This window comes from Bradyrhizobium sp. USDA 4474 (genome assembly GCF_054057515.1).
Map to the genome: position 1 here is coordinate 5,221,822 of NZ_JBSRZJ010000002.1, position 57,671 is coordinate 5,279,492.

At 57.4% G+C, this 57,671-nt stretch carries 45 protein-coding genes and 6 pseudogenes (2 of these 51 only partly in view); 20 read left to right on the forward strand and 31 right to left on the reverse strand.

Features of this window, described 5'->3' with window-relative positions:
- Window positions 1-592, reverse strand: partial view of a metallophosphoesterase family protein gene (locus ACVW16_RS26205; RefSeq protein ID WP_456802627.1) — the 5' portion only. The gene continues 146 nt to the left of window position 1, outside the view; only the first 592 of its 738 coding nucleotides appear in the window; the start codon lies at window positions 590-592; its stop codon lies beyond the left edge, outside the window.
- Window positions 593-781: 189 nt separating this feature from the next.
- On the opposite strand from ACVW16_RS26205, the gene ACVW16_RS26210 reads away from it, so the two are divergent.
- Window positions 782-1,390, forward strand: coding sequence for a transglutaminase-like cysteine peptidase (locus ACVW16_RS26210; protein ID WP_456802457.1), 609 nt, complete (start codon window positions 782-784; stop codon window positions 1,388-1,390).
- A 1-nt stretch (window position 1,391) separates the two neighbouring features.
- Here ACVW16_RS26210 and ACVW16_RS26215 read toward each other — a convergent pair whose 3' ends face one another.
- The 3 genes from ACVW16_RS26215 to ACVW16_RS26225 form a co-directional block, all read right to left on the reverse strand.
- Window positions 1,392-2,699 (reverse strand): hypothetical protein, encoded by a 1,308-nt coding sequence (locus ACVW16_RS26215; RefSeq protein ID WP_456802458.1) that lies wholly within the window; start codon window positions 2,697-2,699, stop codon window positions 1,392-1,394.
- 144 nt (window positions 2,700-2,843) lie between these two features.
- Window positions 2,844-3,149, reverse strand: a complete 306-nt coding sequence (locus ACVW16_RS26220) for a hypothetical protein (RefSeq protein ID WP_456802459.1) — start codon at window positions 3,147-3,149, stop codon at window positions 2,844-2,846.
- 74 nt (window positions 3,150-3,223) lie between these two features.
- The gene (locus tag ACVW16_RS26225; protein ID WP_456802460.1) at window positions 3,224-3,823 is read right to left on the reverse strand and encodes a hypothetical protein; all 600 of its coding nucleotides are present in this window, start codon (window positions 3,821-3,823) and stop codon (window positions 3,224-3,226) included.
- A 251-nt stretch (window positions 3,824-4,074) separates the two neighbouring features.
- Here ACVW16_RS26225 and ACVW16_RS26230 point away from each other — a divergent pair, with 251 nt between their 5' ends.
- Both ACVW16_RS26230 and ACVW16_RS26235 read left to right on the forward strand, forming a co-directional pair.
- On the forward strand, window positions 4,075-5,538 hold the full coding sequence (locus ACVW16_RS26230) for an undecaprenyl-phosphate glucose phosphotransferase (protein ID WP_456802461.1): 1,464 nt from the start codon (window positions 4,075-4,077) through the stop codon (window positions 5,536-5,538).
- Window positions 5,539-5,688: 150 nt separating this feature from the next.
- Window positions 5,689-6,867, forward strand: coding sequence for a polysaccharide biosynthesis/export family protein (locus ACVW16_RS26235; RefSeq protein WP_456802462.1), 1,179 nt, complete (start codon window positions 5,689-5,691; stop codon window positions 6,865-6,867).
- Between the two features lie 1,160 nt (window positions 6,868-8,027).
- On the opposite strand, the gene ACVW16_RS26240 is transcribed toward ACVW16_RS26235, so the two are convergent.
- The 5 genes and pseudogenes from ACVW16_RS26240 to ACVW16_RS26260 form a co-directional block, all read right to left on the reverse strand.
- Window positions 8,028-8,261, reverse strand: coding sequence for a hypothetical protein (locus tag ACVW16_RS26240; protein WP_456802463.1), 234 nt, complete (start codon window positions 8,259-8,261; stop codon window positions 8,028-8,030).
- Window positions 8,262-8,924: 663 nt separating this feature from the next.
- A pseudogene (gene tnpC / locus ACVW16_RS26245) lies at window positions 8,925-10,507 on the reverse strand (IS66 family transposase).
- Between the two features lie 38 nt (window positions 10,508-10,545).
- Window positions 10,546-10,926, reverse strand: a complete 381-nt coding sequence (gene tnpB / locus ACVW16_RS26250) for an IS66 family insertion sequence element accessory protein TnpB (RefSeq protein WP_456802464.1) — start codon at window positions 10,924-10,926, stop codon at window positions 10,546-10,548.
- A 22-nt stretch (window positions 10,927-10,948) separates the two neighbouring features.
- The gene (locus ACVW16_RS26255; RefSeq protein ID WP_456802465.1) at window positions 10,949-11,338 is read right to left on the reverse strand and encodes a transposase; all 390 of its coding nucleotides are present in this window, start codon (window positions 11,336-11,338) and stop codon (window positions 10,949-10,951) included.
- Window positions 11,339-12,171: 833 nt separating this feature from the next.
- Entirely contained in the window at window positions 12,172-14,010 is a 1,839-nt protein-coding gene (locus ACVW16_RS26260) for a hypothetical protein (protein ID WP_456802466.1), read from the reverse strand.
- Window positions 14,011-15,638: 1,628 nt separating this feature from the next.
- On the opposite strand from ACVW16_RS26260, the gene ACVW16_RS26265 reads away from it, so the two are divergent.
- The 8 genes and pseudogenes from ACVW16_RS26265 to ACVW16_RS26300 all read left to right on the forward strand — a co-directional run bounded on the left by ACVW16_RS26265 (window position 15,639) and on the right by ACVW16_RS26300 (window position 21,807).
- Window positions 15,639-16,076, forward strand: coding sequence for a hypothetical protein (locus ACVW16_RS26265; RefSeq protein ID WP_456802467.1), 438 nt, complete (start codon window positions 15,639-15,641; stop codon window positions 16,074-16,076).
- Between the two features lie 144 nt (window positions 16,077-16,220).
- The gene (locus ACVW16_RS26270; RefSeq protein ID WP_456802628.1) at window positions 16,221-16,892 is read left to right on the forward strand and encodes a reverse transcriptase domain-containing protein; all 672 of its coding nucleotides are present in this window, start codon (window positions 16,221-16,223) and stop codon (window positions 16,890-16,892) included.
- Between the two features lie 178 nt (window positions 16,893-17,070).
- Window positions 17,071-17,577: an NUDIX domain-containing protein gene (locus ACVW16_RS26275; RefSeq protein ID WP_456802468.1), complete on the forward strand. Its 507-nt coding sequence runs from the start codon at window positions 17,071-17,073 to the stop codon at window positions 17,575-17,577.
- Window positions 17,578-18,018: 441 nt separating this feature from the next.
- A pseudogene (locus ACVW16_RS26280) lies at window positions 18,019-18,159 on the forward strand (IS5/IS1182 family transposase); the annotation flags it as partial.
- A 148-nt stretch (window positions 18,160-18,307) separates the two neighbouring features.
- Window positions 18,308-19,573, forward strand: a complete 1,266-nt coding sequence (gene istA, locus ACVW16_RS26285; RefSeq protein ID WP_456802469.1) for an IS21 family transposase — start codon at window positions 18,308-18,310, stop codon at window positions 19,571-19,573.
- A complete protein-coding gene (gene istB / locus ACVW16_RS26290) occupies window positions 19,570-20,439 on the forward strand; it encodes an IS21-like element helper ATPase IstB (RefSeq protein ID WP_456802470.1) in 870 nt (289 codons plus the stop codon). Before istA ends, istB begins: the two co-directional genes overlap by 4 nt.
- 64 nt (window positions 20,440-20,503) lie before the next feature.
- A pseudogene (locus ACVW16_RS26295) lies at window positions 20,504-21,463 on the forward strand (IS5 family transposase); the annotation flags it as partial.
- Window positions 21,463-21,807 (forward strand): hypothetical protein, encoded by a 345-nt coding sequence (locus ACVW16_RS26300; protein ID WP_456802471.1) that lies wholly within the window; start codon window positions 21,463-21,465, stop codon window positions 21,805-21,807. The pseudogene ACVW16_RS26295 and the gene ACVW16_RS26300, both read left to right, overlap by 1 nt.
- A 198-nt stretch (window positions 21,808-22,005) precedes the next feature.
- Here ACVW16_RS26300 and ACVW16_RS26305 read toward each other — a convergent pair whose 3' ends face one another.
- Window positions 22,006-22,350, reverse strand: coding sequence for a VanZ family protein (locus ACVW16_RS26305; RefSeq protein ID WP_456802472.1), 345 nt, complete (start codon window positions 22,348-22,350; stop codon window positions 22,006-22,008).
- 1,970 nt (window positions 22,351-24,320) lie between these two features.
- Between ACVW16_RS26305 and ACVW16_RS26310 the strand changes: the two genes are divergently transcribed.
- Both ACVW16_RS26310 and ACVW16_RS26315 read left to right on the forward strand, forming a co-directional pair.
- Window positions 24,321-25,856, forward strand: coding sequence for a DDE-type integrase/transposase/recombinase (locus ACVW16_RS26310; RefSeq protein WP_456802473.1), 1,536 nt, complete (start codon window positions 24,321-24,323; stop codon window positions 25,854-25,856).
- A 1,362-nt stretch (window positions 25,857-27,218) separates the two neighbouring features.
- A complete protein-coding gene (locus tag ACVW16_RS26315) occupies window positions 27,219-27,422 on the forward strand; it encodes a cold-shock protein (RefSeq protein WP_456802474.1) in 204 nt (67 codons plus the stop codon).
- Window positions 27,423-27,830: 408 nt separating this feature from the next.
- Here ACVW16_RS26315 and ACVW16_RS26320 read toward each other — a convergent pair.
- Window positions 27,831-27,959, reverse strand: a pseudogene (locus tag ACVW16_RS26320) (IS110 family transposase); the annotation flags it as partial.
- A 66-nt stretch (window positions 27,960-28,025) separates the two neighbouring features.
- On the opposite strand from ACVW16_RS26320, the pseudogene ACVW16_RS26325 reads away from it, so the two are divergent.
- Window positions 28,026-28,379: pseudogene (locus tag ACVW16_RS26325) on the forward strand (transposase); the annotation flags it as partial.
- On the opposite strand, the pseudogene ACVW16_RS26330 reads toward ACVW16_RS26325, so the two are convergent.
- The 7 genes and pseudogenes from ACVW16_RS26330 to ACVW16_RS26360 all read right to left on the reverse strand — a co-directional run.
- A pseudogene (locus ACVW16_RS26330) lies at window positions 28,375-28,613 on the reverse strand (IS110 family transposase); the annotation flags it as partial. The pseudogenes ACVW16_RS26325 and ACVW16_RS26330 overlap by 5 nt on opposite strands.
- A gap of 579 nt (window positions 28,614-29,192) precedes the next feature.
- The gene (locus tag ACVW16_RS26335) at window positions 29,193-29,936 is read right to left on the reverse strand and encodes a hypothetical protein (RefSeq protein ID WP_456802475.1); all 744 of its coding nucleotides are present in this window, start codon (window positions 29,934-29,936) and stop codon (window positions 29,193-29,195) included.
- 10 nt (window positions 29,937-29,946) lie between these two features.
- On the reverse strand, window positions 29,947-32,361 hold the full coding sequence (locus ACVW16_RS26340; protein WP_456802476.1) for a polysaccharide biosynthesis tyrosine autokinase: 2,415 nt from the start codon (window positions 32,359-32,361) through the stop codon (window positions 29,947-29,949).
- Window positions 32,362-32,468: 107 nt separating this feature from the next.
- Complete coding sequence (locus tag ACVW16_RS26345) at window positions 32,469-33,164, reverse strand: hypothetical protein (protein WP_456802477.1); 696 nt, start codon at window positions 33,162-33,164, stop codon at window positions 32,469-32,471.
- A 60-nt stretch (window positions 33,165-33,224) separates the two neighbouring features.
- A complete protein-coding gene (locus ACVW16_RS26350) occupies window positions 33,225-34,679 on the reverse strand; it encodes an O-antigen ligase family protein (RefSeq protein ID WP_456802478.1) in 1,455 nt (484 codons plus the stop codon).
- The gene (locus tag ACVW16_RS26355; protein ID WP_456802479.1) at window positions 34,679-35,662 is read right to left on the reverse strand and encodes an NAD-dependent epimerase/dehydratase family protein; all 984 of its coding nucleotides are present in this window, start codon (window positions 35,660-35,662) and stop codon (window positions 34,679-34,681) included. The genes ACVW16_RS26350 and ACVW16_RS26355 overlap by 1 nt, the downstream gene beginning before the upstream one ends.
- A gap of 4 nt (window positions 35,663-35,666) precedes the next feature.
- Window positions 35,667-36,752 (reverse strand): ABC transporter substrate-binding protein, encoded by a 1,086-nt coding sequence (locus tag ACVW16_RS26360; protein WP_456802480.1) that lies wholly within the window; start codon window positions 36,750-36,752, stop codon window positions 35,667-35,669.
- Between the two features lie 207 nt (window positions 36,753-36,959).
- Here ACVW16_RS26360 and ACVW16_RS26365 point away from each other — a divergent pair, with 207 nt between their 5' ends.
- Complete coding sequence (locus ACVW16_RS26365) at window positions 36,960-37,226, forward strand: hypothetical protein (RefSeq protein ID WP_456802481.1); 267 nt, start codon at window positions 36,960-36,962, stop codon at window positions 37,224-37,226.
- A 56-nt stretch (window positions 37,227-37,282) separates the two neighbouring features.
- Here ACVW16_RS26365 and ACVW16_RS26370 read toward each other — a convergent pair whose 3' ends face one another.
- From ACVW16_RS26370 to ACVW16_RS26390, 5 genes are read right to left on the reverse strand one after another with little or no spacing between them, the layout of a single operon-like run.
- A complete protein-coding gene (locus ACVW16_RS26370) occupies window positions 37,283-37,759 on the reverse strand; it encodes a VOC family protein (protein ID WP_456802482.1) in 477 nt (158 codons plus the stop codon).
- A gap of 9 nt (window positions 37,760-37,768) precedes the next feature.
- Window positions 37,769-38,008, reverse strand: a complete 240-nt coding sequence (locus tag ACVW16_RS26375; RefSeq protein ID WP_456802483.1) for an acyl carrier protein — start codon at window positions 38,006-38,008, stop codon at window positions 37,769-37,771.
- A 48-nt stretch (window positions 38,009-38,056) separates the two neighbouring features.
- Window positions 38,057-39,190, reverse strand: coding sequence for a hypothetical protein (locus ACVW16_RS26380; protein WP_456802484.1), 1,134 nt, complete (start codon window positions 39,188-39,190; stop codon window positions 38,057-38,059).
- Window position 39,191: 1 nt separating this feature from the next.
- A complete protein-coding gene (locus ACVW16_RS26385; protein WP_456802485.1) occupies window positions 39,192-40,631 on the reverse strand; it encodes an MBOAT family O-acyltransferase in 1,440 nt (479 codons plus the stop codon).
- Window positions 40,632-40,676: 45 nt separating this feature from the next.
- Complete coding sequence (locus ACVW16_RS26390) at window positions 40,677-42,587, reverse strand: HAD-IIIC family phosphatase (RefSeq protein WP_456802486.1); 1,911 nt, start codon at window positions 42,585-42,587, stop codon at window positions 40,677-40,679.
- Between the two features lie 176 nt (window positions 42,588-42,763).
- Between ACVW16_RS26390 and ACVW16_RS26395 the strand changes: the two genes are divergently transcribed.
- Window positions 42,764-43,873, forward strand: coding sequence for a glycosyltransferase family 2 protein (locus ACVW16_RS26395; protein WP_456802487.1), 1,110 nt, complete (start codon window positions 42,764-42,766; stop codon window positions 43,871-43,873).
- A gap of 106 nt (window positions 43,874-43,979) precedes the next feature.
- Here the strand turns inward: ACVW16_RS26395 and ACVW16_RS26400 are convergent, their stop codons facing one another.
- From ACVW16_RS26400 to ACVW16_RS26415, 4 genes are all read right to left on the reverse strand, one after another.
- A complete protein-coding gene (locus ACVW16_RS26400; RefSeq protein WP_456802488.1) occupies window positions 43,980-45,035 on the reverse strand; it encodes a glycosyltransferase family A protein in 1,056 nt (351 codons plus the stop codon).
- A 5-nt stretch (window positions 45,036-45,040) separates the two neighbouring features.
- Complete coding sequence (locus tag ACVW16_RS26405) at window positions 45,041-46,327, reverse strand: hypothetical protein (protein WP_456802489.1); 1,287 nt, start codon at window positions 46,325-46,327, stop codon at window positions 45,041-45,043.
- Window positions 46,328-47,587, reverse strand: coding sequence for a glycosyltransferase (locus ACVW16_RS26410; RefSeq protein WP_456802490.1), 1,260 nt, complete (start codon window positions 47,585-47,587; stop codon window positions 46,328-46,330). It abuts the gene before it with no gap.
- Between the two features lie 71 nt (window positions 47,588-47,658).
- On the reverse strand, window positions 47,659-48,459 hold the full coding sequence (locus ACVW16_RS26415) for a glycosyltransferase family 25 protein (RefSeq protein WP_456802491.1): 801 nt from the start codon (window positions 48,457-48,459) through the stop codon (window positions 47,659-47,661).
- Window positions 48,460-48,666: 207 nt separating this feature from the next.
- Here ACVW16_RS26415 and ACVW16_RS26420 point away from each other — a divergent pair, with 207 nt between their 5' ends.
- From ACVW16_RS26420 to ACVW16_RS26435, 4 genes are all read left to right on the forward strand, one after another.
- The gene (locus ACVW16_RS26420; protein WP_456802492.1) at window positions 48,667-50,013 is read left to right on the forward strand and encodes a glycoside hydrolase family 16 protein; all 1,347 of its coding nucleotides are present in this window, start codon (window positions 48,667-48,669) and stop codon (window positions 50,011-50,013) included.
- A gap of 142 nt (window positions 50,014-50,155) precedes the next feature.
- Complete coding sequence (locus ACVW16_RS26425; protein ID WP_456802493.1) at window positions 50,156-51,697, forward strand: lipopolysaccharide biosynthesis protein; 1,542 nt, start codon at window positions 50,156-50,158, stop codon at window positions 51,695-51,697.
- Window positions 51,698-51,784: 87 nt separating this feature from the next.
- Window positions 51,785-52,807 (forward strand): polysaccharide pyruvyl transferase family protein, encoded by a 1,023-nt coding sequence (locus ACVW16_RS26430; protein ID WP_456802494.1) that lies wholly within the window; start codon window positions 51,785-51,787, stop codon window positions 52,805-52,807.
- Window positions 52,808-52,903: 96 nt separating this feature from the next.
- Window positions 52,904-53,602, forward strand: coding sequence for a class I SAM-dependent methyltransferase (locus ACVW16_RS26435; protein ID WP_456802495.1), 699 nt, complete (start codon window positions 52,904-52,906; stop codon window positions 53,600-53,602).
- An 82-nt stretch (window positions 53,603-53,684) separates the two neighbouring features.
- Here the strand turns inward: ACVW16_RS26435 and ACVW16_RS26440 are convergent, their stop codons facing one another.
- From ACVW16_RS26440 to ACVW16_RS26455, 4 genes are all read right to left on the reverse strand, one after another.
- Window positions 53,685-54,980: a glycoside hydrolase family 16 protein gene (locus tag ACVW16_RS26440; RefSeq protein ID WP_456802496.1), complete on the reverse strand. Its 1,296-nt coding sequence runs from the start codon at window positions 54,978-54,980 to the stop codon at window positions 53,685-53,687.
- A gap of 46 nt (window positions 54,981-55,026) precedes the next feature.
- A complete protein-coding gene (locus tag ACVW16_RS26445) occupies window positions 55,027-56,007 on the reverse strand; it encodes a glycosyltransferase family 2 protein (protein ID WP_456802497.1) in 981 nt (326 codons plus the stop codon).
- Between the two features lie 102 nt (window positions 56,008-56,109).
- The gene (locus tag ACVW16_RS26450) at window positions 56,110-56,898 is read right to left on the reverse strand and encodes an FkbM family methyltransferase (protein WP_456802498.1); all 789 of its coding nucleotides are present in this window, start codon (window positions 56,896-56,898) and stop codon (window positions 56,110-56,112) included.
- A gap of 24 nt (window positions 56,899-56,922) precedes the next feature.
- Window positions 56,923-57,671, reverse strand: partial view of an NAD-dependent epimerase/dehydratase family protein gene (locus tag ACVW16_RS26455; RefSeq protein WP_456802499.1) — the 3' portion only. 235 nt of this gene lie beyond the right edge of the window; 749 of the gene's 984 nt are visible here — the last part of the coding sequence; its start codon lies beyond the right edge, outside the window; its stop codon occupies window positions 56,923-56,925.

The window sequence follows — 57,671 nt, forward strand, 5'->3', positions numbered from 1 at the left end:
TCATATTGCTTTCGAGAAATTCTTCACGGATCCAGAGCATGTCCTGCTCTTGTTGTTTTGCCAAGGCGATGCCAGGCTTGACGCCCGCATGCACGAAAAAGAAATCGCCGCATACGAAGCGCGCGCGCAGGCTGCTCAAAAAATACAGCTGACGGGACGGAATTGCCCGCGATAATTGCTGAATCAGTTCGTGTTGTTCAGCCTGATCAGGATTGAGAGAGGGTCTAAGTCCATACGACCTCAAGGTTTGGAGGCCGCCATATTGTTTCCAGTTCTGGAGCTGCGAGGGCGCGTTCAGTGCATCCAAAAGGAAGGCCTCGTGATTGCCCTTCAAGAAGACCGATTCATGCTTCATGCCCCGTTCCATTAGCAGTTCTATGGTTCGATTCGAGTCAGGCCCTCGATCGATGTAATCTCCAAGGAAAACGTGGATTGCGCGCCTCGAACCTATCGTGGTGAGATCGCGGTCGATTACCGTGAACATCTGTTGAAGAAGATCGGCGCATCCATGAATGTCGCTTATTGCATAGATGCGCATGCCCTCCGGCAGAATCGGCTTTCGCGTCTTGTTCCTCGATCTCGACAATCTCATCATCTGCCGAACTTGGCGGCCTTTTCGGTCTTCCGGCGTCAATCGCCTAAATAGGTGAGTTCAGCGCTCATGGTAAATGGGATCGCAAATTTCTGCATCGCTTTTGGGTCAATTTAGCAGGCAAAATGCCGCAGAATTTCAAACTCTTGAGGGTAGCTTCCTAGCCAATAAGCACGCCGGGAGCAACCAATGCGTAAAATCACAACTTTGGCCCTGGGAGTCATCGCCGCCGGTCTCATTTGGTTCGAGCCGGTCCATGCGGGACTCCTGGGAATGCCGATGGGGCTTCAATCCGCAATCCAGCGCATTAAGCTCGAGAGCCCCACCCTTCCGCCAATGGCATATACGCAATTTTGCCTGCGGTATCGGGGCGAGTGCCGCACACGGCCCATGTTTCGGGGCGGCCCGGTTCGGCTGACCGAGGATCGATGGGGGGATCTGAAGCAAGTCAATCAGATGGTTAACAGGCAGATCGCCCCGGAGACAAATGAGCTCGGCTTGGCCGGCGAGCAATGGGTGATCAATCCTGCGCACGGCGATTGCAATGACTATGCGGTCAGCAAGCGGCATGAATTGCTGGCGCGCGGCTGGCCGGCGCGAGTCCTACTATTGAGCGAGGTTGTCGTCAATTCCGGCGAGCATCACCTTATTCTCGTTGTCCGCACCACGAGTGGAGATTTGGTGCTCGATAATATGACTTCGCAGATCAAGCCGTGGTCACGCGTCCCGTATCGTTGGGTACGCATGCAGATGCCCAACTCAAAGCTTTGGACGACGATCGTAAGCAGCAGGGCCTAGCTTAGATTGAGCTGGTTCGTCCTGTGCTTTGCGCAAGGCCCAGGCCGATCACCGCGGCAAGCATGATCTGGGCCGTTGGGTTCAACAGGCTTCCGTCGACAAAGCTATCGCAAAGGGCGACAACCACGACAGCGGCCGTTGCGGACGCGAAAAACGAGTCTCGTCCGCGTCCGACTGAGCCACGCAAGGTGAACAAGAAAAGCTGAAGCGTAAACGCTGCAAGAACCGGGATGGTCACGCGTCCCCATTCGATAAAGACCAAAGCTGCCGTCGAAGGGGCGCCAAGCGCGCTACCAACACCATAGTCTTGATAAATCCGCCCGAGCCGCGCGAACGTGCCGACGCCGCTTCCAGTCCAGGAGCTGTCGGACATGGCGCGCCGCGCCGTGTCGATAGATGTTTGGTCGTCGGATGTAACAAAGCCCAGGAGATCAACGAGAGGAGTGGATCGTGCAAGGGATAGAGTTGCCACGGCCGCCATTGCGATCAGGACTGCTGCCAAGATTGCCGATGGCCAGGGCCGGAATCCGAGGCCGCGGGCGATTGCAACGAAAAGCATGATCGCAAACCCAAGTCCGGTCAGCCCAAGTAGCACTCCTTGTCCCAGCGTGGCAAAGGAAGCAAGGGCAAGAGCAATTCCCGTGATGCTGAGGACTATGCGCAACAGCAGCGGAGTGCTCAAAGCGAGGACGGAGCCGGAGCGGCGCGAATGTCGCTCCATTGCCATGGCAATCGTCGCACCGTTTCCAAGTGCCGCAATGACGGCAACCAGAGCAAAGGAATGGTTAGTTGACCTGCCGATGTCCGGCAGGACGGTCGCGAGGAACCCGATTTGACCAGCCAAGCTCTCTAGCACAATGAAAGTCGCCGCCCCAGTCAGTGTAAGTAAAAGAACTTCAGCCCTGTTTCGATCTCTGGCGAGCAGGATCGTCGAGATGATCAATGATAAGACAGCCAAGTACCACGTCATGCTGCGCAAGGTACTTCCCGGATCAATGCTGATTCGGTTGCCCAAAGAAGGCTCATTTAGCGCGACCGCTGCGGTGGGCCAGATTGGGCTCGTAAGCGGTTCAATTGGAATCGGAACAATCTGAATGATCATCCAGACGACGGGGAAGAGCGCTGCCCAACCGAATCTACGAAATGTCATGGCGGCAATGATGTCCGCCGGGTTCGCCGCAGTGGCGACGGATGCCAGCATGATCGCGGCTAGCAAATACAGGGCATATTGGGCGAAGACATAACCAATGAATGGTGCGACTGGAGTCGTGACTAACAGCGCGATCAGAAGGGAAAAGGCGATCGACAATTGAAGACTTCAAGATGATGAGGGAAGCGAGTCGGCGACGATCCGCAGATTGATTCACTATCGCATGCGTCGTCAGCGCCGCCAAATGCCTTTTTACCCAAGTCGCTTGCATCTACAGACGCAAAATCTCCAGGTCGTTTACCCTCAGGAGTGGTCCGATGTTCGCCTATAGAGCGCGGCTACGGATGCCTTGCGTGAAAAAGTTTGCTTCCCCGAATAATGGGCCAGCAATGTGGTCTGTGCTAACAGACCGAAGGCATAGCCGGTTTGCGGCGCGAATCCCATCAGAAACCCTTTGCCGCACGCGACAGCCAGTCCTGCACCAGCCGATAGCTGGGTCAGGCACGTGACAACGCCCGCAATCAGGCTGAAAGGCACCAGAATCCACACGCGAAAACGCCAAGCCAGCACCGCGCCAGCGAGAAATAGAAATATGGCAACCGGGGTCATTGTGTGTCTCCGGCGCCACCTTTCCACCTACTTTCCTAAGGAACCGTCAACTCGTTCCAGAGCAAGTCAGCCCCTCACCATGCAGGACAGTTCGCGGTTAGCAATCGGTAAGCGGTAGCAAGTCCTCCGATCGGGACCGTTCCACGGATGGAGTTGGGCTTGCTATCAATTTGGACAGAGAGTTCATCAGTCTGTTGCCAATCACCGGTCGCAAGCTCTGCCGCATTGCCGGGGAATAACAGAGCTTCGCCTGCCTGCACGACGGTTGCATCAAACTCGGCAACTCGGCCGCTTCCGAAAGTCAGGGTGACCCTCGGCCGATCGCCGCGTGGGATACGCTCCAAGGTTATCAGAAGGACTTCAATGCCTCGTCGGCCACATTGGAGGCTGAGGCCGGCAAGGCTCATGTCTGATCTCTTTGTATCAGCAACGTGCATAACGGAGACCGCGTCCGGTCCACCTGAGGGGTTCTTGGTCTTGACCAACTGCCATCCACCACTGAGTGGCATGATGTTGCTGGCGCTGCCCACCTGTTTAGAGACTTCGCTGTCGCATTCTTTCTGACGAGCGGCTCCCACCCCGCTGACGCATCCTCCGGAGTTGGTCTGCTCTGATCGGGCGTTGGGCATCGAAACCAGCGCGATGAGGGCGAGGAGGCAATGAAGGCTCTTCATCGAAACTCGGACCGAAGTTGCAAACCGTGACTTGACTCCCTGCCTACCTTCTTGGCACTAGCAGATCCATTGTTCAAATATGAATTAAAGTACCCTATTATTTTATTGCAATGCAATATCACTGATGATCTGCTGGTGAACGCCAGGTTCAACTAAGCGTTGGCGTTGTCAAGGAGGCGATTTTGTTCCCTCAGAGCTCAATCTCGACCGGCTCCACGGACGGTCACCGGACGCCGGACGAGCCGGGGTCATTGGAGGAGCCAATCGACAATGCTCGGTTGGTCGAAGATCTGCAGGACCGCCGCTTTGGCCTTAAAATCCCTTACTCCGCTCTTACGCATCTCGTTGCGTCGTCTGACGCTGCCGTGATCCTGTTTGCGAGCGTGGTTGGGACCGGACTCTACCAAACTCTTGCCAATGGCGGCCTTGATCACCTTGAGCCAGTGCTCGGAGTTGGACCCGTCGCCGCATTGCTCTACGTGCTGATTGGCTACGCGACCGGGTTGTATGATCTTCGTGCTGCGCTTGCGAAAAAGCGAAGAGATTCGGGCCGAATCTTCGCGCAATGGACCCTTGTCATCCTTTTGTTTACATCGTTGGCCTTCCTGATGAAAAGCGGTGCAGTGTATTCTCGCGGCTCCGTCATCTGCTTCAGTTTGCTTGCACCCTTTCTGCTCGTGGGTTGCCGGCGATTTGCCAAACGCATCGTGGCCGGGGCGGTTGCTGACGGGCAGGTGAAGGGCAAGCGTGCCATCTTACTGGGCACCGGTGAGGAATTAGCTGCGCTTGGTCTCGAAGAGTTGCTGGGAAAATTTGGCTTTACGGAAGTCGAGCGCATGGCGTTCCCGGCGCAACAAGGAGGCGGCTTTGCGATGAGCGCGGGCGAGTCTGCCACGCTGCAGCACGCGATCGCGATCGCACGCATTCGGGGGGCCGAAGCGATCGTTTTGGCATTTCCTTGGAGCGATACCCGCAAAGTCGAACTCGTCCGCGATGGGCTGAGGATTTCGCCGCTTCCCGTTCGATTGCTGCCAGACCGGCGAATCCGTTCGCTGGCTGGAAATCCCTCGTTCAGATTACAGGATTCACTGTCGGTAGAAATTCAGAGGGGGCCGCTGTCGCGGGCGGAGCAGGCATCCAAGCGCTTGCTCGACATCGTCGGAGCCTTGGTGGGGTTGGTCGTGTTCGCCCCCTTGATGATTCTGAGCGCGCTCGTCGTCAAGTTGGATTCACCTGGGCCGATATTCTTTCGACAAAAGCGCAACGGCTTCAACGCCAAGGAATTTTCGATCTTCAAGTTCAGAACCATGACTGTCATGGAGGATGGTGCTACGGTCGTCCAGGCCAAGCGGTTAGACCCGCGGGTCACCAGGTTTGGACGGCTCCTCCGTCGAAGCAGCATCGACGAGGTTCCTCAACTTATCAACGTTCTCATGGGGGACATGTCGCTGGTGGGGCCTAGGCCGCATGCGCTAGCGCACGATAGCCACTATGGCAGATTGCTGTCGGATTATGCGTTCCGGCACCATGTCAAACCGGGCATTACCGGCTGGGCTCAAGTCAACGGCTATCGAGGCGAGACCGCCCTCGTGGAGCAAATGAAGGGCAGAGTCGATTGCGACCTCTGGTATATCAATAACTGGAGCCTCGCGCTTGACCTTAAGGTCCTCTTGCTGACCTGTTTGGAACTTACCAACCGCCGGAATGCGTATTAAGCCTGTCCGCCAGGACGGCCTTACGCCTGTAACCGCGATGCAACAACTTCGGGCTATCGTCGTCGCGGCAGGTTTTTCAGCTGCCTGTTCATTGACTCACCTGGGGAATTCACTGAGTTTGGGGCTGATAAATTGGGGACTCGCGTAGTGTTGAAACGGGGCTTCGTCCTGGTGAGTGTGCTTTCGGCTGTCCTGCTCAGTTCGGTGGGGTGTTCGATTATGCCGATGTCGGGGCCTGAGGACCACGTCATCAAGAGCGAGCAGACGGTCAATGGCCCGGAATACGGGCTGGTGAAGCTCACCCCTACGGTCGTCGATATCGTCAGGGAATATGGTCCTGGAGCAATTGCTGGGTCCTTCCCAGACAATCGGCCGCCGCCGTCCATCAAGTTCGGCATAGGCGACGTCGTGGCAGTATCTATCTTCGAAGCGGCCGCAGGCGGTCTGTTCATTCCTGCCGAGGCTGGCGTTCGCCCGGGTAACTTCGTTTCCCTGCCAAACCAAAATGTCGATTCGGCCGGATTCATCACGGTTCCGTATGCGGGTGCGATCAAGGCGAATGGTCGTACGCCAAGCGAAATTCAGCAGGACATCGTCAAGGCAATCGGGAATCGGGCCATCGAACCCCAGGTGGTGGTATCGCTGATCACACAAAATACGTCGCTGATCAGTGTCCTGGGTGAGGTCAATTCGCCGACGCGTCTTACCGCAAACGCAGCCGGCGAGCGCATCTTGGACGTCATCTCCCGGGCCGGCGGCCCGAAGGGGCAGGGCTGGGAAACCTGGGTGACGCTTGAGCGTCACGGAAAGCGTGCAACGGTTCCATTCGGTGCTCTCGTTTACACACCAATGAATAACGTTTGGGTCCATCCGGGCGATACGATCTACGTGTATCGTGAGCCGCAGGTCTTCCTGGCGTTTGGCGCATCGGGGTCGCAGGGCCAGTTCCCATTCGATATGTGGAAAATCAATATGGCACAGGCCATGGCCAAGGCCGGAGGCTTGCTTGACGCCCAGGCCGAGCCCAGCGGGGTCTACGTCTACCGGCGCGAGCCGCGAGAACTCGCCGAGCGGTTGGGCGTGGATTGCTCGAAATTCGTCGGCCCCACCGTGCCGGTGGTGTACAATGCGGATTTTCGTGATCCAGCCGCCTATTTCCTCGCCACCAAGTTTGACATGCGCGACAAGGACGTGCTGTTCGCGGCGAACGCAGCCACAGTGGACACGGCCAAATTCCTGCAGTTCGTTCGCGTCGTGATCGCAACCGCCAACGACACGATCGTTACCGCGAACAACGCGCAGATCCTCAAGATCACTTCAAGGCAATAGTGAACGCCTCGCCTCGGACCATGTACGTGGCGATTTTGGCTGGCATTGATTTGCTATCGCAATCATCGCCGGAGCGGTAGCGGCACCTCAGCTGGCATATCGTTGTCCGGGTTTGAGTGCCCTCCATACCATTCTATGCGCACCAAGCTTGCGCCTCCGCGCAATCCCGGCTGTTCTCGCGCTCCTCGGCAGGAACCAGCAGAAATCAATGGCTGTTGTCTTTTTTCTGAGAGGAAAGAAGCCATGAACCGAACGGCCATCGTTGTTACCGCTGCTTGTATTGCCCTCTCCTCATCTTCGCTTGCGCAAGGTGGTGGAGGAGGCGGCGGAGCTGGGGGTGGGGGCGCCGCAGCCGCCGCCGGAGCGTCCAGCGGAACATCAGCGGGAGCTGCCAACTCGTCGTCCAGCAATTCTGGGCTGACATCATCCTTCAACGGTTCTGGCGCCCCATCACAGACCTTCTCCACTCCGAACCAGAGTACGAACTACTTCAATCCGGGCGCGCCAGCAGCAAACTCCACCGTACCGAACAACAACCGAAGTGGCGTTGCCTATCCGGCGGGGTCGACGATGGGTGCACCCATGCAGACCCATCCGCCTGGGCCTGAGACGACGAGCAATGTCTCAAGCGCGCCAGCCGGATCGCCAGCGGCGCAACAAGCGAAGAAAAACGCGGGCGTGGAGCATACCGCGAACGGACTTCCGGTTGGCGCTCCAGGCTCTGGCCCTGGCTAGCCGGAGCAGCCCATTGGCGGCCGATGAAGACATCGCCCGCTCACTGGAATGGCGTCTCGGTTGGTTCTTTCGGCGGGGACAGTGTGCAGGGTCGCCGATCGATATCGCTCTTGCAGCTAACTAACAAAAGGTAAGAGTGATGAGGCCGGCCACCGCCACCGGCGGCTATCATTCAGAACCTCATGCTCGCTTTGCTGGTAATTGTCCGCTTTGATTCTCTTCAGTCAGCATCTGCGCTGCCAGGCCCCAGTTCAGAGAGGATTTCGTGAGCTGGAAGAGGTCCACTGAGGGGACGCGGCCATGTGCCTGGCTCGGCCGGCAGCCCAGGCCGGCTAGCAACCAAGGAGGACAGGCGCGATTATTTTATCAAAGGATTTTGACCCGCCTAGCCAATAGTTAAAACGCGAAGTTGATGGCGATCACAATCAGAGGTACGCTGCGGGAATATTGCTACACAAGCCGCCTTTTTTCCAGACGATCCATTCTCTTTTGCGAGGCAAATCATGGATTTGAATACAGACAAGATTGCGGTCGGCATTCGTTTCAAGATCAGCAAGCTCGGAGCGATTCGTTGCCCGGAAGTGGCTGGCAAGGTTGGCGTTGTTGTGGACGTAAGCCCCCGTAGCACCGGTATCACCGTTCTGTTCGATGGCGCCCAACGACCAACCGTCTTGCACAGGGATTATATTAGCCCGATCTGATCAGGCGCTACTCCTAACGAGGTACCCAATTAGAAGATTCACAGGGGTCACTCATCATAATTTGCTCTGTGTACAGTCGCAATTTCGTCGCGACTTCGTGCCCCATTTCCTTCAGTTTCCCTGCAAAGAGAGTTGTCAATTCCACCATGGTCACGTTGGACGGGGCGGACTTCATGGAAATATTTCGCGCGGAGAAGATTTGCGTTCTCGAGGACAACTCCACCAGAACTTGCGGCATCTGCGGCAAGAAAATGAAGCTTGTACGAACAGTAGTGGATTCTCAGAGCGGAAGCATCACGCATATGTTTGAATGCAGGTGCGGAAAGCGCGTCTGGGACGACTGAGGCGCACCTCCACAGGAGGCCGAGAGATCCTTGCACTGCTGGGTCATCGAGGCCACTAGCTCGACGGCATGTTTGTGTTTGAGCCGGCCGAATTCCGACCAGCGGCCTTGTGCGTGTATAGGAACGGCGCGCTGATATTTTCGATTTAGACGCGGCTGTTCTGCATTATCTCGATGCCTTTGCGATCTAGACCAGCTTCCTGCCCGGCGGCTTCAGGGTTGGCGAGGGGAGAGAGCATTGGACGATTACTGGCGAAGCGTAAGCGCTTAGCATGACCCTATTGAAGCTGGCTTGACGTTTTGCGGAATCGCCACGGCATGAGGTCATCGATCCTGCTATGGGGATGGCCGTCGATGATCGCCTCGAGTGTTTCAACGATGTAGGCAACCGGGTTGACGCTGTTGAGCTTGCAGGTAGCGACTATCGACGCCAGCATGGCCCAGTTTTCGGCCCCGATTTCATGGCCCGCGAAGAGCGCATTTTTTCTGGTTAGGCAGACCGGCCGGATGGCGTTCTCGACCGGGTTGGTGTCGAGCTCGAGACGCCCGTCTTCGAGGAAGCGGGTCAGCCCCTGCCAGTGATTGAGCGCATAGCGGATGTCCTCGGCGAGCGTTGAGCCGCTGGAGATCATAGAAAGCTGCTTCTCAAACCACGGTTTCAAAGCCGCGATGAGGGGCATCGAGTGCTCCTTGCGCGCGGCCAACCGGACGTCCGGCGACGAGCCACGCACCATGGCTTCGAAAGCTGCCCGATGTGTCGAACGGCGGCCTCGGCGATCGGAGACTTGCTGTTGCGCACCAATTTCACGAAGCGCCGGCGCAAATGGCTCCAGCAATGCACGAGCGTCCACGGCCCTTGCGGTCGAACGACTTCGGTCAGCCGGTCATAACCGTCAGAGGCATCGCATTGCAGGAAGCGTCCGCCAAAGCCATCCAGGAACTGCTCCGCAAAGGCACCGCTGCGACCGGGGGCATATCGGAACAGCACGATCGGCGGGCTTGGGCCGCTGTGGCCGCGGTCATCTGAGGCGATCGCCCAGAAGTAGCCCTTCTTCGTTTGGCCGCGCCCCGGATCGAGTACCGGCGCCTTGGTTTCATCCATGAACAGCCGATCCGCCATGGCCAGGTGGTCGCGCATGTGGTCCGTGATGGGCTGAAGGTGGAAGCACGCCCGGCCGGACCAGTTGCCCAGCGTCGCCCGATCAAGCCGGATCCCCTGGCGCGCATAGATCTCGGCCTGACGGTAAAATGGCGTATGATCGCCAAATTTGGAGACGATCACGTGCGCGATGGCCGCTTCGGTCGGCAGCCCGCCGGGCACGACGTGCTCCGGTGCGTGCGCCTGCACGACGGGGCCCGCGCAGCGGCGACAGATGTATTTCGGGCGGCGCGTGACCAACACTCTCCATTGCGCCGGGATCACGTCCAGGCGTTTGCTGACGTCCTCGCCGATCTTCGCCATGGCGCCGCAACCGCACGGGCAGAGCGTGCTCGCAGGCTCGATGATCCGCTCCACCTGCGGTAAATGGGCAGGCAAGCAGCCGCGATTGCGATGAGGACCTTGATCCGGCACGTTCCGCGATCGGCCGTTGATCACAGCCTCGGCTCTCTCCTGCGCCGCGTCCAGGATGCCTTGCGCGATCTCCACGTCTTCCAGCGGTAAGTGATACTGATCTGGCCCCAGCTTCTCGGACTTCGAGCCGAACTTCTCGCGGCGCAATTCGCCGAGAATGATCTCCAGCCGACGCCGCGCTTCCTCCGACGCCGCCAGCGCGCCCTGATGCTCGCTCAAGGCCGCCTGCGTTTGCGCCAAAAGCGCCTTGAGGCGTTCGTTTTCGTCGCGCAGCGCCGCGATGCTCATGTGCTATTTCGAGCACATCGCCGCCGCGCGTGCCACGCTCAAAATAGCTGCCGAGTCATTCTGCCGCAGTTATCGACCTGCGGGCGCCGCGCTTCTTCCGGGCGGACCAACCTCCAATCCAGCCCCTCGAACAAGGCCGCGAACATCGCCGGCGACATCCGCATCACGCCGTCCGCGATCGTTGGCCAAACGAACTTGCAACCTTCGAGGCGCTTGTGAACCAACACCAGGCCCGTTCGGTCCCACGCCAAAATCTTGATTCGGTCCGCTCGTTTCGATCGGAACACGAAGGCTGCGCCGCTGAACGGGTCGAGACGAAGCATCTCCTGCACCTTCGCCGCAAGCCCATCGTGGCCACAGCGGAAGTCGATCGGCCGCGTTGCAACGTAAATCTTCAGATCAGCACCGGCCGCAATCATCGTGATGCTCGCAGCACGCGGATCACCCGGGACAGCTGCTCGCCATCAATGGCCGTATCCGTCCGCAGTACGACATCACGATCGCGATCTCAAGCTTGATCGCTGGAACGTGACGCTCCTCCAACGAACGTTCCACGACCAGCGTCGCGAATGTCGGATGCGGCGCCTCGCACGGCGGCAACGCGCCCCGTTGGCGAAGCCGCCGTCGCCAATCGTAGATCTGCCAGCGCGTCGCTTCATGCTTGCGCGCCACCTCGGCCACCTGGGCACCCGGCAACAGACTCTCAGCGACGATCCGAGCTCTCTCAGCTTCCGAGCGCACGCGCCGCCCCGACGGTCCTTCCAGAACTTCCAACCGGCTCACCGACCCTGGGCCGTCTAAATGGACGTCCTTTTTGCTGTCCAATCCCATCTCAAACCTCCGTCCAACCCGGAGGCTTCTTCGCACAGCTATTCCGATCCCGAAGCAAGGGCTCCGGCTAAGCGCTTACGGCGAAGCCAGACGAGCGCAACTTTTGACGACCTCAAGCTTGCGGGCCGGCTTCTCTCGGCGCGCCACGAGCTTTCCAGCCAGTATCCGCCGGTGTCGGCGGACCCCAATGGCGATGGGTTTGTTGGGCGCACAATCGCACGCTGAAATTAAAGTAATGACTCAAGGTTAGTGGCGAGAGCCGCTTCGCTCAGGTCTGGAAAGTTCATCGCGAACTGGCTCCGTGCGACGACGGGCTGCTGCGCCACTTTTCCTCGCCCTTCGGCCCCGACGGCTCACGACAAGCAGCCCCATTTCTCGCGCCATCAGCTTCATCGATCCAGTGTCCCGGCCGAGAGAGCTGCCGCCATTTCCGACTCGCCGAGCCGACGACGTGTGAACGCCAAACGCTGCTTCTGTTCAGCGTCCGTCCATTCCCGGCTTCGACGATTTCATCGGGAAAGGATCGAATGAGCCCGGTGCGGGCGATATTGGGAATATTTACGGGTGGCGATGCCGACGAAAGTGACCGGCTTTCCACTCAGTGGGGATGGGTTACTTTTCTCAGTTGCGGGTCTATTTGACTGGCCGTCTATTGTATGGCGAGCTAAACAGCTAAACAGCTAAACAGCTAAACACGGCGTGATCTTTCCTGCTTTGAGATCCAGTCTGTGCATGCGCCGGAAGTCGAATGCGTCGCCAAAGGCAAAGCTCATCATTCCGACGAGTTCGGCGTCAAAGGTAGCTGCGACGAGGGCACACGTAAGGCTCGCAGTTCACCAAGCTGGAGTTATCCGGAAGGCTTCTATCCATGAAATATCTTCACGCCCCAGGACGCCGGAGGGCAGATATAAAACGTTGTTGAAGATCACTGGGAGAGAATTTCGCATTGGCCACCCTGCTGATCGTGCATCCGCCAAGATCCTTCCATCCCGTGCGCGAATGGCGAGGATATGGCCTGCCGCATCGTTATCGACGATCCAAACTACTTGCTCTTCTGCAATACTGCTAATAATGGGTCGGGTCGGCGGCGCTCGAAACCATGTTCGCGCCTGGGATGAGGAGGGACTCGGCACGCGCCAAGCCTCCTCCAGACGTGGCTCGCTTGGCGTGCCAACGACCCAGTAGGCTACAACTCCAGCGGGGTTCGCCCTATCGATATTGTAGGTCGCAACGACAACCAAAGGCTTGTCCTCGATCGTGGTGGCTGCGGTCTGAGTAATCACGAGTCCGTCGTAAGGGCTTGGGCAGGGGGTCGTGGGAGTACCACACATCGCGGCCGCCCTCTTGCGGTCGTACATGACGCCAAGGACCTCGCCGTCGATCAGAAAAACGTCTCCAGATTTACCCGTTGTAACAAAGTACGGGTGACCGCGAACTTGGACGCGAACGGGCGAGCTCGAGCCGAAATCCCAGTCCATCAGTTCTAGGCATTCAAGATACGTTTTATTCCGGCAATCACCTCCGGGCGGGTCCAAAGGTGCGTCACTCGGCAGGAGACGGGGTATGAAAAGATTTTTGCACGTAGCAAGACAGGCGGGAGCAGGATCACGCGGATTGCTCGCCGCACAAACTTGGGCATTACACTCCGGTGCAAACTTCAATCCGGGGGAGACTCGGAGTAGTGATTGAGAAAAGTCGTTCCGCGACAAATCTAAACGGCCGTTGCCTGTCTGAACGAAAATTTCAGGACCACCCGTTCCCTGATAAATCACTGGTCCGGCATAAGCCCACATTCCGCCGCCGCAGATCTTGCCATTAGTTCCGTCGTCGCATCGGGTCTCGGGCGTCGCTACGAAAACAGCGGATATCGCCTCTTTCGCGGACCTCTGCCACCGATCCAAGTCGACCTCGAATAACCAGCCATGCCACGCGTATTGGTCGTTCTTGCCGCCGAAGGTCACATAGGCGCGGCCCAGGCCCTCAGGCGAGGGAACAATCGAAACCCCGCGAGCTTGATGCCATTCAGCATCGAATTTCACCTTTTCGCCCTCGGTTGCCGGTAGATTCGCGTTAAATACAAGGGTGGGGAAATGGCGGTTGATCTTGCCGTCTCTGAGGTTCAGAACCACTCCGCGGTGTTCAGTAGCTCCCGTCTTCTGGCTGGTCACTTGATAAACAATCAAAACATTGTCGCCCAATTGAGCGGGGGCCGCTCGAGCCAAGATCTCCTCGTCAGACGATTGCCGGAGCTCGGTCTGCCACAGCCGACGGCCTGCGGGCAGGTCGATTGCAGCGACAGCTCCTTTAGAAGCAACCAAGAGCAGGAATGGTGGCTGCTTCGGCAATTGTATCAGCTGCGGCGACGCCCAGAAACTACCTCTAAAAACCGGTGCGGGATTAGTTTCCGTCGGATACATGGGGACCAGCTTAATCGTATCCTGTCGAGACTGGTTGTGATCGGGCGGCTTGCGAAAGGTAAGCGTCGTAGGGTTTAAATATTTCTGTTTTTGGAAGTGATATCCGCCGTAGGTTGCTGCGAGCAAAAACAGCAGAATCATTCCGCCGGACACTACAAATCGACCGATCCTTGTCATGCCTTGACAGATGCCCCGCATCACATGAATGCGAAAGAAGAGAACATATACAGGCATTGTGGTCGAGCGAATTGTCAAACGCCATCCGGAAGTGCCCCTTTGCGTCAGATCGCGTCCCGTTGCGTGGTGTAGCTGGCGGCGGGAGACCGCGTTCGCCGGCAAGAGCCGGGCCGGTCAGCTGTGATCTCAGGAGGCGAAAGCGGCACGTGCCAAGCGCGCTAGGCGGTCGGGGCCCGCCGCGCGGGCTCTGGTGCTCCGGTTCGCAGCCAAGTCCGCACCGAGGCGACGGCGAAGGCGGGCAAGCACCCGTTGCCGTGCGGCGCGGATGCCTTTCGACCCTGCAGATTGGAGCCGTTCTATCCGTACGCTGATTTAGACAGCGTGAGCCTCGAACTCTGGCATGCAGATAAAACCCGGACTGGACGTGCACTGATTAAGAACGAACAATCCAGTCAAGCAACTAAGATGCGCACCAGTGTACTGCCCACACGACAACGCGCAGCAAAAAGTACAGCCAAGCCACCATAGTTACGGTGACTGCCGCGCCGAAAGCCAAGCCGGTAGCTGCGTCTGCTAACTTGTTTTCCGGTCGCGCACTCGGCTGCCCAACACTCGTTTGTTTGGAAATGGTCATACACTCGCACCTGACGCCACACGCTCACGCTCGGGGAAGATGTGCCAATCAGGATGAGTGCACTTGGCTCCTAGCGTTCGCGCAACACTCGATTGGCAGCGATGGTCGGCCCAACTCGCTTCAATCAAGCCATGGAATCAAGTTTACCTTAGAGGCGTCATCATGATCTCTGCCCAACGAGGTACCTCTGGGTTATGTCTTGCCCATTGCCACATTTTCCCGAAAACTGCGAAGAGCCCGGAGAGGGCTTCTATGGACGCCTTCCCTAAGTCTCTTACTTTCTCATCGCCTACTCCCTCTGCTGACGGAGCAACTGAGTATTCCTTATGCAGAAGGCCCCCGACACCTATGCCGCAATGAGTGGACGACCGCCCCGCAACTTCGCTGACGGGCGCGATATGCACATAGGTTAAATTTACGGCATCATCAGTATCGGGACGAACACAAGTAATAAGCTGGAAAGCTTCCCAACCCTTTTAGCGAGGTCCTTAATCCTCTCCGTTCTGGAGCTTCGCTGATGACACAGATAGAGCGGCGGCTCATTAGCCTAGGTGAATCAAGGGACCTAATTTCTCCTCCACCACGGACCAGATTTGCGAAGCGCCGGGAGACCGGCAAGGAGTAGAGAGTGCAAGTCTCTTACGAGAGTCATGCGCAGTTGCCCGCGAGGGTTTCGGCGAAGCTTGACAGGGGGGCGCATAGGCCAGCCATCGAGCCGCGAAAGAGTCCTATTCCGGGTGCCGACGCCGTGCAAATGGCGGAAGGCAACACATCCAGGTGCGTCATCGCGAGCGCCAGGGCGACCCGGCGTGGTCAGAGACCCTAGCATGTGCAGATGCTCCTTACATGGGAACCGGGAGATCTCGCGATCGACCGTTCGGTCGGTCCGCATCGAGAAGGCCAGGAGCCGTAGCCGATGATGCACGGCCGCGAGAAGTCAGACTCTGCCATAGTAGCTGTGAAGCCGACGAACAAAGCGGTCCCGACCGCAGCGGAGCTGGTGGAGCCAAGGGCGGGGGCCAAGGGGAACGCGCGCCAGCAAAGCACGCACCGGACACAGGGACGGGAGCGCGTGACACAGGCGCTGGAACGCGCACGGCAAGCCGCAAGGCAACGGAAGAAGGAGAGTTCACCGCACTCCTCCACCACATCAGCATCGACCCACCACATCAGCATCGACTGCCTGCGGAAAACAGCGTCCGCTGGCGGTTGCGGCGCTCGAGGACAAGATCGTCCAGACAGTGACCGCGGCTGTGCTGAACGCCATCTCCAGGAAGACTTCCTCGGGTTCAGCTACGGGTTCCGACCCAAGCGAGGTCAGCACAATGCGCTGGATGCGCTGGTCGTCGGGATCACGAGCAGGCGAGTGAACTTCATTTTTGACGCAGATGTGGCCTCCTTTTTTGACTCAGTCAGCAAAGACTGGCTGATGCGATTTGTGGGGCACCGCATCGGCGATTCTGCGCATTACACGCCTGATCCAGAAGTGGTTGAAGGCTGGTGTCCTTGAGAACGGGGTTGTCACAGTCAGTGAAAAGGGGACAGGGCAGGGATCGGTCATCTCACCGCTGCTCGCCAACGTCTACCTGCATTAGTGTTCGATCTCTGGGCCGCGCGCTGGCGACGGCACGAGGCCACGGGCGACATGATCCTCATGCGGTATGCTGATGACATTGTCGTCGGCTTCGAGCACGAGGCGGGCGCCCGGCGCTTCTGGGACGATATGCGCAAGCGGTTCGAGGAGTTCTCGCTGTCGCTCAATCCGGACAAGACCCGCTTGATCGAGTTCGGCCGCTTTGCGGCAGAACGACGCGCTCATCGCGGGCTCGGAAAACCGGAGACCTTCAACTTTCTTGGCTTTACCTTCATCTGTGAACGCAACCGCCGTGGCCAGTTCCTTGTCAAAAGAACAACACGGCGCGATCGCATGCGGGCAACGCTCAAGAGGGTCAAGGAGGAATTGTTCGACGGCGCATGCACGACGCTATCCCGAGCAAGGGGCTTGGCTCAGGCAAGTGGTCAGAGGCTTCTTCGCCTATCATGCGGTGCCGACCAACGGTCCTGCACTGAAAGCATTCTACTACTATGTGACACGCATCTGGCTGCGCACGCCGCGGCGGCACGGCCAGAAGGACCGCTTCTCATGGCAGCGAATGCAAAGGCTAGCCGCCGACTGGCTCCCTCAACCGCGTATCCTTCACCCGTATCCGGACAAGCGCTTCGCCGTCATGCACCCAAGGCAGGAGCCGTGTGCGGGAATTCCGCCTGCACGGATTTGGGCGGGGGGCGGTCAGCAAATGACCGTCCCTACCGCGCTTCAATCTGAGCTCTAGCATGTGGCGTGCGCTCGCGCCGATCGAGGGCTTTATTGCCCACTATAGCGGTGGGCATCGCTCGAATGTTGAGGGCTCCGCTTCAGAGCCGCCAAAACGACGTAGCTGAGACAACAGCCCGAGGCCTCGAAAAGCTGTCCCTCTTGCCGCCGAGGTAGTAGAGGTTGATCCATGTCAGACCTTGGACCAGCTCGACCTTCCACGCTTCTCGACGCTGTCTGGCGGACAGCATACCGCGTCGGTTTCCCGCTTGCCCGCGTCTGGTGGCGACTGCGACACCAGCAGCATGAAGGGGCACTTGTGGCTGTCTACATCGATCAGGCGCTCCTGCTGGTGCGCTCGTCGTATCGGATCGAGTGGAACTTCCCGGGCGGCAGTGTGCGGCAGGGTGAGACGCCTGAAGTAGCGGCTCGCCGCGAGCTGGCAGAAGAGATCGGCCTCGCCGGAGCACTCCCGCTGGTCGCCATGGGCGACGCCCAAGGTTTCTGGGAAGGGCGAAAAGACAAAGTGCATTTCTTTGAACTACGACTGGATCGGCTGCCCGAGCTACAGCTCGACAACCGCGAGATCATCGACGCACGGCTGATATCGCCGAGCGAGTTGCGCGGCATGGCGCTAACTGGGCCGGTCGCCGTCTATCTTGAGAGGACGATTGCGCCGGGCTGCCATTCAGAGTGACCGCGCAACGCTACTTGAATGTTTACGATCTTTGAACGCCGAAAGCTTCCAATCGACGCGAGCGGATGGCAACCGATGCTACGAACGTCATTGGCACAGCTTGGGAGCGACAGCCATACCCTCACCAAGTCACAGCAAAGATTGAGCGGCCATGTCTGAATCGGGTCTTGGCCGTGTAAAAACGGCCTTATAGGGCCGTCAGCCTTGAAGCCAAACGACCTCAGGTCACGATCGCGGCAATCAGAGGCTTGATCCCAAGAATATTCATTACTCGGGTTAGATCTTCGTGAATGAGGTCCTGACGAGGATATCGTTCTCGACGACGAGGATCAGCAGTACCGCAGTTTCCACGCCCTACCCTCCTAGCAGGCTGTTGAAAAAGGCGCTCGCTGCCGATCGACGACCATGATTCATTGGATCGATGAGATTCGGAGACGGTGCGTGCGCGGTTGCGACAATCGAACGGCCGAGCTGTTTAGCTACGTTGATCTGGAGGCGCGGGTGCGGCGTGATCATCCGCTGCGAGCGATCCGGACGATCGTGAACGAGGCGCTGGCGGTGCTGGAGCGCGAGTTTGCCGCGTGTGAGTGCCGGACGTAAATTCCCCAAAAGTGCCGTTTGAAAATTCCCCAGTTTTCATGTCGCCAGCCCCGCCGGGGGCATGCCCCGGCGGGGCTGGCGACGCAACGACTCACCGATGCTGCTCCCCTTGGCGGGAGGGAGGGGCGCGGTGATCAAAATTGGGGAACTTGTGATGATCTTAGATTTGCACCGCCAAGGACTTTCCGTGTCCGCCATCGCCCGCCAACTCGGTATCGATCGGAAGACTGTCCGATCCTATATCGCCAAGGGGCTCGAGCCCCCGGCTTACAAGAAACGGGCGCCGCGCCCGCGCGTGATAGATCCGTTCGCGCCCTATCTGCGGGAGAGGGTTGCTGAGTTTCCGACCCTGACGGGTCGCCGGTTATGGCGCGAACTCAGGGAGCGCGGCTATGTGGGCGGCTACACCGCCGTCACCGACTATCTCCGCGACATGCGGCCCGTCCGACCGGGCGGCTTTGAAGTCCGTTTTGAGACGCCGCCTGGCGAACAGGCGCAGGTGGATTTTGCCCAGTTCGATGTTGAGTTCACCGATGAGCCTGGCGTTCGACGCGTTGTCTGGCTCTTCTCCATGGTTCTGGGCTACTCCCGGCTGATTTGGGCGCGCTTCGTCGTCCATCAAGACCTGCAGAGCGTCCTGCGCTGTCACATCGCCGCCCTAGAGGCGATTGGTGGCGCGCCGCGGGAAATCCTCTACGACCGGATGAAGACCGCGGTTATCGGCGAAGATGCCGATGGGCTCGTGATCTACAATCGTGCGCTTCTCGAGCTTGCCCGGCACTTCGGCTTCCAGCCTCGCGCCTGCCGGCCTTATCGTCCAAAAACGAAAGGCAAGGTCGAGCGGCCGTTCCGCTATATCCGCGAGGACTTCTTCCTGGGTGGCTCGTTCCGAAATCTGGATGACCTGAACAGCCAGTTGCGGCATTGGCTCAATACGGTCGCCAATCCACGGGTCCATGCGACGACGCATCGTGTCGTCAACGAGGCCTTCGCCGACGAAAAGGCCGTCCTCAAGCCACTGCCGCTGGCGTCGTACGAGGCGGTCCTGCGGCTTGAACGGCGCGCCTCCCACGAAGGCATGATCAGCGTCGGTGACAATCTTTACAGCGTCCCTGACACCACGCGCCGGCGCGTGCTCGATGTTCATGTGCTCGCCAACGCGATCCAAATCTTCGAAGACGGCGTACTCGTCGCGACCCATGCCCCGCTGGAAGGCCGGGGTGAGCGGCGCCTCGATCCGGCGCATCGTAAATCGACGCCACCACCGCGCCGGCGGTCACCGGAAGGAGGCAATGCTGTCGTCATCCGCCGGCCTGGCGACATGGCAGTTCGGCGCTCCCTCGACTTCTATGAGGCCGTCGGGCGCCGCTTGGCCGCTCAGGGAGACATCCGATGAGCGCCGGAACGGCTCCCGCCGTCATCGACCGCATTCGGCGTAATCTCGTCGGTCTCAAAATGCCGCGTGCGCTGGAAATCCTCGACGTTACGCTGCGAGGCATCGAGCGCGGCGAAACGAGCGCCCTCGAAGCCATCGACGTCCTTCTCACCGAAGAGCTCACCTTGCGGGAAAACCGGCGCATAAAAATGGCGCTGATCATGGCCCGGCTCTCGGCCATCAAGACGCTGGCCGGATTTGACTTCTCGTTCCAACCATCCCTCGACAAGAACCGCATCATGGCGCTCGCCGAACTGCAGTTCATCGATCGCGCCGAAGTGGTCCATCTCATTGGACCGCCTGGTACGGGCAAAAGCCACCTGAGCCTGGCGCTTGGCGTCGAGGCCGTCAAAGCTGGCCGCAGCGTCTACTTCGGCTCTCTTGCCGACATCGTCGCCACGCTGGCCAAGGCCGAGCGCGAGGGGACATTGCGCGAGCGAATCCGCTTCTTCTGCCGCTTCGCGCTGCTGATCGTCGACGAGATCGGCTACCTGCCGGTAACGCCTGGCGGCGGCAATCTGTTCTTCCAGCTCGTCAATGCCAGGTACGAAAAGGGAGCCATGATCCTTACTTCGAATCGAGGCTTCGCCGAGTGGGGCGAAATCTTCGGCGACCCCGTCGTCGCCACTGCCCTCCTTGATCGCCTTTTACACCACGCCGTCGTGTTCCAGATCGAGGGTTCCAGCTATCGTCTGGGCCAGCACGCCGACCTCGTTCCAGAGCACATCAGAATCAAGGCCTCTTTACAGCCATCGCCGATCCCACCAACCCTCAAGCGCCGAGGGCGGCCACCGAAAAATGGAGATATCGATCACGCCGACGGTTGATCGCCGAGCCCGCCTGGGTGGGGAATTTTACTTCGGCGCTTTTGGGGAAAATCAAATCGGCATTTACACCGCGCTCTATTCGACGATTGGGCGGCCGTCGATCCCGCCGGAGAAGCTGCTCCGGGCGATGCTGTTGCAGGCGTTTTATTCGATCCGCTCCGAGCGGCTTCTGATGGAGCGGCTGGAATACGACCTGCTGTTCCGCTGGTTCGTGGGAATCGGCGTCGACAACACGGCCTGGGACCATTCGGTGTTCTCGAAGAACCGCGACCGGCTGCTGGAAGGCGACATCGCGGCGAAGTTCCTGGCGGCGGTGCTGGCGCAGCCCAAGGTGAAGAAGCTTCTATCGAGCGATCACTTCTCGGTCGATGGCACGCTGATCGAGGCCTGGGCCTCGATGAAGAGTGTCAAGCCGAAGGACGGCTCTGGCGAGCCGCCGGCCCAAGGCGGCGGGCGCAATGCCGATGCAGACTTCCATGGCCAGAAACGCTCGAACAACACCCATGGTTCGACCACCGATCCGGACGCCAGGCTCTACCGTAAGGGTAAAGGCAAGGAGACGAAGCTGTGCTTCATCGGGCACGGGCTGATGGAGAACCGCCACGGCTTGCTGGTCGACGCCTGCCTGACGCAGGCCGACGGGCATGCCGAGCGGGTGGCCGCACTGCACATGATCGAGCCTCGTGCCGACCGGCCGACAGCGATCACGCTTGGCGCCGACAAAGCCTACGATGCAGAAGACTTCGTCAATGAGCTGCGCTCGATGAACATGACGCCGCATGTTGCACAGAACACAAGCGGCCGTAGCTCTGCGATTGACGGGCGAACGACCCGGCACGGCGGCTATGCCGTTAGCCAGCGCATCCGCAAGCGGATCGAGGAGGCATTCGGCTGGATCAAGACGATCGCCGGGCAAGAGAAGACTAGCTTCCGTGGCCGTGATCGCGTCGCATGGGCCTTTACCTTCGCTGCCACTGCCTACAATCTGGTGCGGCTGCCCAAGCTGATCGCGGAGACCGGCTGATGGCCAAGGTGCCCGGCTTCGCCAAGGCCTTTGCCGGCCGCTGGCGCATCGTCGAGATGGACGTCTGGGACAGCGAGTTCCTCGATCGTGTCGAAGAGGCGCATCTCACCTTCCAGGGCAAGTCCGATGGCGAAATCGCCTTTGGAGCTCTCAAGGGTTTCCTGGACGTGCGCTACGGCACCCGCGACGGATCGACCTGCGCCGAGTTCTCATGGGAAGGGCACGACGAGGATGATCCGTCCTGTGGTCGCGGATGGGCTATGATCGGCACTGCGGGCAGGCTCGTCGGCCACTTCTACATCCACAATGGCGACGACTCAGCCTTCGTTTGCGAACGCGGCTGAGTTCTTCAACAGCCTGCTAGACCCGTACTCGGGTGCGTCGCACAACGGTAAATCATAATGATTTCGCCGAATCAGCAGCAATCTGGCCTGGGCTAACGCTGAAGGGGCTTAGCATGGTAGACGGTTTGTTGATTGTGGGGAATGCTGATCTGTGCGGCGCTGAAGGTAGCCGCGCTTCTGGCGTAGTCGTCACTCCCCTCAGGATCGCGATTGGCCGAACAGCGCTTCGGCAAGTTTGGCAAGACTGCTGCCGGCCAGCCCGCCGACCATCTTTTCCAAGGCGTCTTTGAAGTGTGCGTGTCGATCAGGCGTCAGCTGCTGCAGCAGTTCGAGAGTGCCAGCCAAGACCAGCAGGAGGGTCATCACCCGCACAAAATGTCGAGGGTAGCCAGCGGCAAAAAGCGCGCCGAGCAGGCCATAGGCAACGAAACGCTCAAATCCGACAGAACCGGTTTCCGGACGAAGACCGATCGGCGACAACGTGACAAAGGCAATAGCCGCGGCGACAGTCCAAGCCGCGATAACAACAAGCTTACGTAGCATGACTTGCTCATAGCGATCTATTCAGAGTGCGTCCATTCCCCGGGAAGCTCCCTTCAGGAAGTTCCTTCAGATGACCGCTTTCCCTTAGATGGACGATCAGCAGGTCGTTGATCATCGCACCAACGGTCTTCCGCTTGGCTTTCGCCGCCTTCTCGGCCGCGGCTTTCACGTCGTCAGTAACGCGGATGGATATTGCTGAGTGCTTTGGCATGCTCGGACCAAGTCTGCTAATGATGGCTGCGCCAGGAGATCAGTGCAAGAGGGGATAGTGCTTATGGCCTGGCCTGTCGGCGCGAAAGGGGGACTGGAAATCTTCGTCGAGACATACGATAAGTGGCTCGAACTCGCTCTCTGTTCGACGGCGAAGCACGGTCAGGCGGCGTGAGGGGGGCCGACGTCGCGAACGTCCCAGAACCGAAATGAGACGCCCGAATAGATCTGCGCCTTGCTCAGTCCGAGATTCAGGCCGACATCCAAAATTGTGCGGGTCGAGTTGAAATTTGCAGCGAAATCGAAGGTGTGGCGATCCGTCCAGCTTAGAAATAGGACTCATGATTTTAGCGACTCACGCCGTGGTCGGCGGGGCGATCGCAAGCCTTATGCCGAGCCATCCTATCCTCGCTCTTGTGTGCGGGGTAGGAAGTCACTTCGCTATCGACGCCATTCCTCACGCGGACTATCCGCTTCGGTCGATCTCGATCCGCCCGGGCACTGGTGACGCGATAGCCGTAAACCGATCTCTCTTCCGAGATCTTGGCGTGATCTCACTCGATGCGATAGTCGGACTTGCCCTTGCAATGTGGCTCTACGCAACTCCGACTGCCTCGCTTGCGGTGCTGCTGGGGGCGATTGGCGGCATAGTACCAGATCCCCTGCAACTCGCCCATAAGCTCTGCCCTAGGGGGCCTCTGAGGTCGCTTCAGCGCTTTCACGTCTGGATTCACACCAAACGGAAACTCAGCTGGCCGGAAGGGATCTGGTCACAGATCTTGTTCGTTCTCGTGACCATTGCCCTTGTCGAAATCGTCCGGAATGGCATCCAAAGCAGCTGATTCTGCCTAGCCCATGGGCCGGGGCGGCCAGTTACCCACACCCGAGACGCGCAGTAGCTCGCGCGCGTTCCAATCCACCTAGTAATCGACAATGTTTGCTTATCATCAGCGCCTTCGATGATGGAGCATCTAGTGAGGCTTCGTCGGCTGATCGGCTCGTAGGGAACCGAACCAAAACGGCCGCAGGACCCCTGCCCACATCCTGCGGCCTTATTTTTCCGGGAAAATACAATGTTTGCGAATGATGCTCGACTTTCAGCCCCGGCTGAGCGGAACGATTGCAGGACTCGGGCTAAAGTTTGAGTCGCGAATCGCTGTTCCAGAACGGAACATACGCCATGTTGCGATAGCGCCACGTTAGAGTCAGGACGGCGAACCTAAAGCCAATTGCAGTGATCACGATCAGCGTCCCGGTGTATCAGAACGCAATAATGTTGGCTGCCACTTAACCCGTAAGGTTTTTTGACGGAGCGACCCTGTAAGTGACCATCGTCTGTTGTGAGTGCCTTGGTCGCGGTCTGGTCCGCGACCAAGGCGGTCGAGCGCCATAGCCCGGAAACCAGCCCCAGGGCATGGTTGCTCGGCTGTCACCGTAGCAAACCACATGCCACGGCTATGTGACGCGCGGGAGACCGTGTCTCCCGATAGTCAGGACGTAGGGGTCCGGGGGCGGGTGGCATGTCTTGCGGCGCGGCGCGGGAAAAAAGCGGCCCCGGCTCCGCAGGGGGCTGGGTAGGCCGGGGCTGCTCCGCGGCATTGGTGGCCCGCAGCCATCAACAAACTGCGGGGGCGCCGTCGGTTCCTCCCCATGTCGCGCGCCATGGAAAACTGCCCCCCGCATTGCCTCACTAAAAATGTTACCGGACAACTTTCCTGTCGTGTCTGGGGCGGAGCTGCCGAATCAGTTCGGTGGCGGGTATGGCAGGGAAGATCAGCATGCGCGCAAAGCGCGAGATCACATCAGCGCTGGTGGAGCGTTATCGGGCGAGCGGACGGCTCGAGAAGGCACGGATCCTGGACGAGCTGTGTGCCCTTACGGGATGGCATCGTAAGCACGCGATCCGAGCACTGTCGGTGGACGGGGCATCGGGATCGGCCGTGCCGCGGCGACGGGCCCGCAGTTACGGAGCTTCCATTCGCGTTGCACTGATTGTGCTCTGGGACGCCTCTGACCGGCTCTGCAGTAAGCGGCTCGTCGCGATGATCCCGTTTTTGCTTCCGGCACTTGAACGGCACGGCAGATTGAAGCTTTCTGCCGATGAGAGGTCGAAGGTTTTGAAGGTGAGCGCGGCGACGATCGATCGCCTGCTGAGCGACGTAAAGATCGCAGCAGCCGGAGGGGGCCGACGGCGGGCGGGCTTTTCTAGTGCCGTACGGCGGCAAGTCCCGGTGCGTACATTCAATGACTGGGGATCACCTCCGCCGGGGTACTGCGAAGCGGATCTGGTTGCGCACGGCGGCATGTCCGTATCTGGCGCGTTCATTCAGACGCTAACAATGGTGGATATCGCAACGGGGTGGACCGAATGCTTTCCGCTCGTCGTGCGTGAAGCAGCTCTTGTGATCGAAGCTCTCGAGCGGGCGCAGAACCTATTTCCCTGGCCCATTCGGGGGCTAGATTTTGATAACGACAGCGCCTTCATGAACGACACGGTCGTGTCGTGGTGCCGTTCTCACGATGTCGAAGTCACTCGTTCCAGGGCCTACAAGAAGAACGATCAGGCATTCGTTGAACAAAAGAACGGAGCTATCGTTCGCCGCCTGGTGGGCTACGGGCGGTTTGAAGGCATTGATGCCGCTCGCTCATTAGCTCGCCTGTTTGCTGCGGCACGGCTGCACATCAATTTCTTCCAGCCCTCGTTTAAGCTGAAGGAGAAGCACCGCGAAGGTGCCAAGATGATCAAGCGCTATCTTCCTCCCGCTACGCCGTACGAAAGAGCATTGGTCCACCCGAGGCTCAATGAGGCATTCAAAGGTCGGCTGCGGGAGATTTACCGGACGCTTGATCCGGTGGCATTGCTGGCACAAATGCGGGACGCTCAGAATGAGCTGGGTAAGCGCGTCGATCAACGGGCTGGAAAGCCAGCGATGACTGTCGCGCAGGGGCATAGCGACTTAGCGGCCTTTGCCCGAGAGCTCGGCGACGGTTGGAAACAGGGTGAGCAGCGGGGCATTCATCGTCGTCGCTATGTGCGGCGCAAGCCTGTGCCACGTCGGCCATCGATGCTCGACCCCTACATTCCCATCATCGAGGAATGGCTCGCCGCGGCTCCGCACTTGTCCGCGGTCGATCTTCTCTCCCGGCTGGAAGCGCATGCGCCCGGTCGGTTCAGCGGCCATCAGCGGCGCACGGTGCAGCGATTGGTCAAGAATTGGCGATCAAAGGCCGCTCGACAGCTCATCAGCAGCACAGAGATCACACTATCGGGCCAAGCTTCGTGCCTTAGTATTTAAATCCTGACAGGTTCTTTCGCCGAAGCACCGCAAGCCGCTCGCTCGCTACGGCGCTCTGTAGGGCGCGCTTCGCGAGCAGCTTGCTCCGACTCGCGGCAGCCGATCCAGAAAAACACCAGGGTGCGCTTCGGTAACATTGTCATCTGAGGCAATATGAGGGGGCAGTTCCGGAAGGCGTTTGACACTCCCCAAATCCGGCGCCATTGCGAAAAGGTTTCGCCGCTCTTTCGGCTGATCCGGCCTCGCTGCTTGCGAAAGCGCTGAGTACGGCCGTATATCGCCTGCCGAGACCGTTCTAGGCGTTTGGCGATTTCGTCAGCTTGGACGCCGTCGTTGAGGAGTGAGCAGAACATAGCTTCTTCCTCCGGCAACCAGGGCCGTGCTGTTGCGCGATGGTTGGACATAAAAAGCACGTCGGATGTCGTTTCGGAAACGGTAGGCCAGATCGTAAACGAACGTTCAAAAGCCGCAGGAATCGGACAGGGTTGTGCGGGATGATGCGAACCCCGGTCCATGCGAAGGCTTCCTTTACGCGTGTTATAGCTGGGTGATCCGGTTCTTGACCTTCAGCCAATCCTTAGACCGGCCGCCTCGGTAGGGGCGATCACTTCGCTTCGAAATCAAGACCTCCAGTCCCCTACGGCACGCCGCTCGGAAGAGATCAGGGCCGATCGCGCCGGTCTCGAACGGGTTGCTGAACATCGCGTTTCGCCTGCCCCGGAGTGGCCGCTCGAGGTTGGCTAGCCATCGAGAGCGGCGCCGGGTTTGTGCTTCTAGCTCGCCTGCCTGCTTTTTTCATGCTTTCCAACCCCGACGTGCTCATTTTCTCTCACCTCGCCTGTTGCTTGTCAGTTGCTCGGGAGGGGCTGCCGGCGCTGTGGGCTCGGCAGAGCTACTGCGGCGAGACCGCCCGATCACCAGGCCCAATGTGCCGATAAGCACCAAGATGCCACCAGCGATTATCAACCAATATCCAGGCTCCAGAGTTGGCAGCAGCCCGGGAAGTTCGCTCACGAGCGTTGATCCTCAATCAGAACCCGCGTTGGACCAGCCTACGTATTGCTTCTAGCGACGACCTAAGTAGAGACATTACCGGACCCAGTAGCCGTTCACGTGTATCAATTGGCAGGTGCTAGGATATGGTTCTTTAATAATAGGCCATCCGTGAATGTCGATGTTTGTTGGTGCGGTGATGCCAATAGACTGCGCTCGCGTCGGTAGAAACGAGCGTCATTGCCGTCACAAACGACGCGATAGCAACTATACGCTGCATGACATCATCCTTTCGTGGATATGCTCGATTGTCAGAGGATCGACCGCATTCGGGCAGTAGTTTCGCTTTTTAGCAATGGACAAGTTTAAGTGGCTATGGGTGCGGTTCAGTGGTTCAATCCGACAAAGGGGTATGGGTTCATTCAACCCGACAACCGTGGCAAGGACGTATTCGTCCACATTTCGGCAGTTGAGAAAGCCGGTTTCACCTCACGCGCCGAAGGTGCGAAAGTCAGCTTCGACGTCGTGAGCCATCGCGGCAAAGATTCAGCGGAAAATCTTCGGATTGGTTGAGAGGGCGAATGCTCTCCGCAAAACACCAGTCAGCGGATGTTTATTTGGCTCAACGTTTTAGTTCGTACCGGCGAATCTCGTTGAGGCGTGTCAGGCAATAATCCCGATACAGGTTTTCAATAAGCGCCCACATGACCCTCATCCCCGTTCTGTATGGAAAATCAAGTTAGACCCGGTTTGTTTCTGGAATGCTTCTTGGGTCACGAAAATGGCTTCGTCATGCGGCCGTGCAGCCTTCGCCACCTAATGGGGCTGCAAGTTCTAGCAACAAGTGACCTGCCTGCTAGCTTTCGCGATCGAGGATGTGGATCGGCCGATCGATCGTGGCTTCTCGCCACCAGCAGCGTTCTATAGATAGAGCGCCCGAGGTCCGCCTGTTGTGAAAGCACGGCATGTTTGCTTGCGAATGCGGCGACGCGGAAGTTGGCGGCTTGGGCCTTCATCGGGAACCCATACCGCAGTCAGCTCGCCAGCGCGTAGCAGACGCGTGACATAAACGGCGTCCCGGCGATTCGTCTTCACCCGATCGCCTTCCTTGGTGACCTTGCCCCCCTGGACTTAATCCAGTTTGAAGTTCGCTCTGGCCCATATGAGGACCAGAGCATGAAGCGCAACCGCTTTACGGAAGAGCAGATCATCGGGATTTTGAAGGAGCACGAGGCCGGCGTTTCGGTTGCCGACCTGTGCCGCAAGCACGGCGTCAGCGACGCCAGCATCTACAAATGGAAGGCGAAGTTCGGCGGTATGGTGGGTCGGAGGCCAAGCGGCTGAAGGCCCTGGAGGATGAGAACTCGCGGCTGAAGCGGTTGCTGGCGGACGCCATGCTCGACAATGTCGCGCTGAAGGACTTGCTGGGAAAGAAATGGTGACGCCCGCGGCTGGCGGAAAGCTGTTGCCCATCTCATGGATGCCCATGGGATGAGCGAACGGCGGGCGTGTGAAACCATCAGCGAGTGCACTCGTGGCCGAGCGACCGGATCAGGCGATAACAGTCGGGCCGGCTTCGTAACAGAAGTGGACGCGGTTAAACCGGTTGGCGATCCGTTCTAAGATGCGGCGCATGTTGGTGGCCGAAGCATCAACCTCACCGAAGGACCAAACTTCCCCCTCCCGGCCTGCGTCCGCAATCGCGACGGCATTTCTCAGCTTGGCCACATCGATTCCGACGAATGCTTCCCTATAATCTGCCACGGCTCGTCCTCCCGTGATGAGGATCGGCTCTGGTCCGCCCGAGCGCCCGAGCAGCCCTCGGACGCGCAGTGTAGGGCGAGCCACCTCATCGGCAGACACGGACATACGGCCTTACAACTCTCCAGAATGATCTTGAGCTTCTCATCGTCGGTCCAGTGACGGGGCGACGGCGACGGCCGGTCTCGACAACCTCGAACCGTTCAATAAGCGCTGTTACACAGCACGCGCCCTAACCCGACAAGGCGGCCCTTACCACCCTTAGAGGGGAGACGACGAATGGAGAAGCGTGGGTGAAAATAGCGCGTTCGCCGCTAAACTGCTAAACTGCTCGGCATATCCGCGCGGCTCAGTCAGCCGGCCGACTCAAATCGCCAGGGTCGAAAACACTCAAACACGGCATGGAGACGGCGTGTGCAACGGGTACATGCTTACCGGCCAGACATGGATCATTCGGGTGTTGATGTCTTCCGAGGTCGTGCAGCGTATTAGTGATGATGTTCGGGGCCTCAATGTCTGCAGCGGAGTGCGGTCAAGCCACCACAAGCCTGAATGAACGAGGTCGCCACAACACCATCCCAGCTAGTATCGCCATGGCCTGAACTCGCGGGGCTCCACGCCCGGAATCTCGGCGATCAGCCCTTCGGCCCTAAGTGCTCGGTCCAATTGAAGGCGGAAGTCGAGCCTTACTGTTGCAAGGCCGGCCAAGAGCACATCGTGGTGTCTCCATCCGGCTCCTTTCAGCACCTTGACCGCGTCGCGGATCAAGCCCGTTCGGACCAAGGCAACAAATTCCTTGCGGGCGCTTTCCTGCAGGTCAGCTGGAAGTACGTCGTAGATCGCCAGTACGTATGGGCTACGCAAAGCAATCCAGCCCTCATACGGTGCAAGGCGATACGACATCCGCAATTCGTCGAGGTGCTCGCTGACCTGGCCGCCCAGATTGATCGCGCTCCAATACTCGATGAACCATAAGAGCCCGTCGGTCGGGACGCAGCTAAGGGCTTTTCTTACAGACGAGCGGAGCGAGCTTAAGCGCTCGTTCGCAACGCGTGGATCGAGGGAGTCTACGGCCATCTCATAGAGGCGCAGGCGGATGATCGCCGCTGCCCTGATTTCCCGAGGATTACAGATGGCCCGATTCTCGGCTGCGGCCAATGCAGTTTCAGCAATTGGATTACGCTTAAATGAGGTTCCGGAAAGAACCGCGTTGGCTATGTTGCTCAGCTGCGCTTCTTGAGTTGGATTGAGGAAGAAAAGCGTAGCCCAGCCTGCAGAAAAGAGGGCGAATAATACGAGGATTGATCTGCCAACGACATGGACCATTCGCTTCAGGTTAGTCCACGTACCCGTATCGCGAGTAATATCGGTTGCGGTAATACCCTCCGCTGTGCGTGTCGTAACGGCTCATGGCGGCGACGTTCACCTTGTTGAGAACCGCACCCATGAGGCGCTCACGAACTACGGGCGTTTCTTGGATAACGCGCTCGACCACATCGACCTTCGATCTCGCCCATTCAATAACCAAAATGTACGAGTCGGCCAACGTGCCTGTCGCGCGCACGTCGATCACCGGCGCCAATGGGCTGAGGTCCAGGATGATACGGTCATATTGCTCGCGCATCTGCTGAAAGAAGTTTTGCATTTGCGTGGAGGCTAAGATGTCGCTCGAGTTCGAAAACCGTGATGTTACCACGCACGGCAGAAAGTGCAGATTGGTCTGCGGATCGACCCAGAGCGCGTCCTTCAAGTCTACCTTCCCAAACACGACTTCGATCAGGCCAACGTCTGCCGAACGACCAAGGCGGTGGGTTAGGCTTGGGTTCCGAATGTCGCCATCGATCAGAAGGGTGCGCAGTCCGCTCTGCGCCGTGGTTTGAGCCAAGGCCTCGCTCACCGTCGATTTGCCTTCGTTGGGAAGAGCCGAGGTGATCGCGACGACCTTGTGAGGGGAGCCATAGTTGCTTAGATCGGTCGCCAATTTGATCGAACGGAACGCTTCGGCGAACCGCGAAAATGGCGAATTGATTGCGAAGCGTCCAACGCTGTCGTCCATTGCAAGCTGCCGGTCGCCCAGGCGGATCGGGTGAGTCGGTCCCAGCTCCCTAGCGCGGCCTAGCTGGTCAACGGCAACGCTCGGACGAGAGCGCGGCCGCGAATACGGCATCCAATCATTCGGAAAGGGCAACCATCCCTTGAGACGGTTCAGCGATCCATTTGCGGTCTCGTCTGCTCCGAGGCCAACAATCGGGACAGAGGCGAGACAGTTGGTCTGAAGTAACCTTTCGACCTGATGAACGGTCCTGAAGACGCGGTCGAGCATTTCGATGAAGATCGCGACGAGACCGGCAAGAATGCCACCACCGACGATCCCTGCCAGGAGAACCAAGGCCGTCTTGGGCGAGGTCTTCGGCGACGATGATACATCGGCCTGAGTGATGACCCTTGCTTCGGTGATCGGAAAAGACTGTTGCTGGACCGAGACCATGTAGAGCTGCAGGAAATTGTCCGACAAAGCACGCGCGCTTTGCGCGTTGCTTTCGAGGTCCCGCAAGACGATCTGAGCCTGGCTCGTGTCGTTCGATACGCTGATCGTATCATTCAGGCTCTTCTGGCTGGATTCCTCGCGCGCTTTAGCAATCTCAAGGTCGCTTTTGTAGGCTTCGGCCGTGCGTCGAAGCTCATCGATAATCGAGTGCCGGATTTCGCGCATCTGATTGTGCAGATTGACCACGGCCAAATGTGTAGGTCCATATCGGTTGGACCAATCCGACGCTTTCGCTGCGTAATCAAGATAGGTCTGGCGCAGCTTGGTAATGACGGGATTTGCCATCGAGTCGTTCACGGTGGCCAAATCGTTCAAGATCACCCGTGAATCATTATCGTCCGCATTCAGGATTGCGGTGATGCGCTCAAGCTTAGCTTGGGCCTCAGCGCGCTTTGCGCGAGACTCTGTTAGTGCGCTGTTGATCTCCGCAAGCTGTTGCTCAGTCAGCAGACGTCCGCCTGCGTCTATGATATTATTTTTGGCCTTGTAATCGGCCACCGCGCGTTCGGCGGTAGAAGCCTGGGCGCGTAGCTCCTTTAAGCGATCCTGGAGCCAAACCGCGGCGCGGCGCGAAGCCTGGTACTTCGATTCAAGGGAATCGGTAATGTAATTCTCTGCGACCGCGTTTGCGATCCGAGCGGCCAGATCAGGCGAGACGGATTGGTATGATATTTCGATGACGTAGCTTTGGGCGACGCGCTTGATGGTTAGTCCGTTCACGATGCGCCCGATGGCGGTTCGCATGAGGCCGTCATCAGAGGGCTTCGATTCCGGGAAGAAGCTTGCGAAGAGGCGGTTCAATCCGCCCAAGAGGCCTTCGTCTTCGCGCATAAACTCCGGAGAATCCAAGAGCCGCAAATCCTTGATCACCGCCGAGGCAATGGTCTCTGATTTCAACACCTCGACCTGGCTATCGACCATGGCAGTGTCGATCGGATTGTCGCCTGAGGCTCCAACTTGCGTTTGCAAACCCTGCATCTTGCGGCTGTCCATCAGAAGTACAGCCGTCCCGGTGAAGCGCTTTGGCGCGGTTGCCAAGTAGACGCCCGCCATGGCGAGGCAGAGCAGCACCGTGATGATCATCACCGGGTATTGGCGACTGATCAGGCCAAGGGCTACAGAAACGGTGTGCTCAAGCGACGCCGTGTCGTTGCCCTGAACTTGCGTCGAGCCCTGAGGATTTGGGATTCGTGTTTGAAGCATCCGGTCGGTCTACTCTGACTGATATTCGTCGCGGCTACTCAAAATCAAAGCGATCGCATCCGAGCGCCGAAAAAAATCGGATTGATCGTTGAAGGAAGGCCTAACCTTCAGCACGAACCTGAGACGGTGCAGACGATCGTCGTGGTCGTTCCGCCCGCTGAGCCCGCACCGCTAACGCTTGAACTAAAGTAATTTGTCGGATTGTTGGATACGCTGTTGGCAACAAAAGTTTGAAAGGAAGACGAGCCGGTCCCCGATGTTCCGCCCGTCGCCGACGTTTGGCCGCCGACGCCGCCCGACGAACCGGTCGTGGCGCCTGAGAGAGCCACGCTTCGGGTCGGATCGTTTCCAGTGAGGGCCGCGTATTGCGCGTTGGCATCAGCCGACCCTGTGGCACCCAAATCACTCTGGATTTCCAGGGAAAACGTCAGATCGGTCGTCTTGCAAACGTTTGCCGCCTTTCCGAGCCCGGTGCCGATAGCCTTCTGCAGCGCCGAACTTGACGGCCCCTTGTTTTCCAGATCCTTCAAAATGGCCAGCACCGCAGGAAGCGCCTGGGGATAGGACGCCACGAAGGTCTGTACATCGGCGGCCACATCATCCGGGCTACGAGGTCCATTTGGCCCTTCGAGCAGAGAGGAGGGGTTGGTGGTAAAGGCTGCTGCCTTTTGGGCGGTGTCAGGATCGTTCACGCAAGCGGCGAATGCGCTTGTGGGCAAGGACAACGCGAAAAACGCGGCTGACAAGATCAGCTTCGACGACAACCGGCGTCCCGCAATGCTCATAATTTCAACCTCGTCCAACCTGCCTAATCCAGTGTTTTTAAAAGAAAATTAGGCAAATGTACAGCGCTTCACGATTTATCAGGAATGTGGGTTAACACGGTGGCCTGTTGAGAATGATTGGGCCATGCCCATGCCCATGATGGGGCAGACCGCCAGAACAAAGCCCGGAATTTGCAGCGGAAAATCAACCTGCGAATGCAGGATCGCTAACAGGGTAATCCAGAAGGCTGCAGTCGGTAGGATTGCGTCGCGATTGCGGCCTAACATCCCCCGGAACAGCACCATTAAGCAAGCGAGCCATCCTATTCCTAAGACCAGGGTGAAGGGAATGCCCATTTCGGCCGCCGCTTCCAGCGTCGAGTTATGCGCCTGTTCCCAAACTCCATATGAGGGAACGTCGCCGCTTCGATATTCTGGAAAAACCCATCGAAATGTGCCTAATCCGGAACCGAACCAGGGAAAGTCTCTGATCATTTCAATCGTCGATAGGTAGGCTTGCCAGCGTCCCGAATCGAAAAAGCCTTGCACTCCGAATCTTTGATTGACCAGGGGCGCAAGGATCGAAATAGCGCCAACAATCACAAGCAGGGCCAGAATGGGAAAAACCCAGAGAAGCCTCTGCTTCTTTAGTCCTATGCGAAAATAGGTGCCGAGGGCCCCAGCCAAACAAAGCAGCGACAGGACGGATCCCGCACGCGATCCTGTTAGCATCGTCGTGGAAAGCATTGCGAAGCGCGCCAGCAGACCAAGCGTTCTTAGCGGCGAGAAGCTGTGCAAATGAGACCTAACCCACTCGCGCAACGGAAGCGGCGGCCCGCCACGACGATCTCCTTCCATTGCTGCGAAGACCAGAACCCACCCAATGGTTGCGGCCCCGAAATAGCAAGCTGCAACATTCGGATTGATGAAGGTTGCAGTGACCGAACTCAAATAATTGTACTTTCGGTGCCACAGCAAATAGTCCGGCCAGAAACTATGTGCGATCAGGCCATAAATAGCGTAGGCCAAGGTCGAGCCCAAAAATGAGAGCAGCAGCATGCGGGCGGCGCGCCGGTTGCGACCTACAAGATACCCGCACAGCATGGACAGGAGGCAGGCGATCTGCGATCCGGCGGAGAAGAAAGGCTGATTGAGGGCTACCGAAAGCGAGCCGGTCAATTGCTCGCCCAGAATTGCTGAGGTCTGCCCCCAAATCGGGGCCACCAGTCGGCGCGATAGCAGCCACGTTTCACTCAATTGCTCGCTGACGACAAAGGCCCAAGATAACGAGATCGCCGCAAATCCGCACAAGAAAACAAGGTCTCGCGAACTAATCTCCCGCGGGAGGGTCAGCAAGAGCACAGCAGAAAGCAATAAGACCCAGACTGCAATAATCCGCATATCCGTGGAGGCGAACGGAAGCGGCGCGAGGGCTACCATGGTACAGAGGCCGGCTGTCGCCAAGGTGGCGGGATAGCTGGCCTTCTTTTCTTCCGTACGAAAATCGGCTCTGCTCTTGATCGGAGATCGTTGGTCACGATCAAGAAGGCCCATCAGTCAAAGTCCTTCAGAGCCGACTCGCGTTTCCATTCGATGAGAGAGTTTTCCAAATCGTAAGAAAACTTGAAGCCGCTTGCGACGAGTTGTTTAGGCAAAATGTTCGTCGAGAACCACAGCTTCCTTACGCGGTCCCGATTGATGCCTGTCTGGAGGCCAGCCGAATGCAGGGCTTCAAAGGGAAGTACGGCGAGATTCATGAACCAGATTGGAATCGTCAGTCGCGGCTCTTTGTAGCCAGCGACCCGGGAGAACGCAGTACAGATTTCACTGATTGTATATCTGTGCTCAAACGAGAAGTTATAAATGCGCACGCCGTCATTCTCGCTCGACATGTACATCATGGATGACACAAGATCCTTCACGTAGCCGCACGATTTGATCGTGTCTGTCCTCCCTGGATAGATGAAGGCATTCCGTTCCATCATCCGCGAAAGTCTGGTGAAATTTCCTCGCTCGTGAAGTCCGTAAATGACGGCGGGGCGAACGATCGTCAACTTGCGATCCAAGGCTTCGGATTGCCAAAGCAGATGGATCTTCTCGGCCGCGAGCTTTGAGCGCCCATAGGCGCTCACGGGAGCCGGCGTGGCCTCCTCATCAAGCGCTGCTTCGCTTGGTCCGTAGATCGAGATGGAGCTTGTAAAAACTATATTGCTGCAGCCGATTGCGCTGGCGAATCTACAGACGTTCACGGCTCCCAAGACGTTCGTGAAGTAATAGTCACCATCCGGGTGCCCAGGTGTGACATGGACTGCGGCCAGGTTGAAAACATCGGCGGGACTTCCGTCCGAAATACCGGAGTCGATGGCCTCCCGCACGTCATGGTGCAGATATTCGACGCCAGCCACATTGGCTCTTGGCGGAGCGATGTCGACGGATAGGACGCGCTTATACTTTTGCGACGCCACAAGATGCGTTGCAAGATGAGTTCCGATGAAGCCTGCCCCGCCAAAAATAATAGCTTGAGTTGGATTGGACATCTGATCAGGGCTCGTCGCGACTTAGGTTATTTGCCTCGCTACGATAGGCCTCTTTCAGGACGTCATAGTTGACGGCGCGCGTTAGATCGACCGGTTCTGACAGGATCCGTCGGCGCAAGAGCTGTGCTTGGACCCTGCGAATGCGGTTCTCGTCCAGCTCACCAAACCTAGTCCCATATGGGCGCAAGTAAGCACGCTGAGCATCCATGAGCCGGGAGATCAGTGGTCGCGGAAGCGGCACATCAATGGAGTCGGCGATGATAGGAATTGTTCGTTCATAGTCAGCGTATGCGGCGTTCCACCCCTCCGCGGTGGCTATTACGAATTTCTCGAGAGTGCGTCGTTTGCCGAGAGCGCGTTCTTGGACAAAGTACACTGGTCCCGCCGCATGCACGCCATAGGAGGCTGGACTTAGCGTTCTGTATTCGATATTCCTCCGCGCCAACTCCTCACCTTCAATGTCGAGGCGACCAAGAAGCACGTCTATCTTTCGGTCCAGAAGGTCCTGCAAAGGCTCATCACTTTCTATCGCGGCAAGCTTGCTTTGTGCCAGGGAATTCTTCGCAACAAACTCGTAGAAAACGGCAGAGAGCTCAGGGCCCTTCTTATATCCTATCCGCTTTCCCTCAAGGTCCGAAGGCTGCAAAAGCGTAGTGCCGGGCACCGTAAAAAAACCGACCGGGTCCGCCCCGTAGCATCCGGCGAAAGCGACGATTGGGAGCCCTTCCGATCGCGCTTTGAGGAACGCCGCGGCTGATACAACCCCTATGGTATTTTCGTCGGCTGCAACGGCGGCGATGGCGTCAGCGTCGCCTGCGCCGGCTACCACTCGCACGCCCAGGCCTGCTCGCGTAAACAGACCGTCGGAAGCGGCCAGAATCGTTCCAGCCGACGCGGGCGATATGGTGCGATTTAGCTTGAGTGTGTATTGAACTGCAGTTGGGAGCTCTGCTCCTTCGCTTGGGGAGGGTTTCAGCCAAACGACAAGGAGCGTGGCCAACGCGAAGGCAAGACTGAACCCGGCGAGAACGCGCGGCGTGATGCGAGCCAAATGGGCTTTGGTTCGATCTCTCTTCATCAGTATGTCCATGCTCGGGGACCCGAGCCAATCGATATATCACGACACGCTCTGAACATGCAGGGGAGCCCGAACGCAGCGGCCGTAGCAAATTCAGTATAACTCACGATATTCATATCTAAAGGAAGTCGAGCCCGTCCCAACGCCCAACGTTCTCTGTAACTTTTGGTATCCCCCTAAGGGTACAACAACGCAATCGTTGCTGCCAGCATAGCAAACTTGGACTTTGATCGTTTGGGCGCATATGTTGTTAATGATGACGATCTGATCGATGATTTTGGGGTTGACGATCTGCGCGCGCGTCATCGGGTGGACGGTGATGCAGGCTCGTCCATCCGGCGTTTTGTGTGGTGGCTCGTACGTTCCGGCCATGCCCTGGAAGGCATTGGGAGGTTGCGACGCAACTCCCGTGCCACCGTAAATGGGCGCGGTCGTTCTTCCGAATTGAGCCTGAGCCGATCTGCCGGGGATCGTCAGCACGATTAGCAGTACTCCGCAAGCAACGCTTACTTGCGTTGGAATTCTTGGAATAGTCTTGCTTGTCATCGACTGTCCATCTGCCGGGCATTTGCGGCCCCAGGCCATCCAGTATGCAAGATCTCGATGAGACCGAAACCTGAAATATGATGAAACGAAACGTCCTGGCCACCAAACAGGATCGCTGGCGTGGGGGGGCTAACCGTTAGGATCTCCATGCCGGCGGCCGAAAGGGCGGCGAGGGCAACGCCAGCATCGGCAGATGCATAGCATAAATGGTAGATCATCGTGCCTGTTTTCTTGATCAGCCTATCTATCGGAGAGGGACCATCGCCAGGCCAAATCACCTCAACGTCAGGCATCGTTGGGTGGTGGCGCATGGCAAGGTTAACCCGCTGGAGTGGATCAAACGCCGAATTCCCCGCGCGATAGCCAAGCGACGCCAGATACCGAAATGCATCATCCGGAGAGGCGACAGCCAAGCCGAAATGATGAAAGGCGAGATCAACTAAGGCCGCAGCACTCTCGCTGTATTCCGACACCTCGATCCCTCAGCTCTTCTTCTGGATCAATTCGACGAATTCGCCGACGTTCTTCAGTCCACCGATCTCCGACGCGGAGAACTTCACGCCAAAGGACTTCGAGACCGCCAGAACCAAGCGGATGTGAGACAAGCTATCCCAGCCGTCAACGTCGTCTGCAGTGGTTTCCGGCGTCAGGACGAGGTCGTCCTCATCGAACACGTCGCGGAAGACAGATGTGAGCCTCGTATAGATTTGAGGTTGATCCAAGGTAATATCCTTCCTATCGACGGTCGAGCATCGACCACTTTTTACTATTCAATGGTCGGACGATGCAGCCGTAGCCTGTTCGGGAGCTCGCGATGAAACCTTTTCCTTGTCAGCGTTCTTCTGACAGGCAAAAGAACTCAAGACGCTGGCCAATCTATCCGACCATATGTTGGCCAAGTGTCGCTTTGCATGCACCTCGTCAGAGTAATCCAGATCTCCGTCAAGATCGCTCATCGATATTGAGATGAAGTTTGACCGCTCCTTGAACTGCCCGGTCAATTCCTGAAGCTTTTGTTCGTAGCCGGGCTGATACGGGCTTGCGTCGCGGTGCCATGATGGGATCGGAAGATCGACGAGTACCACCCGCCCTCCCGAATCAAGCAATGACGCAACCGTACTCCTAAGCAAGTTCAACTGCGTCTCGGAAATCGCGCCCTTGAACCCCATGCTCTCCTGCCAATACTCCAAAGCTTTTTTCTTGTCCTGTTCCGACATCACCGCAGCCTCGCGTTCAACGTCGGTCCGTTGTGCGGACCGGCGTCCGGTCAGAAGCAGATTGACGCCTGTTCTGGCTTCGCGCGCCACCTTCTCGACAAGAAGAAGCGGACGAATTGCCAAGACGCCGGCATTGAGCCACTTGGAAGGTAAGACCGCGACAGGGCCATCGGCGGTCCGGCGGTAGAAGCCGTATCGGTATTTCTCAATATCGAGGTCGGATTCTCCGCGATTCCGATCGGGATCAGCAAATCTGATGTCGGAATCCGCAAACATCCCGTACCAAACGCCAATGACGAAGGTATTGGGCGCGGTACCCGGGCTGCTCTGCGTCTCGCGCACCAGATCGATGATCTGAGCCACCTCCGATATATTTGCGCCTCCCATCGCGAGATTGCTGACCTTGGCGCACGCGAGTTTGGGTTGAATGAGCCTCGGGATGAAGCCGACTGCTGTGTTGGAGGCTCCTACAATAAGCACCTTCGCGTCCGGAGTGTCGAGCACGCTACGCCCGAGAAACACGTACTTTGGCACGGTCATAAACAGTGTGCGCTCTGCCGCCTGAAAATCGCGAGGCCCTCCGTACGAAGGGTCCGGGAACACCAGGAAGGATAGACCGCCAATCAGAGCATAGAGAAATGCGAATGATACAAAGGTCAGCGCGATCTGTCGAAGGATATAGCTCAACTTAGAACGCCTTGTAGACGAAGTCGGGGGACTTATGGAGCAACGTGGTGACTGCGACGATGACCATCATCTGGCACGCCAGCGCCAGGTTTCGGCCGACAAGGCTGTCGCGCGCGGTGGCCAGAAAGGTTGGCGCGGTTAGACGGGGAGCGACCCGATCAGCCAGCCACCAGAACAGACCAAACGCAAGCGCAATCCCGGCAAAAGCAGCCGATGCGCCGGCAGGGCCAAGCCGATCAATCAAGCGCGCGAATTCCGACAATTCAGGCGTCCACAAGCATGTCAAAGCCAACACGAAATAGCTGATTGTGACGCCGCGCGCAAAATAGACGTAGCCCGAGGTCTCGGTCATCGTCCTGTAGCGCTTCTTTCCAAGGCGTTCCGTGCAGGCGACCTGCCACAGCTTGTTAATGCTGGCGCCAGCACCCATCAGCAATCCGTAGACCACGAACACGGCCGTGGTTCCGTGCCAAATCCCCATCACGAGAAACGTGACGAAAAATGCGAAAACACCCAGATATGCGGTGAGCGCGGACGCAGGAAAACAGGACATCAGGAGCATCACCAGCGGATTGAACAGATAGAATTTGAACCACTGTGAGAGCGTCATGTGCCAACGCTGCCAAAACTCCAGGAAGCTGCGGGCAGAGAAGGGCTTGTCGAAGTTTTCCGGAAGGGCCTGACCAAGTAGCACTCCGCTGCCGATAACGATGTCCATGTATCCGGAGAAATTATAGTACAGATACACAGTGTAGAGCGAAGCGGCGGCAGCATAGAAAAGGCACAGCTTCACGAACGACGGGTCGCCAGCCTGAAGTAGCTGTGGCTTCAAAAATGAGAACGCGTATTCTGCCACAGCGGCGATGATCACAAATTTCGCATAGCCGGCAATGACCCGGGCAAAGGCCTGGAATACAGTGTCTTCGTCGAGCTTGATAACGGCGATCCCATCGGCTGCCCGAAACTCCTGGTAGCGTTGGATCGGACCGGACACGAAGCACAGAAAATTGCACGTGTAGCGGAAGAATGCGGTCGGCCCGATCCGCTCTTCGACGTCCCCCGAATGGACATCGACCATTAAATGCAGGATTCGGAACAGGATATAGGATAGCCCGATCGTCAAATATGGAAAGGGTAGACGACCGAAATCATCGAAGAAGGAAAACCGCTTCAGGAAGACATAGCAGACCAGGACGCCAACGACCGCGAAACCCAGCGCAAGGGAAGACTTCCTGACGGAGAGGATCGAGACGCACGCAAGCCCCAAGAGTAGAAAGGAAAGAAGCGGCAGGATCTGGATGTAGTCGGTGAGGTAACTGGCGATGAAGATTGCATTGCCGAGGCCGAGCACCAGCCTGCGATACGGAACGGACTCGCTGATGTGATAGGCGAGAATGACTCCAGCCAGGAAAGCGAAAAACAGAGGAGATGTAAGGCTCATCGACGATCAGCTCGGGCTTAAAGGGCTTGCGGGTAAAAGATTGGCTTAAGCAGGCTGCAGTTCACGCTCGACAGTCATCGGCAGGTCGCCGAGTTCTGCATCGGTTTTCAGCTCCCATCGGCTGCTTCCGTCGGAAGCGGTTTCTACCCGCGTAAATCCAAGCTTTCCATAATGTTCGGCGACCATTTCGTTTCGCTCGGTTGGAACGTAGAGGCCTTCAAGAGTCGAGATGCCGGCAGCGCGTGCACGAAACAAGATCTCAGCAAGCACCGCCTGTTCGACGCACCGTCCCAGAACCCGGCAGCTCATTAACCAAGTGTCGATGGTCCAGGCGCCCGGGCGGGACAGGCGGCAAATGACGACACAAATAATCCCGTTGTCGCCGAACTTATCAAGCAACCGAACGTGCAGCGTCATCGCATCAGCGTCCTGCTCGAGCTGTTCGATCTGGGGCTCGGTATAACGGCGAGTGGTCAGATTGAACTGGTTGCTCTTGTTGATCAGCTGTGTGACGCGCGACCGCGTCGTGCGCTCGAAGGAGCCGAACACGATGCGCATCTCCAGCGACCGCAGATATGACTGAAGGTCCGAGGTCTGTCCCTGTAAACTCAACCGACGGGCGTTTGCCTGGTACATGTCGGCCCGCGCGCGATCTTCATCGGAAAAGGCGATCGCCTCAAAATAGCCTGCGGCCGCCAGAGTGCGCGCGTAGCTCGCGGGATCGCTGTCGAGTTCGGGAACAGCCACATCGGGGATTTCGCGCCGAATCAGGCCTCGTTCAACCGGATTGTCGTCGAGGAAAACGAAGGAATCCAGACCAAGCGCCAATTCCTTGGCGATCGCACGTATGTTGGTTGCCTTGTCATCCCAGTTTGCTTGGAACACGGCGATGTGATCCTCCTTCAGGAGCATATCCGGATGCTCCTTGAAGGGACGCCGTGCGATCGCATCCGTATTTTTCGAACTTACGGCCAGAACGACGCCGCGTGCGCGCAAGGCCAGGGCAAGCTGCTGGACCGACAGGAACGCTTCGCCTGTGGCGTCGCCTTGCGCGATCTGAATACCTTCAAGTCCATCGTCGCCGATGATGCCACCCCAAACCGTATTGTCGAGGTCGAGCACGAGGCATCGGCGACTCTTGCCGCGCATCGCTCCAATAATCCGGCAGACGTGATCCGCATAGAGCGGAGCGTAATTGTCGGAAAATGGCAGTTTCGCCAAATTCCATTGTGCGGGGGAATGCCAGTCTGCAAGCCCAGCGGTTTCAGCAACGCCTGCAACGTCGAGGAGCAAGTCGTTTGACTGGAGGACCGCCTCGCACAGTTTTTGGTTGAAACGATCAACGAGGTTTCTGCTCGTTCCGCCCAGCGCGCGATCGAAGGATCCGAACAGCCCTTCCGGAGGAGCCGCAAGTGTTTGGACAATGCAGACAGCGCCGCTGTTGTGCGCAATCGCCGCACGAATGGTGTCGAGGAGGCTAATTGCGGCGTTGAGGGTCTGAGCGGCAAGCTGTTCGTTGCCGGGGCTCGGTTGAAGTGCAAGGCCTCTGTGATCGAGTGCAACCAGGACCGCATCTGGTCGGGATGTGTTGAGATGCGAGTCCGGCCGCAAGGCGTCCTGCAGGAATTGATCGTACGCGCCGGTGATGCATTCGAGGGCAAAGCCGTGGCGCGCGGCCGTGGCAATCAGGACGGGCACCATGAGATCCAAGGTGCCATTTCCGATCAGGCCAAGCCGAAATGGAGCTAAAGGTTGCAGGGACCGGCCGTGCTCGCGGGCCGAGACAATCGCGCGTCCCAATCGCGACAGCTGCCGCTCATCCAGCGCGTGGGTCGCGAGAAACCGGATTTGGTCTCCCAGCTCTGCCCCGGTGGTCAAAAGGTCTTTGCAGCGAGAAGAGAAATCCTCGGGTGGCCTTGGAAGCCAAGACAGTTCCCGATAAAGTTCAGCGGACATCGTTACTTCCAAGTCTACGTCGTAGATTTGTGGTTGTACTAGCAAATCGCGTACCATGCTAGTGAGGTCAGATCCGTGAACACAATTAGACAGTTTCGTGGCGCGGGTCTTCACCACACGCGGACTCTCCTTGCCTCTGTTGGGGAGCCCTTTCCCAAGACAGATGAAGGAAGCTGTTGTGGGAATGGACCAATCAGAATGTGCCCTCAGTCAGGATCGAAATGCCCCGGGACCCGAGTCAATTAGCTCTTTCTATCGTCATCCCGAACTACAACTATGCAAAGTTTGTAGGCGCGGCGATCAAAAGTGCGTTGGGAATTCGATGGCCTAAGTTGGAAGTGGTCGTTGTTGACGATGGATCGACAGACAATTCGCTTGAGGTGATAAGAAAATTTGCGGACAGGATTACGCTTATCGAACAGCCAAATGCCGGCCAAATGCCCTCGTGCGTGAATGGATTCTACCGATCTTCAGGCGACGTCATTATCTTTCTGGATTCTGATGATGCGCTGCATCCGGACGTAATGACTGAAATTGCGAAAGTCTGGTCAGCAAAGGCCAGCAAATATCAGTTCCAGATGCGCGTTGTCGACGCCAAGGGCAAACCCACCGGGGGCATCCTGCCGCAGTATTTCATGCATCCGAGCCCCGAGGATATCCGGACTTGGGTTACCACGACTGGCGCGTATCCGACCCCGCCGGGATCCGGGAATGCTTATCCGCGCTGGCTCGTCGACCGCGTGTTCAGCTTCAAGTCTGATTTCGTCGATCGGGCGCCGGACAGCTATCTTCTTGCCGCGGCACCAGCCTGCGGCGATGTCATTACCATCGCCAAACCCTTGGTCGATTATCGGGTGCATGGCCTGAACCACGGCGCGTTCCTTCAACTCGACGATGAGCGTTTCGCGCGCGAGATCAACCTCGCCCATCGGCGTCATAAATTCTTCACGGAGATCGCAAGCAGCGCGGACCTCCACGTTGCGCCTGAAGCGTTGAAGAAAAACCTGCTATGCGCCTGCCTTCGTACCGCATCTTATACGCTGCGCCCGGACATCCATCCAATCAAAGAGGATAGCGGCGCTCGCATCCTGATCGATGGATGTAGATCGTTTGTGTATCCGCAAGGGTTCTCTCTCGCTCAGCGCGTCTCGATCCTGTTGTGGATCGTTGGCGTGCTGCTCAGCCCGCCACTGTTCCGCCGCACCCTCATTAGCTGGCGGTACGCCTCCGCTCAGCGGCCAAAATGGATCAGACAAGCGCTAAAGTTCTTTCGGATGGCCCGGTGAAACGGGGACGCCGGCCCGCCTCGCCACCTCGGCCTTATGTATGAGTCGCTTTCTTTACGCTGATGCCGGAAGTTAGCGAGAGAACTTCCGAACCGGCGTGAGCTCTCTATGCATAAGATCTCGAGCGGCCAAGCCTGCGAAGGTTCGTCAGCACCTGCAGGCGATTGTACCGGAGGCGGATCATTTGGCGTGCAAGGCCTGTTGGTGCAAGCGCCAAGCAGGTAATCCAGACAAGGTGTTTGCTCCGTGCTCGGGAGGTGATCGGACTTTTCAGGATGCAAGACGCGCCGCCCCGCCACAAATTCCAGAGCGTGCGACGCGAATCTTGTGCATCCTCGTCCCGCATTTTGCGCGCCATGAGACGATAATTAACAAATACCAGTTCGTTTTCCAACAAGTCGCCTTGAGGGAGGGGGGCGCCAAGCGCAGCGGCATGCTGGCGCAGAACATCAAATTCCTGCTTTCTGATGCCAATCCGCCGGGCGAACTGGGGAATAGCCGCGGTTTGGCCCCGTTCGTTGCTGCGGCTGATGTTTCGGGAATGGACGCGATATTGTCCGAGCGGCTGAACGATCGTGACCACTCGCCCATAAAGCGGCGCGATCGTGTTCAAGACGCCATCGTGCGATTCCGGTGGTGTCAGCGGCATGACCCTGCTCAGAAATTCACGCGAATAGGCATTGCCTGAGGTCACGGGCCAAAGGTAGGTGCCGGTTGCCGCGAACGATTGCGCCACGCTTTCTTCACTGATGTCATCGGAAAAATTGCAGAATCGGCGACCCGCAAAATTTCCGCATTGATCGATGACGTCGAGGTCAAACTGGACCTTGGCCACGCGGGGTCTGAAGGACCGCTCGATCAATTCAAGGGCGTTCGGGTAAAGCACGTCGTCTGCGTCGAGGTACAAGACAATCGAGCCGCGGGAAATTTCATAACCGGTGTTGGAGACCTTCCTGATGCCTTGGTTTTCCTGAAATACCGCGCGGATCTTGGTGCCGTAGGATTCGATTCGCTCGCGCGATCGATCGGTGGATCCATCGTCGATTACGATGATCTCGTCAGCCTGACGGGTCTGGGCTATGACGCTATTGATGGCAACTCCAACGTAATTGTCATAGTTGTAGTTGGTGATGATCACGCTGATGGTTTGGGCGGTCGTCATTGCGGTCATTTCGCGTCGTATTTTGCCTGACCTTTGTGTCCCGTTTGATCGGGCGTCGATGGCACCAGGGTCAGGAGCCAGATCATCAGAGCATACCCGGGTTTCAGTACCAAAGAGAAGCTGATCCAGCTCAAAAGGAAGAAATTGCAAACCTCTATCGGGGCAGTGCTCGAGTACAGCCGAAGCAGGAAAAGGGACAAGAGGAGCACAAAGCCAACGATGCCATATTCATAAGTCAGCTTGGCCCAGGTCGGATCAGCGACTTCATATTTGAAGCGGGCGGTCGCGAGGTCGCGAAAAAAGCTGCCTGCACCGTTGCCGAACCAGGTTGTCAGGATCCCTTTGTCAAAGCCGCGCTCAATCATCTCCATTGGAGCCTGGAAGCGGGCATAGGCGCTCGTGCCCGTCTGCCCAAACTCGGAAAGTCGACCAAACCACAAGTTGAGGACGGGACTATCAAGGCTGTACAGGACCATGAGAACCAAGACCAGGCTTGTGGCAAGGGCTATGAACAGGGGAATCCGGCTCAAAGATTTCGGGAGCAGAAAGGCTGCCGCCAAAGCGACCAGTCCGGAACCTGACAGCGACGCTAGCAGGCCGGCTCCGAGCAGCGCGAGGGTGCGGAGTCTCCTTTTCGATTGGTACTCAAGGAGGATAGCCAGCGCGGTCACCTGGGAAAGGTCAGCGGATTCGCGAAGGAAGAAGCCATTCGCTTTGGTGATCCCGGAATCTTCCCGGAAATGGGTGTAATGGCCCGCTCCGCGAATTGCGTCGGGAAGGACGTAGTAGATGTTGGTCAAGGTGGACACCTTGGCCGCATTGACCAGCACCAATTGGACCACACCAACCGCAGCTATTACGGAGGCAACCGTTACAAAGACAGCGACGATGTAATCCTCGACCGGCTGCAGTTGAGGTCGTCTTGCCAACCGAAACAAGAACGGCAGGTAGAGAGTGCATAGCAGCAGCAGCGAACTCCAGGAACTCGGCGAATTCGAGAAGGGGATGCGGAATCCGGCCAATCCGGCGATGCATATGAGCAGAAATGCGGAAGGCACGCTCAGAGCAACATGTCCCGACCTGAGGAGATAGGCGGTGAACACCGCGTAGGCGATCAGGTCCACGGCAACCGGAAACTCACCGATATTGTACGCTATCTGAGTGAGGAAGAAAAAGGACACGATTGAGAACCAGACGACGGCTCTTCCAGTCCTGGTAAGCTCGGTGATCGGTTGATACTCGATGATCGGCGCAGGCGTGCTGTCATCTGGGGCGGCGATCATCGAGCTCATTCAATGCCTCCGGTCTGGGCAATGTACCGCCTGATACGACGAACTCGTGCTGGGAGCCATCCTTGGTGTCGAGAGAATGTTGGGACATTTTAGTGAGAATATACTTCTCGCGCGATCGATGCCGGCCGCGAGTCCGAACCGGTCGGAAAACAGACTGAAGAGCGCGTCCTGATTGCGGTTCAGTGCGCTAAGATCATCGACGTAGCGAACGATAGTTGCGGCAAGATGGCCCAGGTCGTCAGCGAGGAACATCGCCGATTGTTCCTCACTGGTGGTGCCCGCCAGTGCTTGCCTGATGCCAAAGATCGGTAATCGCTCGAACGCATAGTCCATCACTTTGAGCTTGAATCCTCCACCCAGCAAGTCGGCCACGAGGCCGCCGCGGGAGGAGCGAAGAAAGGGGGAAATGTCAGTGACGCGTCCATGAAAGTTCAGGTTGGATCCGTGATGGGCATAGCTATTCCTGATGGCCTGCGGCACACTGCCGACGACGTCGAGGGTAATCCCGTGCTGTTTGAAGCTCGGGAGAAGTGCCTGCACGATCAATTCCAAATTCTTCTGCTTTGCGATCCACTCGAATTCCCCCAACAGGAGCAGCGTCCGAGGGCAGCTCGCTTCAATGCTGCGGGCCGGATTCGCATGGCCCAGATAGACCGGAGGAGCGACATGGATGTTTTTCGTTAGCTGTCGGAAATAACTCGCATCGCTTTCCGTAATGCAAATGATGGCGTCGGCCGCTTCGGCAATCCTATTCTCTAGTCTTCGGTACTTTTCAGCATCGAGACCCATCACCGCTCGCCGCAAGGGATTGCTGAAGTGACGCGCGATTTCGGGGCGAATTTTTCCTTCTGCATTATGGGCGACGTAACAGATCGATGCCTGTTTCCGGCCGCGCAGAATGAGCGGCAGCAGTCCGGAGGAATAGGCGTGGTCGATGACGATCCAGTCCCATTGTTGACCCAGCAAGCGGACCAGCGACCGTTCAACTTCGCGTGTACCCAGGTTGTAGGCATCTCTCGGCATACGCGTCAGAAGGCTTGAAATGCCGGAAGGGTGGAAAGGGGGTGAATCGATGCAAACTGTGTTCGGCAGGCCAAGGGTATGATCCTCGAGGGCTTGCTCGGTTCTGCGCGTGCCGACCACCGTGATCGCCGCGTTCCCTGTCAAGGCAAGCGCCTTCAAGAGCCCGGAGGAATAAAGCGCGTCGCCGCTGAAGAGCGGTGTCGGCAAACGGCCGCAAATCCACAGTATCGTCTTCATCGATCCTATCTCGACTTTCTAGACGCACACGGCGTCCGCTATCGGGCACTGCCTCCCACACTTGGCTGCAATTACGGGTAAGATTTCGATCTGCGTAACCTCTGTTTGATGAGAAATCTTGCAATGTAGGTGAAACGCGCGGCAGCTCGTTTGGGAGCGCTGAGACTAGCCCGGAGTTGGCTTAGGCGCAGCCGAACGCCGCTTAAATCGTAGATTCGCCGCTCATCCTCCAGATTGCTCGCATAAGATGCCTGACGGGCTAGAAACGGCTCGGTTTCAGCATAATCGACCCAATGGCGGTCATAGTATGCTAGCTTATGGTCGAAGGGACGATCCGGAACGGACACTGCCTTGAGCAAAGCGAGCGCGCCGCGCCACGTCACGGCGTAAGCGGCGGCACCTAGTGTCGGTCTCATACGCAGGAGTAGGCGCCCCGTCGTCCCATGGGCAATCTCGAATCCGGACTTGGACGTATGCGGGTAGTGAATGCCTTCGAATTTCACAATGTCACTGGCGGCGAGGAACCGTGCAAGGTCGTGCTGATAAAAACGCTGGAACGCTGGATCAAAAATCACATCGTCCTCGAAAATCATAGCGGCCGGCAGCCTTTGTCTCACGATGCGCTTCAGAGCGGCGAGATGGGAGAGATAGCACCCGATTTCGGCATCCGTCAGGTCGCGGCGCGCCGGAGCGTAGACGAAATGCCGCTGCACAACGCCGCGAATGAGGTTAATTCGATTGCGGGCATCGATGGCGCGGACCCTTTGATAAGGGATGCCAAATCCATCGAGCGCAGCGGAGATGCTTTGCCACCGCGCGACGTCGCGATCGAGATTGATAATGAACCCGGAAATGGCGAAGTCGGTTTTCACTGATTTCCTCAAAGCAGCACAGCCGGGGTCCACGTCCCGTTGGTGACGTATTCGACCCGGCTTCGTGACACGGTCATGAATGAAACCAGCCGCCGCCACTCCCGGGCAACCTGACCGAGCACTTGGGGGCTGTCAATGTGGGACAATTTGATTAGACACACCTGATCGGCGGATCGTAAATACGTCCAAACTCGGAGGCAATTCTGAATGATGCTTGGCAAGATAGGTAAGGCAAGTTTCTGGCTGTTGCTGATCGTTTGCGCCATCGTGCCGACAAAATCGGCACGGTCGTCTGGATGGGAACTTGTATTCTCCGACGAGTTCGACGGCGACAAGCTGGACCGCAACAAATGGGCCACGCGCTACATCTATCAGAACGAGACGATGGACCATTTTAACGACGAGAAGGAGCGCTATCGCGACAATCACGTGCTGTCTGATGGCGTGCTCAGCCTGGTTGCCAAGAAGATGGAGGGGAGTGACCTGTTCGAATCCGCGATGATCCGCAGCCATCGCACCTTCTATTATGGTTACTATGAGGCACGGGTGTTGCTGCCTAATGCGAAGGGGATATGGCCGGCGTTCTGGCTCGAGGCGGATTACGATGTCGACGGCAAGACCTGGCATCCGCCCGAGATCGACATCTTCGAGTATGTCATCAACGGTGTTGAGGACAAGGCGAACTCGCTGCACTCGAACGTTGTGGCCCCCTTCAGCGAAAAGCAATACACCTACGTCGACAAGGATTTCCTGCTCAAATTCCAGAATATGTATGCGAGCGAGGATCTCAATCTGGGCTGGCATATTGCGGGGTTCGTGTGGGCGCCGGACCGGATTTCCATGTTCTGGGACGGCAAGCTGATCTACACGCGAATGTACCAGTGGAAGCGCAACGACGGGCAGCTCGGGCCGCCCGCGCATGTCGACCTCAATTTCGCTGTCGGTGGGGCGGGCTGGGCCGGCCGGCACGGCATCGACGAGGCGGCGTTTCCGCAAAGTTTCAAGATCGACTACGTCCGGGTCTGCCAGTTCACCGATTCTGACAGGGGCGCACGCCAGTGCGGGCCCGGCCAGGTGACGCCCGATCCGAAGGAATTCGGCTATTCGTCCACGATCCGCGACATGGCCAAGCCCGCTTTTCTGCCGGTCAAGGCGGCAGGCGAGCAGGAGCCCAATGCGGGCGTCCTCTCCTTGAAAGCCACTGACCCGCTCAAGGTCGAGGTCCCGATCAATGTGCCGGACGACTATCCGTCAAACCGGCAACTGCAGGTCTATATCTATGACCCCGCATCACGCTCCGTCATCGCGTCGGTCGACCGTAAATTGCAGGAGAGTCTTGGCAAGAAGCGTGCGGACGGCGCGAACGTCGTCGAACTACAGCTACCGCCAATTCAGCGTTCCGGCGAGTTTAATCTGAGTGCGAAACTAAGTTCGGACAGTACTGACGAGAAAGGCGCAAAGAAGGTGCTGATGAACCCGGTCACCTGCACCACAGCTGTGGCTCAACCGGTCAAGGCGCGAGCCTGCCGTTTGCTATCACTTCAAGTACGTTGAAGGCATCGGCTTCTTGAAACTGATATACGGCTGAAATAGTTTTGTCTGACCCATACTATCCGGTGGTCGAAGTCAACCCGTGGACCAAAAGATTGAAAGCCGTTCCATACTCAGCCAGTGACCCGCACGCGATTGTTCCGGTATGACCGACGATGCATTCGTGAACGGGCCATCTGATCCCGCTCCTGGCGGTATGAAGCATCTGCTGGCCAAGGGAGCATTTTGGATCGCAGCTACGCGGGCCTTGGTTAACCTCATTGGTTTCATCAGCATGCTTTTTCTGGCGCGGTTTCTCGCGCCGGCAGACTTTGGCGTGGTCGCAATTGCCTCCACAATCAGCTCTATAGTCCTTGCCGTCTCGGAGTTGTCACTGTCATCTGCGCTCGTCTATCAGAAGCAGCTAACCGAAGATCATTTTCATACTGCTTTCACTTTGAACCTGCTGCGGGGAGTCGGCTTAGCTGCGATCATTCTTGGTCTCGCATGGCCCATATCGAGGCTCTATGGGGATTCCCGCCTCGTTGGCATCATGGTCGTGATCAGTACGTCAGCCGTGATTGGAGGGTTGCTTAACCCCAAATTGATTGTCTTTTCGCGGAAGCTTGTCTTCCGGCAAGAATTTGTACTTGGCGTCTCGCAGAAGCTGATTGGTTTTTCTGTATCTGCTATTGTTGCTGTCGAATATCAGAGCTACTGGGCGCTTCTTGCCGGTATCGTCGCGACGCAGGCCGCAGGCACGGCCCTTTCATACTTCCTGGTCTCCTACCGCCCCAGCTTTCGTCTGAGCAAAGTACGGGATCTTCTGTCGTTTTCGGTCTGGCTAACGCTAGGGCAGGCCATAAACACCCTAAACTGGAAGTTCGACCATCTGATCATCGGATATTTTCTCGGAAATACGACGCTTGGCTACTACACGGTTGGCGAAAACCTCGCTCTGCTGCCGACGCGAGAAGCAACCTTGCCAATCTCGCAGGCACTCTTCCCTAGCTTTGCTAAACTCAACCACGACTTGCCTCGCTTGCGGAATGCCTTTCAGCGAGCGCAGTCCTTGCTTTGTGTCCTAGCATTTCCTCTGGGCTGCGGTTTCGCTCTGGTGGCCCGTCCCTTTGTTGAACTCGCGATGGGCTCGCAATGGACGCGAGCCATTATGGTCATTCAGTTACTATCATGCATCTTCGCGATGCAAACTATGATCTACGGTTTGCAGCCGCTAGCCATGGCTATGGGACAAACGCGCGAGCTCTTGCAAAGAGATCTGATGAACATTGCGGTCAGGGTGCCATTCATCCTTATGGGTTTGCTAACCTACGGCTTAGTGGGCATAATCCTGGCTCGTTGCGCGAGCGGATTGATCAGCATTCTGATTAGTATGATGATGGTTCGTAAGCTTCTTGGAATTCCTATTCTAAGTCAGTTCGAAACAAACATTCGGCCGGGTATAAGTGTCGCCGTAATGGCAGCCGGGGCATACGTCGTGGGCCAGTACTTCAGTATTGGAACAGGCGCCGCGTTCCTCATCAGCAAAATCATCGCGGTCGTAATTTCCGGAGCTGCTATCTACACCCTGTCACTTAGTGTTCTCTGGTGGATCATGGGCAAGCCCAGGGGGGCCGAGGAAGAGCTTTTTAACGCCGTCGCCAAGATTGGCAGGGTACTAATTGGCAGGGTTGGATTAGCAGGCTGACACTCTGCGGACGAAATCGCCCTGATGGGTGTTCCAGATCCCAGCTGCTTGTGGCCAAACCCGGTTCGGGTAACTTGAAGAGCTAAGATGGAAACGGGAAAAAAAAGACTTAAAGCTGCGGCTTTAATTGAAAGTTTGCGGTCAGAAATCGACAGAGTTGTTTCTCCGCATCTCTCCGGAATTCAGGAATTTGCGCTAGTCGATTTTCCCGATCATCCGAACGTTGGTGATAGCGCAATTTGGCTGGGTGAGGTTCTTTTTCTTAGAGGGAAACTCGGCAAACTTCCGTCTTATGTGTGCACCTATGATAGTTGGTCCGAAGAGGAATTCTTAAGAGCCGTGCCTAACGGACCCATCCTCTTTCACGGAGGCGGCAACTTCGGTGACATTTGGCCAGCTAATCAGTTGTTTCGCGAAAAGATCCTATCTCGCTTTCCGGACCGACAAATAATACAGATGCCTCAAACAATACATTTTTCATCCGAGGCGAGTCTAGAAAGAGCCGCAAAGGTTATAAATGCTCACGAGCGCTTCGTCATTCTCGCGCGAGATGACCGTAGCGTTCAGGTGGCTAAGAACGCGTTCAGTGCCGCTGTTCTCCTTTGTCCCGACATGGCATTTTGCTTAGGTCTGCAGGATCGAAGCTCTCGACAGATAAGAGATTTGCTGCTGCTGCTGCGGACAGACATAGAGTCTGGCGACACCAAAATGGGGGTACCGCTTCCCGACCTTGCGGCGGTACAAGACTGGCTACATGAGCGCCCTGGGCTTCGCACGACATTAGTCTGCAAAGCATGGTTCCAAACACTGCTTTCCGCAAGGAGTCCGGAGGTTGATATCCGAGTGCAGTTGTATCAAAACTTGGCGGAAAACCGAGTTGGTCGTGGATTGCGACAGTTGGGCTCATCGAAGTATGTGATCGCCGACCGTTTGCACGCGCATATACTTTGCGTTTTGCTAGACCTTCCGCACACCGTCATCGACAACAACTATGGAAAGATTGGCGAGTTTATGGATACTTGGACCAACTCCTTTGAGAAGGTGGTTGGCCCGGTTCAAACGCTCGATGAAGCGATTCAACTTTATCTCGCACAAAGGACCGCTGCTTAAGGCAACGCACACACTGGCTCGCTTGGGTATTTGCTTTAATGCGTCGTTGATGTAACGTAGGTCCGTTAGCGCTTGATATGCGCTAGGCCACAATTATTGGGGAAAGCGTTGCGAAACTCCTCAAGAACTTGGCTGTTTCGCGAGAACGCTCTGTTTGCGGCGGGCGTTTTATCCGGCGCGAGAGTGCTCGATGCCGGAGCCGGCGATCAACCATATCGACAGCTTCTCGCTCATTGCGAATATGAGGCTGCGGACTTTGAAAAAGTTGACAAGCCTTACGCAAAGTCGACGTACGTATGCGACTTGGCATCTATTCCAGTGGAAGACGATAGGTATGATGCAGTTCTTCTGAATCAAGTCCTAGAGCATCTGGCCGAGCCCCTGCCAATTCTGGTCGAACTCAAGCGTGTGCTAAAGCCCGGCGGAAAAATGATCTGTTCGGCCCCCCTCTTTTACGAGGAGCATGAGCAGCCATACGACTTCTACCGATACACTCAGTTTGCGTGGCGGCACCTGGTGGCCAAAGCAGGCTTGGAACTCATCGAGTTGAAATGGATGGAAGGCTACCTAGGTACGGTTGCATATCAGCTCGAGACCGCGGCGAAATATCTCCCTAGCCGGCCTCAAAATATATCTGCAGGCATTTTGGGTTGGGTTTGCCTTCCGCTACTTGCCTGCAGCAAGGTTCTTTTCTACGTGATCGCATCCATCTTCTATCGTTTAGATGAGCGTCAGAGATTCACGAAGAGCGGATATCCTAAGAACTATATCGCGATAGTACGCAAACGCGCTTAGTTGGGTCACGTCGGCCGGGCCGGCATTCAATTCACGACATGCGAACGAACAAGAAACCGTCGCTCGACCTGTCGTTTCGTGTTCAACAAAACTGGACAACCTTGACACCCGCGACGAGCATGCGCGCGGGAAAGGCCGTTGGATCGCGCGGTTCACCTACGAGCCCGCCAACTGCGACGTCCAGTAACATGAACCATGGGCCCGCGCCGACCAAGTTCGGCATCGCACAGTAGGGCTTTCGGTTGAAGTAATAGACGATCTGTTTCTCGCCGATGAGGCAGCCAAAGCGGTTGAAGCGCTCGAAGATGTCAGCCTCTGGTTCGACCCGACGCAGGGGAACCGAGGTACCGTAAGTTTCGTGTCCTTTTTCTCCCCCCCGCCAATGAATGCTCGAGGTGATAACGTCCGCGGCGTGGGTTGGCGAACTGATGAAGGCTTCAATGACGTCAATCTCCGGCGGCCACGCGTCGTCAGCGCGCAGCAGCCACAGCGCGGGCCAGCTTCCCGCGACTCTGGCCAGTTTCACTTCGAACTCGACATAGCTCCCGATGGTGATGCGATTGAAGAGGGTGCGAGACGTTATCATGGCGGCGGAGTAGGCGAAGGGAACATCCTTCTCCCATGCGTGGACCAACTTGCCTCCATTGCCGTCTGAGAGGCCGCCGGCAAGGTATTCCGCCTGAATGTATCGACATCCGGTGAATGGATCGATGCCCCACACCTTGGCTTCCGGGTTCAGTGCTGGGTCTGCGTAGTAACCCGCTTCCTTATTGCCGATTTGCTGTCGTGTCCTTGCAAGGCGACTCTGCCAACACGCTCTTCCATCTGGGCGAAAGCCGCTGTCGCTCGCGAAATCCGGTTGGCGGAGATCATCTGCAAAAGCGATGGAGCCGCCGCTGGGCAAGGACGGCAATGGGATCGTGTCGATCGTCAAGGCGAGGGACGTCGGAACATCACCGGACGTTATCCGGGCGGTGCGGGTTGCATAGGCTCGCACCGGATAACCGAAGTCGGCAAGCCGGAGGTCGATCGTCTGGTCAGGGCCAAGCGGGCGACCGAGCTGGAGTTCGATGACCTTGTGTTGCTCGCCGGGATGAAAAATCAAGTGGCCAGGAGATGCGGCAAGCTTGGTAGTGCTTAGCGTGGTACCGGGTCTTTCCTGGACCCAATATTCTACAACCATGGTGTGAGGGGCAGGGACGCTCAATCCAATGGGCACGCGCGCCAGGAGGCTATTCCGGCCTATGATCACGTCGATCGTTGAGACGGTGATTTGGGTGTCCGAAATGGGAGGAGGATGGGGCTGGTCCTGCGCATGCAGCAAGGCGGACGTGGCGTCCGCTGCCGCGAGGACCATCGCGGCTGCGCCCTTCAGCAAATCTCGTCTCGCGGCGAATCTTCGCATACGCGCGTGCTCGGGGTGATTAGCTGCTGGCCCGGCGTATTCGCAGCGGCTGGCCGACGGCAGTTACCAGCGACGCAACACCCTGGAATGCCAGCACCATGAGGCAGACAGGTGCGCCCAGCAACAGCAGTTCGTAACGGCCTTTTGATCGCGCATATTTTGCGGCGTAAGTCATCTCCAGCCGTAAGGTGCGCAGTCCTCGCCATCCACGTCTATTCCAGGCGGTTCTCAGCCACCGCCAGGCAACCGTGGCACGTGTATCCCGGCGAAGGATGTATTTGGCATAGAAGCCGCCCCGCCCGCGGTCATAGGAATCGAGCAATGTGGGCACGTCGGCTTCCAGCCGTCCATGGTCATGTTGTACGAGCGGGCGCGGATCAAAGCGACCATCGAAGCCCGCCCATAAGACCGCCGTAACTGCGTCAATATCTTCACACGGAAAGCGCGTTCCCGCACCCAATTCGGGATCTATGCCGCCTATCTTTTCAAGGGCCTCCCGCCGAAAGGCAAGATTGGCGCCTTGCAACATCCCGGCTCGCACGAAGGTGCGTCGCGGAAACGCCCGGGGGACTAGTCCCTCTTCGATGGTAACTCTCGCATGCTGCCGGTTATAGAGGAGGATGCGCCCCCCCATGGCTCCGACATCTGGATGCTCTGAGAACGCTGCTATCCAGGCATCGACGTAGTCGGGAGAGGGGTAGCAGTCGTCGTCGGTGAAGGCCACGATCTTGCCGCGTGAAGCTTTGAAGCCCTCATTGCGAGCAGCTCCCAGTCCGATGCACTCGCAGTAAATCAGCTTGGAAGCCGGATCGCCGGCAAGTTCATCTTTCAGCACGCGCGCAGTATCATCAGTAGACGCGTTGTCGACCCAAATGATCTCGTAGCTGCGCTCCGTGTGCAAGGCGCGCAATGCGTCGAGCGTGCCCGATAGCCGGCTGCCGCGATTGCGCGTGCAGATTACGATTGACAAGTCAATTTCCCGATGTGAATCGTTGTCCAACACGACGGTCCTATCTTGCCAACCGCGCTTCCTGCGCCATCATGTTAACGTGACAATGTTTGGAGTGAAAAGTCAGAACGTGGCTCCGAACACAATTGGAGGCTATCGCGCAGCGTGAATATCAAACCACTCGGCTAACCCTCGTGTCGCGAACCGCGCGTCGATGTCTCTCAAAGCTTCCCAAGTGCGTTTCACACGATCAAAAGGATGCCATGGCCCAGGCGTGTCGTCACCGAATGGGCCTGATGATCCGAGCTGAAATTTCCATCCATTCTTGGTCTCGACGCCGAAAGTTTTCTTAGTCGCATATCGCAAGGCCCGATTAAAGAAAGTTGGCAGACGATAGCCCACCGACATCGAGAGCGGTATTGGTTGCGCTCGCGTGACTTGACTGATGATCTTGTACTTTGTGTAGCCCAACTGCCGCAGAAGCTCTAAATCAGTGTCGGCGTCTGGATGAGACATCTCAATCGACACGAACGAAGGAGTTGTTTCTGGCGTAAGGTCAGTAAGACATAGCCTATCATTACCCTCAATATCAATTTTGCAATAGTGCGGAACTCCAAATTCCCTAATGACGCTCGCGAATCTTTGAGCGGGAATGGTCACAGATCGATGAGGCGTGTCGTTGCGTGAGGCTATTTCTTTGTTGAATGAAGACCACTCTGAAATGTCCGACACCCAAAAGTCCAGCTGTCCCTCGGTCGCTGCGATTCCGGCATTTAGCAAGATGTATTGGTGCTCGCGGATTTCCTTTGCGAACCGATCTTTCAACCGATCGACAAGGGCTGGGTTGGCTTCTATTCCGAGAACCCGATAGCCGAGCGAAAGGTAGTACGCAGAATCTGCGCCGTCATTGACCCCCACATCATAGATCAGTGCACGATCCACCAGTCTTGCTCCGTCGTGGCGGCACTAAGCCGCGGCCCGCTTGTTATTCCTATGGACTTGTCGCTCGATCCAGTCATAGGTCTTCTCTAGGCCCGAACGCAGCGTTGCGGACGGCTTCCAGCCGAGCTTCTGTCCGATCAGCCGGTTGTCCGAGTTGCGGCCGCGCACGCCGAGCGGTCCGGGGATATGCTTCTTGTGAATTCGTTTTCCGGCGATATCGGCGACGATGTCGACGAGCTGATTTATCGTGACCATCTCTTCCGAGCCAACGTTAACAGGGCCCTCGAAGTCGGACCGAGTCAGGCGGATCGTGCCTTCGAGGCATTCTTCGATGAAGAGGAAGGAGCGCGTCTGGGTGCCGTCGCCCCAGATCTCGACCTCACCACCATTGGTAGCCTGGGCAACCTTGCGGCACACCGCGGCTGGGGCCTTCTCCTTGCCGCCGTCCCAAGTGCCTTCCGGCCCGAAGATGTTGTGATAGCGCGCGACCCGATTGCGCATGCCGTGGTTGCGATTATACGCAAGGTAGAGACGCTCCGAGAACAGCTTCTCCCAGCCATATTCGCTGTCGGGGTTCGCCGGATAGGCGGAATCCTCGGCGCAGTTCGGATTGTGTGGGTCCATCTGGTTGTGTTCGGGATACATGCAAGCGGAAGAAGAGTAAAACATCCCGCCTACGTTCCGCTTCTGGCATGCATCCAGCATGTTCAGATTGATAGTCGCCGAATTATGCATCACGTCGGCGTCATGCTCGCCGGTGAAAATATAGCCGG

Coding starts and splice junctions, on each gene's coding strand:
- ACVW16_RS26210 (WP_456802457.1), top strand. CDS start 782: ATGCGTAAAATCACAACTTTGGCCCTGGGAGTCATCGCCGCCGGTCTC.
- ACVW16_RS26220 (WP_456802459.1), bottom strand. CDS start 3,149: ATGACCCCGGTTGCCATATTTCTATTTCTCGCTGGCGCGGTGCTGGCT.
- ACVW16_RS26225 (WP_456802460.1), bottom strand. CDS start 3,823: ATGAAGAGCCTTCATTGCCTCCTCGCCCTCATCGCGCTGGTTTCGATG.
- tnpB (WP_456802464.1), bottom strand. CDS start 10,926: ATGATTGCGGCCGGTGCTGATCTGAAGATTTACGTTGCAACGCGGCCG.
- ACVW16_RS26255 (WP_456802465.1), bottom strand. CDS start 11,338: ATGGGATTGGACAGCAAAAAGGACGTCCATTTAGACGGCCCAGGGTCG.
- ACVW16_RS26270 (WP_456802628.1), top strand. CDS start 16,221: ATGCGGTATGCTGATGACATTGTCGTCGGCTTCGAGCACGAGGCGGGC.
- ACVW16_RS26275 (WP_456802468.1), top strand. CDS start 17,071: ATGTCAGACCTTGGACCAGCTCGACCTTCCACGCTTCTCGACGCTGTC.
- istB (WP_456802470.1), top strand. CDS start 19,570: ATGAGCGCCGGAACGGCTCCCGCCGTCATCGACCGCATTCGGCGTAAT.
- ACVW16_RS26300 (WP_456802471.1), top strand. CDS start 21,463: ATGGCCAAGGTGCCCGGCTTCGCCAAGGCCTTTGCCGGCCGCTGGCGC.
- ACVW16_RS26305 (WP_456802472.1), bottom strand. CDS start 22,350: ATGCTACGTAAGCTTGTTGTTATCGCGGCTTGGACTGTCGCCGCGGCT.
- ACVW16_RS26310 (WP_456802473.1), top strand. CDS start 24,321: ATGGCAGGGAAGATCAGCATGCGCGCAAAGCGCGAGATCACATCAGCG.
- ACVW16_RS26335 (WP_456802475.1), bottom strand. CDS start 29,936: ATGGTCCATGTCGTTGGCAGATCAATCCTCGTATTATTCGCCCTCTTT.
- ACVW16_RS26340 (WP_456802476.1), bottom strand. CDS start 32,361: ATGCTTCAAACACGAATCCCAAATCCTCAGGGCTCGACGCAAGTTCAG.
- ACVW16_RS26350 (WP_456802478.1), bottom strand. CDS start 34,679: ATGGGCCTTCTTGATCGTGACCAACGATCTCCGATCAAGAGCAGAGCC.
- ACVW16_RS26355 (WP_456802479.1), bottom strand. CDS start 35,662: ATGTCCAATCCAACTCAAGCTATTATTTTTGGCGGGGCAGGCTTCATC.
- ACVW16_RS26360 (WP_456802480.1), bottom strand. CDS start 36,752: ATGGACATACTGATGAAGAGAGATCGAACCAAAGCCCATTTGGCTCGC.
- ACVW16_RS26385 (WP_456802485.1), bottom strand. CDS start 40,631: ATGAGCCTTACATCTCCTCTGTTTTTCGCTTTCCTGGCTGGAGTCATT.
- ACVW16_RS26390 (WP_456802486.1), bottom strand. CDS start 42,587: ATGTCCGCTGAACTTTATCGGGAACTGTCTTGGCTTCCAAGGCCACCC.
- ACVW16_RS26400 (WP_456802488.1), bottom strand. CDS start 45,035: ATGACGACCGCCCAAACCATCAGCGTGATCATCACCAACTACAACTAT.
- ACVW16_RS26405 (WP_456802489.1), bottom strand. CDS start 46,327: ATGAGCTCGATGATCGCCGCCCCAGATGACAGCACGCCTGCGCCGATC.
- ACVW16_RS26410 (WP_456802490.1), bottom strand. CDS start 47,587: ATGAAGACGATACTGTGGATTTGCGGCCGTTTGCCGACACCGCTCTTC.
- ACVW16_RS26420 (WP_456802492.1), top strand. CDS start 48,667: ATGATGCTTGGCAAGATAGGTAAGGCAAGTTTCTGGCTGTTGCTGATC.
- ACVW16_RS26425 (WP_456802493.1), top strand. CDS start 50,156: ATGACCGACGATGCATTCGTGAACGGGCCATCTGATCCCGCTCCTGGC.
- ACVW16_RS26430 (WP_456802494.1), top strand. CDS start 51,785: ATGGAAACGGGAAAAAAAAGACTTAAAGCTGCGGCTTTAATTGAAAGT.